The sequence below is a fragment of the Streptomyces sp. NPDC005533 genome (assembly GCF_042871845.1).
Lineage (GTDB): Bacteria > Actinomycetota > Actinomycetes > Streptomycetales > Streptomycetaceae > Streptomyces.
The window spans coordinates 163384-220406 of sequence record NZ_JBIAJH010000004.1; the positions used below are offsets into that span (position 1 = coordinate 163384).

Annotated in this window: 48 protein-coding genes and 2 pseudogenes (2 of these 50 only partly in view); 19 read left to right on the forward strand and 31 right to left on the reverse strand. The window is 71.5% G+C overall.

Going from position 1 to position 57023, the window contains the following annotated elements; genetic code table 11:
- The 9 genes in view from ACFYP3_RS05905 to ACFYP3_RS05945 are tightly spaced (at most 58 nt apart) and all read right to left on the reverse strand, a layout consistent with a single transcriptional unit that may run on beyond the window.
- Positions 1-392, reverse strand: partial view of a 3-oxoacyl-[acyl-carrier-protein] synthase III C-terminal domain-containing protein gene (locus ACFYP3_RS05905; protein WP_388827371.1) — the start only. 595 nt of this gene lie to the left of the window's left edge; 392 of the gene's 987 nt are visible here — the first part of the coding sequence; the start codon lies at positions 390-392; its stop codon lies beyond the left edge, outside the window.
- Positions 389-1486 (reverse strand): acyl-CoA dehydrogenase family protein, encoded by a 1098-nt coding sequence (locus ACFYP3_RS05910; RefSeq protein ID WP_388827655.1) that lies wholly within the window; start codon positions 1484-1486, stop codon positions 389-391. Before ACFYP3_RS05910 ends, ACFYP3_RS05905 begins: the two co-directional genes overlap by 4 nt.
- 8 nt (positions 1487-1494) lie before the next feature.
- The gene (locus tag ACFYP3_RS05915) at positions 1495-1794 is read right to left on the reverse strand and encodes an acyl carrier protein (RefSeq protein ID WP_388827374.1); all 300 of its coding nucleotides are present in this window, start codon (positions 1792-1794) and stop codon (positions 1495-1497) included.
- Between the two features lie 49 nt (positions 1795-1843).
- Positions 1844-2716: a 3-hydroxyacyl-CoA dehydrogenase family protein gene (locus ACFYP3_RS05920; protein WP_388827377.1), complete on the reverse strand. Its 873-nt coding sequence runs from the start codon at positions 2714-2716 to the stop codon at positions 1844-1846.
- Positions 2709-6236, reverse strand: coding sequence for a thioester reductase domain-containing protein (locus tag ACFYP3_RS05925; protein ID WP_388827380.1), 3528 nt, complete (start codon positions 6234-6236; stop codon positions 2709-2711). Before ACFYP3_RS05925 ends, ACFYP3_RS05920 begins: the two co-directional genes overlap by 8 nt.
- Positions 6233-6556 (reverse strand): acyl carrier protein, encoded by a 324-nt coding sequence (locus tag ACFYP3_RS05930; protein WP_388827383.1) that lies wholly within the window; start codon positions 6554-6556, stop codon positions 6233-6235. Before ACFYP3_RS05930 ends, ACFYP3_RS05925 begins: the two co-directional genes overlap by 4 nt.
- A complete protein-coding gene (locus tag ACFYP3_RS05935) occupies positions 6553-11184 on the reverse strand; it encodes an amino acid adenylation domain-containing protein (RefSeq protein ID WP_388827386.1) in 4632 nt (1543 codons plus the stop codon). The genes ACFYP3_RS05930 and ACFYP3_RS05935 overlap by 4 nt, the downstream gene beginning before the upstream one ends.
- Complete coding sequence (locus ACFYP3_RS05940; protein WP_388827389.1) at positions 11181-13064, reverse strand: non-ribosomal peptide synthetase; 1884 nt, start codon at positions 13062-13064, stop codon at positions 11181-11183. The genes ACFYP3_RS05935 and ACFYP3_RS05940 overlap by 4 nt, the downstream gene beginning before the upstream one ends.
- Before the next feature lie 58 nt (positions 13065-13122).
- On the reverse strand, positions 13123-15414 hold the full coding sequence (locus tag ACFYP3_RS05945; RefSeq protein ID WP_388827392.1) for an FAD/NAD(P)-binding protein: 2292 nt from the start codon (positions 15412-15414) through the stop codon (positions 13123-13125).
- Positions 15415-16671: 1257 nt separating this feature from the next.
- Here ACFYP3_RS05945 and ACFYP3_RS05950 point away from each other — a divergent pair.
- Together ACFYP3_RS05950 and ACFYP3_RS05955 are read left to right on the forward strand one after the other, a co-directional pair.
- Positions 16672-17046 carry a nuclear transport factor 2 family protein gene (locus ACFYP3_RS05950; protein WP_388827395.1) on the forward strand — a complete coding sequence of 125 codons (375 nt, stop codon included), beginning with the start codon at positions 16672-16674 and terminating at the stop codon, positions 17044-17046.
- A gap of 238 nt (positions 17047-17284) precedes the next feature.
- Positions 17285-20350, forward strand: coding sequence for an amino acid adenylation domain-containing protein (locus ACFYP3_RS05955; RefSeq protein WP_388827398.1), 3066 nt, complete (start codon positions 17285-17287; stop codon positions 20348-20350).
- 180 nt (positions 20351-20530) lie between these two features.
- Here the strand turns inward: ACFYP3_RS05955 and ACFYP3_RS05960 are convergent, their stop codons facing one another.
- From ACFYP3_RS05960 to ACFYP3_RS05980, 5 genes are all read right to left on the reverse strand, one after another.
- Complete coding sequence (locus tag ACFYP3_RS05960) at positions 20531-21067, reverse strand: hypothetical protein (RefSeq protein WP_388827401.1); 537 nt, start codon at positions 21065-21067, stop codon at positions 20531-20533.
- Positions 21064-22329: a molybdopterin-dependent oxidoreductase gene (locus tag ACFYP3_RS05965; protein WP_388827658.1), complete on the reverse strand. Its 1266-nt coding sequence runs from the start codon at positions 22327-22329 to the stop codon at positions 21064-21066. The genes ACFYP3_RS05960 and ACFYP3_RS05965 overlap by 4 nt, the downstream gene beginning before the upstream one ends.
- Before the next feature lie 304 nt (positions 22330-22633).
- Positions 22634-23062, reverse strand: coding sequence for an STAS domain-containing protein (locus tag ACFYP3_RS05970; protein WP_388827404.1), 429 nt, complete (start codon positions 23060-23062; stop codon positions 22634-22636).
- Entirely contained in the window at positions 23059-24141 is a 1083-nt protein-coding gene (locus tag ACFYP3_RS05975; RefSeq protein ID WP_388827407.1) for a B12-binding domain-containing protein, read from the reverse strand. Before ACFYP3_RS05975 ends, ACFYP3_RS05970 begins: the two co-directional genes overlap by 4 nt.
- Positions 24138-25751: a PP2C family protein-serine/threonine phosphatase gene (locus ACFYP3_RS05980; RefSeq protein WP_388827410.1), complete on the reverse strand. Its 1614-nt coding sequence runs from the start codon at positions 25749-25751 to the stop codon at positions 24138-24140. The genes ACFYP3_RS05975 and ACFYP3_RS05980 overlap by 4 nt, the downstream gene beginning before the upstream one ends.
- Positions 25752-26070: 319 nt before the next feature.
- Here ACFYP3_RS05980 and ACFYP3_RS05985 point away from each other — a divergent pair, with 319 nt between their 5' ends.
- Positions 26071-26571, forward strand: a complete 501-nt coding sequence (locus ACFYP3_RS05985) for a MarR family transcriptional regulator (protein ID WP_388827413.1) — start codon at positions 26071-26073, stop codon at positions 26569-26571.
- Between the two features lie 11 nt (positions 26572-26582).
- Here the strand turns inward: ACFYP3_RS05985 and ACFYP3_RS05990 are convergent, their stop codons facing one another.
- From ACFYP3_RS05990 to ACFYP3_RS06025, 8 genes are all read right to left on the reverse strand, one after another.
- Positions 26583-27746 (reverse strand): PP2C family protein-serine/threonine phosphatase, encoded by a 1164-nt coding sequence (locus tag ACFYP3_RS05990; RefSeq protein WP_388827416.1) that lies wholly within the window; start codon positions 27744-27746, stop codon positions 26583-26585.
- 192 nt (positions 27747-27938) lie between these two features.
- Complete coding sequence (locus ACFYP3_RS05995; RefSeq protein ID WP_388827419.1) at positions 27939-29156, reverse strand: phosphatidylserine/phosphatidylglycerophosphate/cardiolipin synthase family protein; 1218 nt, start codon at positions 29154-29156, stop codon at positions 27939-27941.
- Between the two features lie 105 nt (positions 29157-29261).
- The gene (locus ACFYP3_RS06000; RefSeq protein WP_388827422.1) at positions 29262-29771 is read right to left on the reverse strand and encodes a TspO/MBR family protein; all 510 of its coding nucleotides are present in this window, start codon (positions 29769-29771) and stop codon (positions 29262-29264) included.
- Positions 29772-29905: 134 nt separating this feature from the next.
- Positions 29906-30079, reverse strand: a complete 174-nt coding sequence (locus tag ACFYP3_RS06005) for a CsbD family protein (protein ID WP_352333707.1) — start codon at positions 30077-30079, stop codon at positions 29906-29908.
- Positions 30080-30201: 122 nt separating this feature from the next.
- Entirely contained in the window at positions 30202-30756 is a 555-nt protein-coding gene (locus ACFYP3_RS06010) for an isochorismatase family cysteine hydrolase (RefSeq protein WP_388827425.1), read from the reverse strand.
- 80 nt (positions 30757-30836) lie between these two features.
- Positions 30837-31160, reverse strand: coding sequence for a hypothetical protein (locus ACFYP3_RS06015; RefSeq protein WP_388827428.1), 324 nt, complete (start codon positions 31158-31160; stop codon positions 30837-30839).
- Positions 31141-31584, reverse strand: a complete 444-nt coding sequence (locus ACFYP3_RS06020; protein WP_388827431.1) for a MerR family transcriptional regulator — start codon at positions 31582-31584, stop codon at positions 31141-31143. Before ACFYP3_RS06020 ends, ACFYP3_RS06015 begins: the two co-directional genes overlap by 20 nt.
- The gene (locus ACFYP3_RS06025) at positions 31581-31922 is read right to left on the reverse strand and encodes a hypothetical protein (protein WP_388827433.1); all 342 of its coding nucleotides are present in this window, start codon (positions 31920-31922) and stop codon (positions 31581-31583) included. The genes ACFYP3_RS06020 and ACFYP3_RS06025 overlap by 4 nt, the downstream gene beginning before the upstream one ends.
- Positions 31923-32195: 273 nt before the next feature.
- Between ACFYP3_RS06025 and ACFYP3_RS06030 the strand changes: the two genes are divergently transcribed.
- The 5 genes from ACFYP3_RS06030 (at position 32196) to ACFYP3_RS06050 (ending at position 36046) form a co-directional block, all read left to right on the forward strand.
- Positions 32196-32756, forward strand: coding sequence for a hypothetical protein (locus ACFYP3_RS06030; protein ID WP_388827436.1), 561 nt, complete (start codon positions 32196-32198; stop codon positions 32754-32756).
- 177 nt (positions 32757-32933) lie between these two features.
- A complete protein-coding gene (locus ACFYP3_RS06035) occupies positions 32934-33734 on the forward strand; it encodes an MEDS domain-containing protein (RefSeq protein ID WP_388827439.1) in 801 nt (266 codons plus the stop codon).
- Positions 33731-34705 (forward strand): anti-sigma factor RsbA family regulatory protein, encoded by a 975-nt coding sequence (locus ACFYP3_RS06040; protein WP_388827442.1) that lies wholly within the window; start codon positions 33731-33733, stop codon positions 34703-34705. The genes ACFYP3_RS06035 and ACFYP3_RS06040 overlap by 4 nt, the downstream gene beginning before the upstream one ends.
- A 553-nt stretch (positions 34706-35258) precedes the next feature.
- Complete coding sequence (locus tag ACFYP3_RS06045; protein WP_388827444.1) at positions 35259-35597, forward strand: MerR family transcriptional regulator; 339 nt, start codon at positions 35259-35261, stop codon at positions 35595-35597.
- Positions 35598-35842: 245 nt separating this feature from the next.
- On the forward strand, positions 35843-36046 hold the full coding sequence (locus ACFYP3_RS06050) for a cold-shock protein (protein ID WP_161200952.1): 204 nt from the start codon (positions 35843-35845) through the stop codon (positions 36044-36046).
- Positions 36047-36180: 134 nt separating this feature from the next.
- On the opposite strand, the gene ACFYP3_RS06055 is transcribed toward ACFYP3_RS06050, so the two are convergent.
- From ACFYP3_RS06055 to ACFYP3_RS06065, 3 genes are all read right to left on the reverse strand, one after another.
- The gene (locus ACFYP3_RS06055) at positions 36181-36624 is read right to left on the reverse strand and encodes a DUF2267 domain-containing protein (RefSeq protein WP_388827447.1); all 444 of its coding nucleotides are present in this window, start codon (positions 36622-36624) and stop codon (positions 36181-36183) included.
- Positions 36625-36682: 58 nt separating this feature from the next.
- Complete coding sequence (locus tag ACFYP3_RS06060) at positions 36683-37078, reverse strand: DUF2267 domain-containing protein (RefSeq protein WP_388827450.1); 396 nt, start codon at positions 37076-37078, stop codon at positions 36683-36685.
- Between the two features lie 96 nt (positions 37079-37174).
- Complete coding sequence (locus ACFYP3_RS06065) at positions 37175-37606, reverse strand: Hsp20/alpha crystallin family protein (protein ID WP_388827453.1); 432 nt, start codon at positions 37604-37606, stop codon at positions 37175-37177.
- A gap of 126 nt (positions 37607-37732) precedes the next feature.
- Here ACFYP3_RS06065 and ACFYP3_RS06070 point away from each other — a divergent pair, with 126 nt between their 5' ends.
- The 3 genes and pseudogenes from ACFYP3_RS06070 to ACFYP3_RS06080 form a co-directional block, all read left to right on the forward strand.
- Positions 37733-38392, forward strand: a complete 660-nt coding sequence (locus tag ACFYP3_RS06070; RefSeq protein ID WP_388827456.1) for a type III effector protein — start codon at positions 37733-37735, stop codon at positions 38390-38392.
- Between the two features lie 151 nt (positions 38393-38543).
- A complete protein-coding gene (htpG, locus tag ACFYP3_RS06075; RefSeq protein WP_388827459.1) occupies positions 38544-40478 on the forward strand; it encodes a molecular chaperone HtpG in 1935 nt (644 codons plus the stop codon).
- 165 nt (positions 40479-40643) lie between these two features.
- A pseudogene (locus tag ACFYP3_RS06080) lies at positions 40644-40844 on the forward strand (sugar nucleotide-binding protein); the annotation flags it as partial.
- A 64-nt stretch (positions 40845-40908) separates the two neighbouring features.
- Here the strand turns inward: ACFYP3_RS06080 and ACFYP3_RS06085 are convergent.
- The 4 genes from ACFYP3_RS06085 to ACFYP3_RS06100 all read right to left on the reverse strand — a co-directional run bounded on the left by ACFYP3_RS06085 (position 40909) and on the right by ACFYP3_RS06100 (position 45910).
- Positions 40909-41235, reverse strand: a complete 327-nt coding sequence (locus ACFYP3_RS06085; protein WP_388827461.1) for a DUF6087 family protein — start codon at positions 41233-41235, stop codon at positions 40909-40911.
- Between the two features lie 60 nt (positions 41236-41295).
- Positions 41296-42582, reverse strand: a complete 1287-nt coding sequence (locus ACFYP3_RS06090) for an MFS transporter (RefSeq protein WP_388827463.1) — start codon at positions 42580-42582, stop codon at positions 41296-41298.
- On the reverse strand, positions 42579-43118 hold the full coding sequence (locus ACFYP3_RS06095) for an ArsR/SmtB family transcription factor (RefSeq protein WP_388827466.1): 540 nt from the start codon (positions 43116-43118) through the stop codon (positions 42579-42581). Before ACFYP3_RS06095 ends, ACFYP3_RS06090 begins: the two co-directional genes overlap by 4 nt.
- Before the next feature lie 485 nt (positions 43119-43603).
- A complete protein-coding gene (locus tag ACFYP3_RS06100; RefSeq protein WP_388827469.1) occupies positions 43604-45910 on the reverse strand; it encodes an MMPL family transporter in 2307 nt (768 codons plus the stop codon).
- 175 nt (positions 45911-46085) lie between these two features.
- Here ACFYP3_RS06100 and ACFYP3_RS06105 point away from each other — a divergent pair, with 175 nt between their 5' ends.
- The 6 genes and pseudogenes from ACFYP3_RS06105 to ACFYP3_RS06130 all read left to right on the forward strand — a co-directional run bounded on the left by ACFYP3_RS06105 (position 46086) and on the right by ACFYP3_RS06130 (position 51413).
- A complete protein-coding gene (locus ACFYP3_RS06105; RefSeq protein ID WP_388827472.1) occupies positions 46086-47255 on the forward strand; it encodes a sensor histidine kinase in 1170 nt (389 codons plus the stop codon).
- On the forward strand, positions 47230-47892 hold the full coding sequence (locus tag ACFYP3_RS06110) for a response regulator (RefSeq protein ID WP_388827475.1): 663 nt from the start codon (positions 47230-47232) through the stop codon (positions 47890-47892). Before ACFYP3_RS06105 ends, ACFYP3_RS06110 begins: the two co-directional genes overlap by 26 nt.
- Positions 47893-48128: 236 nt before the next feature.
- Positions 48129-48701: a hypothetical protein gene (locus tag ACFYP3_RS06115; protein ID WP_388827478.1), complete on the forward strand. Its 573-nt coding sequence runs from the start codon at positions 48129-48131 to the stop codon at positions 48699-48701.
- A gap of 308 nt (positions 48702-49009) precedes the next feature.
- Positions 49010-49570: an endonuclease domain-containing protein gene (locus tag ACFYP3_RS06120; protein WP_388827481.1), complete on the forward strand. Its 561-nt coding sequence runs from the start codon at positions 49010-49012 to the stop codon at positions 49568-49570.
- A gap of 357 nt (positions 49571-49927) precedes the next feature.
- Complete coding sequence (locus ACFYP3_RS06125) at positions 49928-50380, forward strand: NUDIX hydrolase (RefSeq protein WP_388827661.1); 453 nt, start codon at positions 49928-49930, stop codon at positions 50378-50380.
- 507 nt (positions 50381-50887) lie between these two features.
- Positions 50888-51413: pseudogene (locus ACFYP3_RS06130) on the forward strand (hypothetical protein).
- Here the strand turns inward: ACFYP3_RS06130 and ACFYP3_RS06135 are convergent.
- On the reverse strand, positions 51314-53794 hold the full coding sequence (locus tag ACFYP3_RS06135) for a SpoIIE family protein phosphatase (protein WP_388827484.1): 2481 nt from the start codon (positions 53792-53794) through the stop codon (positions 51314-51316). The pseudogene ACFYP3_RS06130 and the gene ACFYP3_RS06135 overlap by 100 nt on opposite strands.
- A 253-nt stretch (positions 53795-54047) precedes the next feature.
- Here ACFYP3_RS06135 and ACFYP3_RS06140 point away from each other — a divergent pair, with 253 nt between their 5' ends.
- Positions 54048-54632, forward strand: a complete 585-nt coding sequence (locus tag ACFYP3_RS06140) for a dihydrofolate reductase family protein (protein WP_388827487.1) — start codon at positions 54048-54050, stop codon at positions 54630-54632.
- Between the two features lie 90 nt (positions 54633-54722).
- Positions 54723-54917: a hypothetical protein gene (locus ACFYP3_RS06145; RefSeq protein ID WP_388827490.1), complete on the forward strand. Its 195-nt coding sequence runs from the start codon at positions 54723-54725 to the stop codon at positions 54915-54917.
- Here ACFYP3_RS06145 and ACFYP3_RS06150 read toward each other — a convergent pair.
- Positions 54901-57023: the 3' portion of a BTAD domain-containing putative transcriptional regulator gene (locus ACFYP3_RS06150; RefSeq protein WP_388827493.1), read on the reverse strand. The gene runs 1273 nt beyond the window's last position; only the last 2123 of its 3396 coding nucleotides appear in the window; the start codon falls outside the window, past its right edge; it ends in the stop codon at positions 54901-54903. The genes ACFYP3_RS06145 and ACFYP3_RS06150 overlap by 17 nt on opposite strands.

Below are 57023 nucleotides of genomic sequence, written 5' to 3' on the forward strand. Positions count from 1 at the left end.
CGGGCCAGCGCCCACGCCGCACTGGACCCGGTGCAGCCGAGGCCGTCCACGGTGAAGGAGAAGGTGCGCGTCAGGCCGGCCTCCGCCTGCACCTGGCCGACGTCCGAACCGAGCAGCACGTCCGGGGAGCGGGGGCTGACCAGGATCAGCAGATCCGGGTGGTCGGTCTCGGCCAGGCCGAGCCCGCGTACGGCCTCGGCCGCGAGGCCCGCGGTGGCGCGCCCGTCGAACACGCCGACGGTCTCCACGCCCGAGCCGCGGGCGAACTCGGCTTCCTCGTGGCCGAGCAGACCCGTCTCGGGCAGGTCGGCCACCTTGGTCCGTTCGTCCGGCAGCAGGCAGTGGATGGCACCCAGGCCGATCTCGTCGCCGTAACCGTCACGCTTCGTCATGCCCACACCGTCATTGCCTCGTCAGCCAGGAGCAGCTGGCTGATCTCGTTGCTTCCTTCGATGATTTCCATCAGCTTCGCGTCCCGGAAGGCGCGGGCCACCACGTGCGAGGAGGTGGCTCCCGCCGACGCGAGCACCTGCACGGCGCTGGCGGCGCCGCGCGCCGCGTGCCCGGCGGCCACGTGCTTGGCGAGCACGGCCGCCGACGTGTGCTGCGGCCGCTTGGCGTCCCAGTCGGCGCTGGCACGCTCACAGGCGTGGGTCGCGGTGCGCTCGCCCACGTGCAGTTCGGCGATGTGCCGTCGGATCAGCTGGTGCTGCGCGAGCGGGCTGCCGAAGGTCTCCCGCCGTGCGCTGTGGCGTACGACCTCGCGCAGGCAGGCCCGCAGCATGCCGACGCACCCCCAGGCCACGGAGATCCGCCCGTGGGTCAGCGGTGAGGTCGCCAGCATGGTCACCGGCATCCCCGCCCCGCCGAGCAGGTACTCCGCGGGCAGCCGCACGCCGCTGAGGCGCACGGTGGAGTGCCCGGCCGCACGGCAGCCGAGCGGGTCGGGGACGCGCTCGATGCTCACTCCGGGGGCGTCGGCCGGGACCACGGCCATGGCGGCCCCGTTGCCGTACCGGCCGAAGACCACGAGCAGGGACGCGTAGTGGGCGCCCGTCACCCAGGTCTTCACGCCGTCGACGACGATCGAGTCGCCGTCCCGGGTGATCTCGGTGGCCATCGCGGCCAGGTCGCTGCCGGCCCCCGGCTCGCTGAACGCCACTCCCGCGCTCTCGCCGGACGTGAGGCGCGGCAGGAAGTCCGCCTGCTGCTCGGCCGATCCGAACCGGGACACGGTCCAGGCGGCGATGCCCTGCGACGTCATGATGCTGCGCAGGGAGCTGCACACCTCGCCCGTGGCCGCGATCAGCCGTCCGTTGTCGAGACTGCTCAGGCCGAGGCCGCCGAAGTGTTCGGGGACGTCGGCGCAGAGCACGCCCTTGGCGCCGAGCTCACGAATCACCTCGCGCGGCAGTTCGGCGCGGCGGTCCCACTCCTCGGCCGCGCCCTCGGCGAGACCGGCGACGAGGACGGCCGCCTGCTCCATCGCCTCGTTCACGAGCCGGCCCCGTCCCGTAGCCGCTCGACGAGCGCCACCATGGCCCGCACGCTGCGGAAGTTGTCCATCCGCAGCTCGTCCCCCTGGACCGCCACGCCGTACGCCGTCTCCACGTGGACGACCAGCTCGAGGGAGAACAGGGAGGTGATCGCCCCGGAGGCGAACAGGTCGGTGTCGGGGTCCACCGGCACCTTCACGCGGCCCTCCAGGAAGGAGAGCAGCGCGGTCTCTATCTCGGCGGCGGTCGGCTGGGCGGAAGAGGTGGTGGACACGGTGATCAGGGGCCTCTCGGTCATGGGTCCCGAAGGGACGGCGGTGGTCGGGTCAGGGTCCGGACGGATCGGGTCAGGGTGTGTACGCATAGAAGCCACGCCCCGTCTTGCGTCCGAAGTCACCCGCGGCGACCTTGCTGAGCAGCAGGTCGCACGGCGCGTAGCCGGCGTCGCCGGTGCGCTCGTGGAGGACGCGCAGACTGTCGACGACGTTGTCGAGGCCGATCAGGTCCGCGGTGGCGAGCGGGCCCGTCGTATGGCCGAGGCAGCCCTGGAACAGGGAGTCGACGCCTTCGTGGGAGGCGATGCCCTCCTCGACGATCCGGGCGGACTCGTTGATCATCCGCTGGAGGATCCGGTTGATCACGAAGCCGGGGCCGTCTCCCACCACGATCGACTCCCGGTCGAGGGCGGTGAGCAGGGCCAGGGCCCGGCCGAGCGCGGCTTCGGAGGTGCGCGGCCCCCGGATCACCTCGACGGTGCGGATCAGGTACGGCGGGTTCATGAAGTGCGCGCCGAGGACGTCGGCCGGACGGGCGGTGTGCCCGGCGAGCTCGTCGACCGGGATGCCGGAGGTGTTGGTCACCACCGGCGTGCCGGGGGCCACCAGCTCGGACACCTCGCTGAGGACCTTGGCCTTGACCGCCGGCAGTTCCACCACGGCCTCCACCACGACCGTGGCGCCGCGCACCTCGTCGAGGGAGGTGGTGGTCACCAGCCGGGGGTGCGTCGTGTCGCGCGGCAGTTTGCCGAGGAGCTGCCCCTGGCGGATGCGCAGCGGCACCTCCTGGGCGGCCCGTTCCAGGGCGGCGGCGTCCACGTCGACGAGGACCACCGGGATGCCGTGGCCGAGGGCCAGCGCGGCGATTCCCACGCCCATGACTCCCGCGCCCAGCACGGCGAGCAGATCGGTCTGCTGTCGTTCCGTCACGTCTTCCTCACTCATTTCGATCGGGTCCGGGTGCGCCACGGCTCCCGAGCAGTTCCAGATAGGCAGGGTCCTTGCCGGCGAGGTGCCGCAGCGCCGTGCGCAGCAACTCCCCGCTGGGCTCCGGGCTGTGGCCGCTCTCGGCCAGCCAGGGGCGCCATGCCACGGCTTCGACGGCGCTGTCGCCGCTCTCGTGTCCTGCGATGTCGTAGAGAGCCATGCTGCTGAGCACCTCGTTGTCCGAGGCCCGGGCCCGCTCGACCACCGCGGAGAGCCAGTCGGACCGGCTCAGCGGCTCGGTGGGCAGTCCGGCCTCGCCAAGCAGTGCGAACAGCCTTTGTGCGCTGACCCCTTCGGGCGCCACGAGGTGGAAGGCCCGCCCCGCCGCGCCGGGTGTGAAGGCGAGGTCGACGACGGCGCGCGACACGAGGTCGACGGGTGCCATCGGCATCGGCCGGTCGTCCAGCGGGTGGACCCCCGTGGCGAGGCCGGCGGCCAGCATGCGCCAGAGCATGTCCTTCGGGTTGCAGGCGCCGGTGACGGTCGAGCCGAGGATGAGTCCGGGCCGGAACACGCGGACGCGCATGCCGTCCGTCTCCGCACGCTCCAGGAGTCGTTCGCAGACCCACTTGCCGACGCCGTAGCCGCCGGCGGCCGGGTCGAGCGGCTGCTCCCGCGTCTCCAGGGTCCGGCCGTCCGCGCCCAGCGCGGCGCCCGTCGCCGCCAGCGAGGAGACGAAGTTGAACTCGCGCACGCCGTGGCGCCGCGCCCAGCGCAGCAGACCGAGGGTGGGGACGACGTTGTCGTCGCGCAGTTCGCTGTACGGCTCGGTGAACACCACCCGGGCGGCGCAGTGCACGATGTGCCCGACACGGCTTGTCAGTTCGCCGTCGCGGTATTCGTCGCAGACCTTCTCGACGTCGCGCAGGTCGCCGGTCACCACCCGTACCCGCTCGGGGTCGGGTGCGGGCAGCCCGTACGAGGCCGCGGCGTCCCGCAGACGCCGTTCGCCCTCGGCTTCGCTGTCCGCACGCACCAGGCAGTACACCCGGCGCTGCGTCGCGACGAGGTGCTGGTGCAGCAGGAACGCGCCGAGGAAGCCGGTGGCTCCGGTGAGGAAGACGTCGGTGCCCGGGGCGGTGGCGGATGACACCTCTCCCAGGGACAGCCCGAGATCGGCGTCGACGAGTGCGCCCTCGCCGTCCGCGATCTCCCCGTCGGCGTCGTGCCCGTCGGGGTTCGCCCCGTCGGCGGGCGTCGCGTCCTTGGCCTTCAGCCCGGCGCGCACGGTGGCCGCGAGCTTGCGCACGGTGGCCCGACTGCCGCCGACGCGGTGCAGGTTGACCAGGACGCCGAGCCGCGCGTGGACCTCCAGCCCCATCTTCACCGACAGCAGGGAGGTCCCGCCCAACGCGCCGAACTCGTCGTCGAGGCCGATGTCCGGAGTGCCGAACAGCTCGGTCCAGATGGCGAGGAGCGTCTCCTCCGTCACGTCGGAGCCCGTCGGACGGCCTTCGGCCGCTGCGCCGGTGCCCGCCGCAGGGGCGGGGGCGGATACGGCCCGTACGTCGATGCGGTCGAGGGCCCAGTAGCGGCGCCGCTCGTAGGGATACGTGGGCAGGGCGAGCCGCCGTCCGCGGGCGCCGCGCGCGAGGTACGCCCAGTCGACCTCGGCGCCGTGCAGCCACGCCGTGGTGACGGCCTCGTCCAGGGCGTCCGGCTCCGGCACGCCCTGCGGGCCGAGCACGAGCAGGTGGGCGCCGGCCGGGGCGTCATCGGCAGACAGCCACAGGACGTGGGTGTGCGGCGCCGGATCGGCGGGGGCCTGCGTGACCACGTCGGCCCGGCCGTTGAAGGCCTTGACCAGGTGGTCGAGGAGCGGCTTGGCCGGGACGGCCTCCCCGTGCTCCGGCGCGACCAGGACGACCTTGCCCGGCGTGGCCCGCACGGTCCGCGCATGCGGGGGACGCGGCAGCCGCAGGGCGGCGGCGAGCCGGTCCGGGGCGGCCGTCACGACCCGGCGTTCGGCGAAGGAGCGCCGGCCGACCCGCAGGGTGTGGGCCACGTCGCCCGCGGGCGCGCCGGCGTCCAGGCTGTCGGCCAACAGCCGTGACAGCGCGTCCAGTTCGGTGCGGGTGCGCGCGGACAGGACCAGACGTGTCCGGTCCGCGGGCTCGGCCGCGGGGCGGGTGGGGGCGGGCGGCGGGGCGAGCACCACGGTGGCGTTGGTGCCGCCGAGGCCCATCGAGTTGACCAGGACGTGCCAGTCCTCGCCGTCGCCGTCACCGTCGTCGATCGGTGAGGGTTCCTTCGGGATCCGGAAGGGGCTGTCGGCGAGGACGCCCGGGTCACGGGGGTGCTCGAAGGACGGGTGCGGCGGTACGACACCGGTGTGCGCGACCTGGACGGCCTTGATGAACCCGGCGATTCCCGCGGCCCATCCGGCGTGCCCGATGTTGGCCTTGACCGACCCGAGGGCGCACCCGCCGGGGCTCGGCTGCAGGGTGCCCGCGCTCTCGGCGGCGGTCCGAAACCCCTCGGTGAGACCGCGGAGTTCGAGGCTGTCGCCCAGCTGGGTGCCGGAGCCGTGCGCTTCGACGTACCGCACCGTGTGCGGGGCCGTGTCCGCCACCGCGAGCGCTCCGGCGACGACACCGGCGAGCCCGGTGGAGCTGGGCGCCGTGAAGCCGGAGCGCTGGGAGCCGTCGTTGCCGACCGCGCTGCCGCGCACCACGGCGAGCACGGGGTCGCCGTCGGCGAGCGCGTCCGCGAGGCGGCGGAGCACCACGGCTCCCGCCCCGGCGCCGGCGGCGGTGCCGGTGGAGCGGGCGTCGAACGGGCGGCAGTGCCCGTCCTCGGACATCACCCCGCCGGGCTGGTAGTGGTAGCCGACCAGCGGGTCGCTGACGGCCGCACCGCCGACGACGGCCAGGTCGCATTCGCCGGACAGCAGGCTGAGGACGGCGTAGTGCACTCCGGTGAGGGAGGACGAGCACGCCGTCTGGACGCCGACCGAGGGGCCGCGCAGGCCCAGTTTGTACGCGACGCGCGAGGCCAGGAAGTCCGGCGCCCCGCCGAGGGTGAGGTCGAGGTCGTCGACCGCGGCGGCGAGGCCGCCCTCACGCAGCTTGGCCGCCTGCAGGGCCACGGTGTAGGGGCTCGGGCCGCCGCTGGCGAAGACGCCGACGACCGGCCCCGTACCGGACTCGCCGGGTGCGTGCCCGGCGGACTCCAGGGCCTCCCAGCAGACTTCGAGGAAGAGCCGCTGGCCGGGGTCGATGCTTTCGGCCTCGGCCGGGGAGTAGCCGAAGAAGTCGGCGGCGAACAGTTCCACGTCGGGGACCGTCGCGGCCACCCCGACGAAGTTCGGGTCGTTCAGATCCGCGTCGGACAGGCCGGTGGCCCGCAGCCTCTCGTCGGACTGGGCACGCGTGGACACGACCCCCGACATCAGGTTGTTCCAGTACGCCCCGGTGTCGGGGCCGTCGGGGAATCGGCAGCCCAGGCCGACCACCGCGATGTCCGTCGTACGGCTCATGCCCGGTCCTCCGCGGTCTCGGAACGGTTGCGGCCGAGCAGCTGGGACCGGGCGCGCGCGCCCAGGCCCGCGTCGACCGCGGCACCGGCAGCGGCATCGGGCCCCGCGGTGAGCAGGGCGGCCTGTGCACGGATGGTGGGATGGTCGAAGAGGTCTTCGAGGGCGATCTCGCGCATCGCCAGTTCCTCCAAGTGCTCCTGGAGAACCATGACGAGCAGCGAATGTCCGCCCGCGTCGAAGAAGTTGACGTCGGTGTCCTGGACCTCGGTGCCCAGCACCGTGCTCCAGATCCGTCGTATGTCCTCCGTCGGGTCCGTCACGGCTGTGTGTCTCCAGTCTCCGGACCCTGTTCGGGCCGGTCGGCGTGCGCGCCCTGGGGCGCCGGGGTCAGATCGTTCAGGACTCGGAAGTCCGGATGTGTGGCCAGCAGGTCGGCGGCGCGCGCCAGGTCGCTCAGCAGAGCGTCCACGGTCGTCCGGTCGAACAGGGCCGTCGAGTAGGACAGTTCGAGCTCGATGTGGTCGTCGGTGTCCCGCAGCATCAGTTCCAGCTCGTACTTGATGCGCAGTCCGGGCGGGGTCGCCTGCCGGGCCCGTACCCCGGGCCCGAGGTCGGGCACGGCGGCCGGACCCGACGCGGCGGTCACGAGGACCGGGGTGACGGGCGGGCGTCCGAGGCCGCGGCCGGGGTCGAGTCCGGCGACGAGCTCCTCGAAGGGGACGTCCGCGTACTGGTAGCTCGTCAGGCTCTCCTTCCTTACGGAGGAGAGGAGTTGGCGCCAGGTCGGGTCGTCCCTCAGGTCGACCCGCAACACCAGCGTCTTGATCAGCATGGCGACCGCCTCGGTTCCCGCGACGCTCTCGCGCCCGGCCCAGGGGAAGGCGAAGAGGAAGTCGCGCTGGCCGCCGTGCCGCGCGAGTGCCGCGGCCAGCAGGGCGGGCGCCGCCATCGACGTGGTGACACCCGCGCCGGCGAGGACCTCGCGCAGCCGGGCACTGGTGGTGCCGGACAGCCGGACGCCGCAGCTGTCCGCCGCGGTGTCCTGCACGGACGGGCGCTCGCGGTCGCGCGGGAGCTCGATGTCGGTGGGCGCTCCGCGCAGCCGCTCCAGCAACCCCTCCACGCGGGACGCGCGTTGGTCGGCGCCGAGTGCGGCCCAGTCGTCGGGCAGGGCGGCGGGGTGGACCGCCGGGGGCAGGTCGGGCCGTGCACCGGCCACGACCGCCCGGTACGCCTCGCCCAGCTGGCGCATCAGAAGCTGCTGGGCCCAGCCGTCGGCGACGATGTGGTGGCACACCAGGACCAGTACGGTCCGGTCGCCGACCGCGGCGATCTCCGCCCGGGCCGGAGCATCCTGGGCGAGGTCGAACGGGGTCCAGCACAGCTCCTTCAGCTGCTCCGCGACCTGTTCGTCGCCGCGCCCGCTCCAGTCGCTCAGGCGGACCTCGGGGGCGGTTCCGTCGGTCGTGTAGAAGACCTGCCTGCTGGCACGGTCCAGGGCGAACCTGGAGCGCAGCGCCGGGTGGTGCCCGAGCACGTGGGTCAGGGCCTCGGCCAGGGCCCGGCGGTCGACCGGGCCGGTGAACTCCACGACGGTGGGCGCCAGGTAGGCGGTGCGCTGGCTGGCGAGCCGGTCCAGGAACACCATGCGCTGCTGGATCGGGGTCGCCGGGTGACGGCCGTCCCGCGGCGTCGGCGCCACTTGGCCGCGCGGCCCGCCGGCTGCGGTCTCCCGCAGCCGGGCGAGGCCGTCCACGGTCGGCTGTGCGAGGAAGGCCCCCAGCGCCGGCGCGGCGCCGTCCTCGCGCTCGATGGCGGCCAGCATGCGCACGGCCAGCAGGGAGTGCCCGCCCAGCGCGAAGAAGTCGTCGTCGGGAGCGAGCGAACCCGCCCGGAGGGCCTCCGCGGAGGCGCCGAGCCGGCCGTCGGCCCCCAGCGCGGACAGGAACTGCTCGCTCGCCCACCGCTGCGCCGGGTCCAGCTCGGCCGCCCGTCGCTCGGCCCGCGGCAGCGGTACGTCCCGCAGCGCGCGCAGCGCCCGGAAGTCGATCTTGTCGTTCGGGGTCATGGGCAGGGCGTCGACCGCGTGGACCGCGCCGGGCAGGACCGCCGCGGGCAGCCAGCGCAGCAGCGGCCCGACCAGTTCGTCGTGGGTCGGTGCCGCGCCGGGGTCGGCGAGGACGACGTACGCGACGAGGCGCTCCGGGTCTGCGTCGTCGACGGTGACCGCGGCGGACAGCACGGCCTCGTGCTGCTCCTCGAGGAGTGCGGCGACCTCGGCGGGTTCGATCCGGTTGCCGAGGATCTTGACCTGGTCGTCGGCGCGGCCCAGGTACTCGATCAGGCCGTCGCCGCGGACCACGACGCGGTCCCCGGTCCGGTACATCCGGGCGTCCGGCTCGTCCGCCGGGGCGAACGGATCCGGGAGGAAGGCCGCGGCGGTGAGGTCGGGGCGGCCGAGATAGCCCCGGGACACGCCGTCCCCCGCGAGGTAGAGCTCGCCGGGCACGCCGGGCGGCAGCTCCTCCCCCGCGGGCCCGAGCACGTAGGCCCGGGTGTTCCACACGGGTGAGCCGATCGGGGGCGCCTGCGGGTCGTCCGGGTCGACCGACGCGGACAGGCTGGTGCACGAGACCTCGGTGGGCCCGTAGACGTTGCGCAGGGACACCTGCCAGCGCTGGGCGCACTCCGCGGCGAGGGCCCGGGTGAGCTTCTCGCCGCCGAGGTGGATCAGCCGCAGCGAGGTGCCGGGGTGCCCGGCGCCCGCGCTGTCGGCCGTGTCCTCGGCGTCCAGCGCGGCGCGCAGCAGGCCGGGCGTCATGGACACCACGGTGCTGGTGCGCAGGAGGCGGAGCAGGGCCCGGCCGTCCTTGCGCTCGACGTCGTCGGCGTAGACCAGTTCCGCGCCCGAGGCGAGCGCGCGGAAGGTCTCGAAGGTCGCCGGGTCGAACGAGGTGCCCACGACGCACAGCAGCCGGTCGTCCGGCCCGAGTCGGGCGTCATCGGCCCACCACAGCACGGTGTTGGCGAGTCCGCGGTGCGGGACGGGGACGCTCTTGGGCCGGCCCGTGGTGCCCGACGTGTAGATGACCACGGCGGTGTCGTCCCCGGTGAGGGCGGGTGACCGGCGTTCGCCCCGGGGGCCGTGCCGGAGCCCCTCCACGTCGATGACGCGCACGTCGGTGTGCACCTGGCGGAGCGCGGCGGCCCCGGCCGCGTCGGCGAGGACGACCCGGGCGTCCAGGTCGCCGAGTACGTGCTCCAGGCGCTCCACGGGTGTGTCCAGGTTCAGCGGGACGTAGGCGCTGCCCGCGCGCAGGGTGCCGAGCCAGGCCGCCACCAGGGCGGGGCCGCGCGCGGCGAGCACGGGGACGACGCTGCCGGCGCCGCCCGCGCCTTCGGAGCCGAGGCGCGCGGCGACCGACCAGGACCAGTCGTCGAGCTCGCCCCTGCTGAGCCGGGTGTCGCCCACGCGGACGGCGGTGGCGTGCGGGTCGTCGGCCAGCCGGGAGGCGAGCACGTCGAGCAGCGTGTGGTCGGCAGGCGGTTCGTTTCTGCTCAGGTCCTTGCGGGGTCCGGCCAGGACGCCCGGGATGGCGGCGCCCGGAGCCCTGCTGGACAGCGGGAGCGCGGCCAGCGCGGTCTCCGGGGCCCGCACGGCCGCGGCGAGGAGGGCGAGGTAGGCGTCCCGGAAGCGCTCGGCGGTCTCTTCGGAACAGAGCGCGAGGTCGTGTTCGATGGTGGCGACGACACCGTCGGCACGCTGCTCGATCAGGAGGAGCAGGTCGTACCGGGCGGTGCCGGTGGGCAGGAGTTCCGGCTGCTCCCAGCGGTGGTGGCCACACGCGCGGGGCGCCGGCATGTTCTGCAGGCCGAAGGCGACCTCCACCAGTGGGCCACGGCCGGATCCGCGCTTGGCGGCGGTCAGTGCCGTGAGCCGGTCGAAGGGGAGGTCCTGGTGGGCCAGGGAGCGGAAGGCCTCCGTACGCGACCGCAGGCACAGCTCTTCGAAGGTGATGTCGGGTGCGGGAGTGCACCGGAGCGGGACCGTGTTGACGAAGCAGCCGACCACGCCCTCCAGGACGGGCTTGGGGCGGTTCGCCATGACGGTGCCGACGACGAAGTCCGCCGCCCCCGACCAGCGGCGCAGCACCTCCTGGAAGGCGGCGAAGAGCACCACGAAGGGGGTTGCCCGCAGCCGGGTGGCGACCCGGCCGGTCTCGTCCCACAGGTCCGCGGGTACGGAGAACGTCAGGTGACCGCCCGTGCGGACGTCGTCGTGGTGGGCGCCCCGGCCGGGGAACAGCGGTGAGTCGGCCGCCTCGGCCAGCTCGTCGGCGCGCCGCGCCGCCCGGCCCTCCACATCGCGCTGCTGCCAGGACTCGCGCTCCCAGGCGGCGAAGTCGGCGTACTGCACGGCCGGTTCGCCGGAGGGGACGCTGCTCTGGGTCAGGGCCGCGTCGTAGGCCTCGCGCAGGTCGTCGAAGAAGGTCGCCAGGGACCAGCCGTCGAAGGCGATGTGATGAACGGTCAGCAGCAGGGTGTCGCCCTCGGGTGCGCCCTGCCAGAGGTGGCACCGCAGCAGCGGCCCGCGCTCCAGGTCGAAGGGGATCCGCGCGAGGGCGTCGAGCTCGTCCGGACCCGGCCTGGCGGCGCGTTCGCTCACCGTGACGTCGACGGCACGTGGCGGGCCCACCACCTGCACGGGCCGGCCGTCGTGCGCCGTGTACGTGGTACGCAGCGCCTCATGACGCGTGGTCAGGTGCAGTAAAGCCCGACGCAGGGCGGGCACGTCCACCGTCTCGCTCCAGCGGAGCACCAGCGGGACGTTGTAGGCGACGGTGCCGGGATGGGCCTGCTCGATGAACCACAGGCTCTGCTGCGCGGCGGAGAGGGGCGCCCGGGACGCACCGCGCCGGCCGAGGACCGGGTTGCTCTGCTCCGTCATTGTGCGTCCCCACCCGTCCCGCGATCGGGCGTCGAGCGCCGCACCACGTCGATCAGTTCGGTCAGGTCGGCCGTCAGCAGGACGTCCGCTGGGCCGAGGTCGACCGACGCGGCCTCGCTGATGCGCGACGACAGCTGGATCGCGAGGATGGAGTTGCCGCCCTCCGCGATGAAGTTGTCGTCGCCGCGGGCGTCGGGTACGTCGAGGACCTCGCACCACAGGCGCAGGACGTCGCGGGCCACGGAGTCCGCAGCGGGAAGTCCGGCACCGACGGGATCGGCGGAATCGGTGGAACCGACGCCGGGGCCCGGCTGCGGCGTTCCCGCCTCCGCACTGCCCGCCAGCAGTGCGGCACGGTCCACCTTGCCGGTGGGGCCGAGCGGCAGCCGGTCCAGAACGCTCCACCGGGCCGGCAGCATGTAGTCGGGCAGCACCTCCGCGAGGGCGGTCTGCAACGCGGCCACGACGGCGCCGTGTTCGAGGTCGTCGTGGGCCGCGGCCGGGACGACGAAGCCGACGAGCGCGGCCGAGGCCCCCTCGGCGACCTTCTCGACCACCGCGGTCTCGACGAGTCCCGTGGCGACGGCCGCCCGCTCGATCTCCTCCAGCTCGACGCGGAAGCCCCGCACCTTGACCTGCCGGTCGAGGCGCCCGAAGATCTCCAGCCGGCCGTCCCGGCCCCTGCTCACGACGTCGCCGGTGCGGTACAGCGTGCCCAGGTCCTCGGCACCGGGAACGGTGACGAACCGTTCGGCCGTGAGGTCGGGGCGGCCTTCGTAGCCGAGCGCGACGCCCGGTCCGCCGAGGCACAGTTCGCCGCGCTCTCCGTCCGGGACGGGGAGCAGGTCGGGTCCGAGCACGTGGAGCGTGGTGTGCTGGACGGCGTGGCCGATCGGCACCCGGTCCGCGTGGTCGAGGCGCTCGGGCGTGAGGTCGTAGTACGTGGCGAAGGTGGTGACCTCCGTCGGTCCGTACACGTTGACCAGGCGCTTGGGCGGTCCGGCCGCGAGCACGCGGCGCGCGGCCTCGGGCGTGAGGGCCTCGCCGCCCACGAGCAGGGTGTCCAGGACGCCCAGGGCGGCGGGCCGCTCATGGGCGATCATGTGGAACAGCGCCGTGGTCAGGAACAGCGCGTCGACCCGCTCGGTACGCAGCAGTTCCAGCCAGCCGTCGAGGCCTGCGGCGACCACGGGCGGCAGGACCACGACGGTGCCGCGGGCGGACAGGGCGGCCCAGATCTCGAAGGTGGTGGCGTCGAAACTCGGGTTGGCGGCGTTGCCCACGCGGGTCCCCGGCCCGATGGCGCAGTACGTCGGCTCGTCGACGAGGCGGCGCACGGCACGGTGGGGCACCACGACCGCCTTGGGCAGGCCGCTGGTGCCGGAGGTGAAGTTCACGTACAGCGCGTCGTCGGGACCGCTCGGGTGGCTCGTGCCCAGGGGGTCGCCCGCACACTCACGGACCACCTCGATCACGGGCAGTCCCGGAGCCAGCGCCTGCACCCGGGCGATGTCGCCGGGTGCGCCGATGACGGCGCGCGCCGCGGTGTCGGTCAGCTGTGCGGCGGACCGTCGCGACGGAGCGCCGTTGTCCAGTGGTACGTAGCGTGCTCCCGTGCGGGCCACGGCGAGCATGGCCACCACGAGGTCCGCGCTGCGGTCCAGGGCGATCCCGCAGGCGTCGCCGGGGCCGACGCCGGCGGCGGTCAGCCGCGCGGCGACGGAGCCGGCCAGGTTCCACAGGTCGCGGTAGGTGAGGCGGCGTCCGGTGGTCGCCTCGTGCACGGCGAGCGCCTCGGGGTGGTGCTGCGCGTGCTGTCCGATGGGGTGGTGCACTCCGGCCACATTGTCGGCCCGGGAGTAGGCATTCTGGGTGTCCATGACGAGTGGCGTCTCTTGAGAGGTCGGATACGGGCGAAGGTCCGGCACGTGGGCCACGTCAGGCTGCAGTGGTCTGCTTCCAGAAGGTGCGCAGCCAGCAGAGGACGTTTCGCATGGCGTGGTGGTTCGCGTCGGGCTTCATCGCACCGCCCTGGAAGAACCGCTGGCCCTCGATGGCGGGGCCGAGCACGGAGATCCGGTCGTCGACGGAGCCGTCCGGGCGGATCACCCGGAAGTCCTCGGTGAGGTCGAGGCCGCCGGGTTCGAAGGCCTCGCCACCGCCGGTGTGCGGGTTGCGCCAGACGCGTACGAGCCCACGGCGCAGCAGGTTCGGGTAGAGCGGCGCGATGTCGGCCGAGGCGTCGAAGGAGGGGACCCGGCCGTCGACGAGGACGTCGATCGGGCGGACGGCGCCGGTGCGCGGCCCCCTGACGACGAGGGTGTCGCCGTCCGTGTCCACCTGGGCCCGCGGGCCGGGGGACACGTCCAGGATTCCGTGCTCGATGAGCGCCTGGATCCGCTCCATGACCTCCGGCACCGGGCCGTACGCCAGCCGGTTGTGCTGGCGCAGCCAGCTGCCGAGGAAGGCGCGGTGCGCGTCGGCGTGCAGACCGCCGAAGTTGACGGCATGCACGACGGCGGGACGCAGACCGCGCCACACACCGTCCGCCGCGGTCTTGGCCGGGTTGGTGAAGGTGCCCTGCCGGGCCCAGATGTGATCGACCGTCATGAATTCGACCATCGCCTTGCGGTACTGCTCGGGCGACGTCTGATCGCTCGGCGCGATCGGGTCGAGGGTGCGTTCCCAGGAGAACAGGTTGCCCGAGGGAAGGACGGCGTGCCGGCTCGGCGATTCCAGGCCGGCGACGATCGAGGCCACCTCGGCCGGGTCGTCGAGCGCCGCTTCCAGGCGCTCCCTGGCGTTCTGTCCGAGAACCACGTCCACGTAGCGCCACAGGAGGGAGTCGAAGCACCAGGGCCGCGCCGCGGCGCGGAGCGAGGCGTACGGCGAACGGCCGAGGAGGAACGACTCCAGGGCGTCGACGGCCTCCGCGACCGCGCGCTCGATCGGCGCCGTCAGCAGGCGGACCGATTCCTCGGTCGATGCGGTCTCCGCGGTCCGGTCGAGGAAGTCCCCCCGGGCGACGGCCGTGGCCTCCGCGAGGTGCCCGCCGAAGTCGTCGCCGAACAGCGTCTCGTAGTACAGCAACCACATTTCGGCCACGATGAGCGGAAACAGATGGCGCTCGTAGTCGATTTGGCGCGATACCGATCGTCCCACCCTGACCGGATCGCCACCGAAGTTCTCGCGCAGCCGGTCGACGGATTCGACGGTAAGGAATATCCCTTTCCGCTTTTTCTTCTTCGCACCGGACGAACCGGACTCGTGGGGCCGGGCGAAGGCGAACAGACCGGATTCACTGAAAGCGACGATGGAACGCGGTTCCCGCCCGGACGGCACATAACGCAGTTCACCGGTCGCGGCCCGGCGGAAGGTGCCGCCACGGCCCTCCGTGAGATGCAGGATGACGTCGATGCCCGTGAGCATCGTCCCCGCACACCCGACGACCCGATCGGGGCCCGCATTCTCCGTGGTGAGTCGCTCACGCAGCGGATAGGCACTGGGCACGAAAACGGCACCGGGTGTACGGGCGGCGGCCTCGGCCCATCGGCGAGTGCGCGCCGAGCGCATGGGATCGCTGTAGGAGTGACCGGTCAGGAGGAGTACCTGGTCGACGACCGTCCGCGTCGCGGCACCGTTCCCCAGGTCGTCCACGGGGGCCGACGCAATGAGGAGCGGTCCCTCTTCTCCCTTTTCGCCGAGGTCCTCGATGTCGGTGACCTCGGCATGGTGCAGGGTCACCGTGACCGACGGCTGGGAGCGCAGGATTCTCACGTACTCGGAAAAGTGCTCACGCAGCGCGAGGCCGTGCAGATAGCGCTTGGGCCAGCTGTCCGGGTCGATGTCGAACCGGGGATCTCCGGTGTCGTCGAACTTTCGCCTGCACCAGTCGTAGAAGTTGGGGCGAAGCTCCGCGGGAAGCAGCGGACCTGCGCCTTCGACGCTCTCGTCCGCCCCGAAGGACACATGCCTGGCGATGCGGTTGAGGAAGCTGGTCGGTGCCTGCGCGTCGCTGTGCACCCCGCCGGCACCGAAATGACCGGTGCGGTCGAAGACGTGGATGTCGAGCTCGACGGAGCCGTCCAGAGAGGGCACGGAAGCGGCAAGGCGCTCCATCGCGTAGGTGCAGTACGGGCCGCCGCCGACAATTGCCAGGCGTATCCGGGCCAGACCTCCCTCTCTACCCGCAACTCCTCCAAGTTCCCCTTGAATATCGGATTCGGACATACTGACCGGTTTGGTCAGATTTTCCGCAGGCTGCACTGATTCCTACTCCCCCGTTGCACAAGAACAGCACAAGAACAGCTATCGGCGACGAGCGCCGACCAATCCCCGTGTCGCGTCAATCCTCGATGCCACAGTCGACACGGCCCTCGGCCGTGCGAATAGCCGGGCAGAACGACGACTGCGCAAACCTACACTCCCGTGAAGCGCACGGCACCCTCCAGCCATTCGGAATTAACCGGGGAGCCGTTCAAGATCCATCGAGTGTAGCCCTTCGAATTTTCTCTGACCACCCTAATTTTCAGGTCCTATGGAGTCGAAACGGACGGAAGCACCCTCAATCCGAAGGTTCGGTGACGCCTCGTCAGTCTTCAACGGGTGAGAGGAGGAAATCGGACACTCGGGCCCCAATGGCCGCAAGCCGAAAGGGCCCGTCGAGTATTCAGAGGTGGGCTTCGCCTTATCCGGTCCGGCATTCACGGCCCCATACGGCCCGCTGCCGGACGACTCCTGCGCCGCGGCACCTCTGGTGGCGGACGGAGCGGTCCCGTGGCTGCCTTGGCAGCAGCCCTGCCAGCCCGCTCAGCGGCGGGCCGTCCTGACGGTCGGGTTCCGCGAACAGCGTGCCACCCGGCTCACGTCCGGCGTGGCGCCCCGGCGGCCGCCGCAGTCAGGCCCAACGCGGTCGGTGCGCCGTCGAGTTCACTACGCCAGTACTCCTCCCATGCCGCAGCCGATCGGAAGCCAGAGCGTGCTCGGCACACGCGATTGCGTGAACCGTAGGTAGCGCGAAGGGTGTTCGGAATCAAACACCTGACGGACGGCCTGCGGCTCCCGAGGATCCTGCCACAACATGCATCGGCCAACTATCGCGCAGATCACACGGTGCGGCATGGCCCGCAGGACCTCCGCAAGTGGAAGAGAAGGGTCCACCGCGTCGACTCCGGGAACAGAGGGGGAACAGCGGCCTCGGGGAGGGTGCGTAACCAACGCAAACCTCACCGACGCCGTTGCCGCCCGACACACAACCCCCTTGCCACCAGCGGAGATACGGTCTCTACCAACCTCGGGCAAACACCCCCCAACGCGAAGAAGAACACCTTCGAAGTGCACGGCGAACCCTGCTAGCCTTCCGGATGCATGTGCGGGGGCCATGTATGTTCTGGCATGCCGCGCTGGAGTACCGCGCCATCTTCTGCCACGCCGCCCGACCGACAGGGCCGGCCTCATCGGCGGAACCAAGGACGGAGACATCCCGATATGACGGCCTCCACCAACTCCGCGGAGGGACTGATCCCCCGCTACTACGACTGCGTCGACCGGCAGGACCCGGCGATGTTCGACCTGTTCCACCCGTCCATCCGTTACAAGCGACCGGGCTACCCCCTGATCCGGGGCATGGCCGAGTTCCGCGAGTTCTACGCCAACCGCCGTGTCATCGTGCAGGGTCGGCACGTCGTCGACGCGCTGTTCCACTCGGACCGGCAGGTGGCGGTCGAGGGCCGGTTCACCGGCATCCTCCGTGACGGTTCCCGCACCGACCTGACCTTCAGCGACTTCTTCGACCTGGTCGAGGAGGAGGGCACGGTCCTCATCGCGTCGCGCCGCACCTACTTCGACGACACGCGAGTGTGACGGACCGTCGCAGCAAGGCCCGCACGTGCACCGGAGCGGTGACCGGAGGGGTGCACCCGGGTCTCGGCGCCCGGCACGGCGCTCCGCAGGGCGCTCCGCACGGCGCCCCGCCGCGTTGACGGACCGCGCGAGTACGTCCCGTACGCGCTGCGGCCCTGCGCCTTGCGACGTACCGCACCGGACACAGCGACCCGGCACACCTTCCCGGCCACGGCACTAGCTGAAAGACCGATGATCCATGGACATCCACAGCCCCTATGCACGTGGTGAACGCATCGAGCGCGTCATCGCTCACCACGCCGCGCGCACGCCCGAAGCGATCGCCCTCCGCCAGGGTGACCGTACCTTCACCTATGCGGAACTACGGCAGCGGGCCGCCACCATGGCAGAGGGGCTCCACGCCGCGGGAGTGCGGCACGGAGACTGTGTTCCCGTACGCATGGAACGCTCGCCGGAGCTGGTCGTGGCGCTCCTGGCCGTCCTCGAGGCGGGAGCGGCCTACATCGCGGTCGACACCGCCTGGCCCGCGGCTCGCACCGATTCGATCATCCTGCGCTCCGGGGCGTCCTTGGTGGTGTCCGAGGACAACTACGCACACCTCGCGGCCGGCGCGCCGGAGCCCGTCTCGCTGAAGCCCCTGGAGGACGGCGGCGAAGCGGCGTGCGTCTTCTTCACCTCCGGCTCGACCGGGCAGCCCAAAGGCGTGATGTCACCGCACCGCGGCACCATCCGCACCCTGGTCGGCTATCCGTCCATTCCGCTGGACGCCGACAGCGTCTTCCTGCAGTCGGCGCCCCTGCCCTGGGACGGCTTGTCCCTGGAGCTGTGGGCTCCGCTGCTCAACGGCGGCTGCTGCGTCCTCCTCGACCGAGGTCATCCCGCCCTGGACTCGGCCACGCTGCGGGAAGCCGTGCGGAGCGGGGTGAACAGCCTGTGGCTGACCAGCTCCCTGTTCAACGTCCTGACCGAGGAGGACGTCGACGTCTTCCGCGGCATCCGCTTGCTGCTCGTCGGCGGTGAACGCGTATCGCCGGCCCACGTGCGCCGGGTCCTGACAGCCCTTCCCGACCTGCACGTCGTGAACGGCTACGGGCCCGCGGAGAGCACCATCTTCGCCACCACCCACGTCGTGCGCGCCGAGGACGTCGCCGAGACGGCCACCGAAGTCCCCATCGGCCGGCCGGTGCCCCGGACCGGCGTGGCCCTGGTGACCACTTCCGGAGAGCGCGCGAAGCCGGGCGACATCGGGGAGATCGCCATCTCCGGCGACGGCCTCGCCCTGCGCTACCTGGCCGACCCCGAGGCCACGGCGCGCGCCTTCTTCGAGCTGGACGGTGTCCGGCACTACCGCACGGGCGACCTGGCCGTCCTGGACGAGGACGGCAACTACCGCTACCGGGGCCGCGCCGACCGCGAGTTCAAGGTCCGCGGTGTGCGCATCGCCCCCGGAGAGGTCGAAAAGGCGCTGGAAGCACACACCAACGTCGCCACGTGTTGCGTGCTGCGCATAGAGACCACGCCCGGCCGCCCCGAACTGGCCTGTGCCTACACCACGCTCGACGACGCACCCCTGGACGCGCGCGAACTACGCGAGTTCGCGGCCCGTACGCTGCTCGGCTCGATGGTGCCCACCCGGCTCCTGCACCTGCGGCGACTGCCCCTGACCGCCACCGGCAAGGCCGACTACGCGGCCGTCCGCGTCCTGGTCGAGGAGGACGCCGCGCCGGCACCCGCTGCCGCCGCCGCGGCCGGCGTCCCGGACGCGCCTTCCGACTCGGTCGCCGACCAGCTGCTCGCCGAGGTCGCACAGCTCCTCGGCCGCCCGGGCACCACACCTCACGAGGACCTCTTCCACGCCGGGCTGACCTCCCTGGACGCGGTGCGACTGGCCTCCCGGATCACCGTCCGCACCGGAGCCCACATCACGGCGGCCGACGTGTACCGGCAGCGGACCCTCGACAAGCTCCTGACGTTGAGCGGCGATCGGGAGCAGTCGGCCGACGTCGGCCCCGGCTCGCTGGACGCCGGCCACGGCGACGCGCCCCTGTCGCGGGCCCAGGAACGGTTCTGGCTGGCCGAGGAGTTCACCCCCGGCGACGCCGACAACGTGGTCGTGCTCGCCTACGCGCTCAAGGGCTCGCTGGACGTCCGGCGGTTCGAGGAGGCGCTCGGCCAGGTGATCGCGCGCCATCCCGTACTGCGGACCGTGTATCCCTACGAAGGAGCCGGCGCGGTGCAGCGCGTCCTGCCGGCGGACGACGCCGGCGTGGCCCTGGAACGCACGAGCGCCCCGCACCACGCGGGTGCGGCCGATCTGCGCGAGCTCGCCGAAGAGATCTCCGCGGATTGGTGGGGCGGAGCCACCGACCTGGAGAAGGAGCCGTCCCTGCGACTGAGGCTGTGCCGCGTGGACGAGCAGACGCACCTGTTCTGCGTGCGCGTGCACCACCTGGCCTTCGACGGCTGGTCGGAGACCCTGTTCATGGAAGACCTCGCCGCTGCCATGGACCCGGACGCATCGCTGGCCGAGCCGCCCCCCGTCACCTACGCCGGATACAGCGCGTGGGAGCGGGACCGGCTCGACACCTGGCTCGCGCACGATCTGCCGTACTGGCAGGAGGTGCTCAAGGACGCGCCGCGCCCCTTCCTGCCCCGCCCCTCCGAGGGAACACAGGCCCGCCGCGTCGAATCCGTCCTGCCGGTCTCCCCCGAGGTGGTCGCCCGGCTGACGCGCACCGCGGACACCTTCGGCGGGACGCCGGTCGCCGCACTGCTGGCCGCGGCCGGCCGGTCCCTGTCCCAGGTGTTCGGCGTGGAGGACATGTGCCTGGGCACCGTGTCGACCGGACGGCACAGTCCCGAGCTGGAACCGATCGTCGGCTGCTTCATCAACTCCCTTCCGATCGCGCTGACTTCCGTACCGGAACAGGACGCCACGGAACTCCTGGCCACCTGCGCCAAGGCCGTCGCGTCGGGGTTCCAGCACGCCCGCACGCCGTTCGACGAGCTGGTGCGTTCCCTGCAGCCGAAGCGGGACCGACACCCGTGGTTCCAGGTCTGGGTGATCCTGCAACGTCAGCCTCCGCGGGTGCGCCTCGGTGCAGCGGTGACGGCGGAGGCACTGCGCATCCGTCCACCCCACACCGGTTTCGAGCTGCTGATCGAGGCGGTTCCGCAGCCCGACGGCGCCTGGGAGCTCGTGGTGAGCAGACGCGCAGACGGAATGTCCGAAGCCGAAGCCGAGCATCTGCTCGACCAACTCACCTATTCCCTGGGCGAGTTGTCAGCCACCACTGCCACCTGACGCCAACCTCGGCACGACGACGGTGAGGCGCTCAGTCGCGGTAGGCGGCGGTCGGCCAGGTCGGACGGCAGCAGGGTGTCACGAGATCGGTCAGGTCGCTCTGCCGGATGCGGACCTCGACGTGCGGGTGGCGCCGGCGGTACGCCGGGCGGCGGCCCGGCCGAGGTGGACGGCTGGGCGTCACTTCGTGGCTCTGCGCGCGCGTGCCGCTACGCGTGCGGCACGTCTGGCGGCCCTCGTCCCGTGCCACATCCGTACGAGGAGGACGGCCGCCGAGACGGCGAAGAGGCCGGCGGTGATCAGCAGCCAGCGCGTGAGGAACCCGTCCTCCGGGAGGCCCGTGGCCGCGGTGAAGTGGTCCACCCGGCGCAGGACGAGGGGCCACCACACGAGCAGGAGGACCCCGGCGACGAAGGCCGGCACGCGCACGTGGTTGAGGCCCGTCCGTACGGCGGGGGCCTCGACGTCCCCGTCGATCCCGAAGGCCACCTGCACCACCCGGTCCGTCACCGAGTACAGGGGCAACAGCACCAGGTCGTGGAGGAGCGCCGCGCCGACGAACCACAGGGCCACGCCGACGGCGTCGCCCTTGAGGAGTCTCAGGCCCGCGTACCCGGCAAGGACGAAGGAAGCGAGCACGAGGAGCAGGTGGAGCGGGGAAGCACCGTACCGGCGGCGGAAAGCACCGGGGACCGCGTCCGGCCGGAGGGACCTCATGTCGGTTCTCCGAAGGTGAGGCGGGTGACCCACTTGGTGTTGTGGACTCCGGGGGCGCCCGGGACGATCACCCGGGCCGGGTAGCCGTGATCGTGCGAGAGCACGGCACCGTTGACCCGCACGGCCAGCAGCGAACGGTCGTCCCGGGCCTGGTTGTCGCGCAGGACCACCGATCGGAACGACCCACCGCGCTGCACCGACTCCACGAACACCTGCGGGGTGTTCGTGCCGAGCCCGACCAGGGCGGCCAGGTCCGTGAGCCGGACTCCGCTCCAGCGCTGATCAGGGGTCGACCAGCCCTCCACGCAGGCGATGGGCAGGGACGACTCGTTCTGGGGCAGGGCCAGCAGTTGGTCGTAGGTCAGGTCGACCTGCCGGCCGGCGCCCCGGACCGTCAGGCGCCAGGCCGGGCCGATGTCGCTGGGCCGGATGCCGACCGAGGCGGCCGTCTTGTTGATCTGGAACCCGTTCGGCCCCGGTCCGGGGTCCTGTCCGTGCGGGGCGAGGAGCGCCGTCTGCCGGAACCAGCCGCCGACGCTCTGGCCCACCGTGACCGCCAGCAGCGCGAACGACCCCAGCCCGACCATGCCGAGCGCGGCCCGGCGGGAGATCGTCGGCGCGGCCGGGCGGGGCGGGACCAGTCCGGCCGCGTCCTGGGTACCGGACGCCGGCTCGCCGGTCCGGCGTCCCACCGCACGCAGTGCCCTCGGCAGCCGAAAGGCCAGGTGGACCACGAAGGCGCCGATGAACACCCACGCCCCGTAGAAGTGCAGCGTGTAGAAGGACCCGGGGAAGATGTAGTGCAGTTGCACGTTGAGGATGCCGGTGACGAACTCGAACCCCGCACCCCCCACCAGCAGGAGCAGGGAGAGCCGCTCGATGCCGTGGGCGGCCGACCGTACGGGCGGCCACTCGAAGAGCTTCGGGATGACCGACCACAGTTTCGCCAGGAGCACGGGTACGAGCACGATCCCGAGCGTGACGTGCACCCCTTGGGTGACCCGGTAGAGCCAGTACGGCGACGTCGGCCAGGGGAAGAGGTAGAAGCCGAGCCACCCCTTGCCGGGCGTCTGGTCGTTCACCGCCGCCAGGTCCGGGTTGTACGCCGCGTACGACAGCAGGCCCGTCACGAAGAGGACGGTGATCCCCGCCAGCAGGACCAGGCCGAGCACCGAGGTCAGCCACGGGCCGCGCAGGGGGCTGCGCCAGAACGCGGGACGCGAGGGGCCCGGCGGCGGCCCGGCCGTCCGTGCGGATTCCAGAGCGGTGCGAAGCCGCGCCGACCAGCTCGGCCCGGCTTCGTCCGGCTCCGCTTCGGCACCCGCGGGGCGACCGGCGGTGTCTTCAGGACCGCTCCGCCCGCTACCGCTCGCGCCCAAGGGACACCTCCGCAGACTCCGGCACCAGGGTTCACGGGTTATCGCCCGCCGAGGAGAACATGCCGCACCGAGGGCACGTGAGCCCTCGTGACACGCCAGACCCGCCGGTCCCCGCCCCTGCCGGATGGCGCTGATCCCCCGGAGGTGTTCGGCGTACGGCGGTCGCCGGGACCGCTCGGGCGAGCCGTCAGCTGGAGTCGGACTGGCTGGAGCGGGCCGGTACCGGCTCCTCCGCGGCCTCGGCTTCCTCCTGGGTACCGGCGGAGGGGGTGCCCGCAGCGGTGCGCCGGGCCGTCAGGTGGCCGAGGGTCCCCGTCAGCTCCAGGATGCGGTCCAGGCAGACGGGCCGGTCCACGAGGTGCAGTTCTACGTCTGCGGTGTCGGTGAGGCGTCGGATCATCAGCAGGGTCGACAGCCCGGTGGAGTCCACCGCGGTGAGGTTCCCGCAGTGCAGGTGCAGGTCCGTCATGCCGGTGCGGTCCGCCAGGATGCGTACGACGGCATCGAGGAGGTCGTCCGCGCACTCGTAGTCGAAGTTGCCGTGCAGTTCGATGCGTACGGTGTCGACGGTGTCCACGTACGTCAGCCGGAGCGGGTCGGGCGGTGCGAAGGTCATACGGAAGTCCTGGCGCCGGGGACATGGGTGTGGGGCAGGAAGGTCGCGGAGGACCTGAGGATCGCGGTCGCGCGCGGGAAGTCCTTGAGCTCGTGTCCGAGGAGCTCGAGGGCCGGAGGCAGCGAGTGGGCGGGGACACCGCGAGCGGTGAGGATGCCGGCGGTCCACTGCAGGAACCGGGTGAAGAGGTCTTCGTCGTCGGTGTAGAGGGCGGCGGCGAGGAATTCCACGATGTGGGAGAGATCTTCGGCTGTCCGCTCGCGCTGTGTGTCGCTGTAGCCGCGCATGGCCGGGTAGGCCTTCAGCAGTCCGTCGAAGACCGTGCGTACGAGCTGGGGCCTGGTGCGGGTGACGAGGGTGTACTCCTGGTCGGCCAAGTGCGGGAGGTCGTCGATGACCTGGTGGTCGAGCCGGGGACGGGGCAGCGGACGGCGGGCGAGGTCCCGTGCCGCCGTCCGGGCGTCGGGGGCCCAGGAGTCCGCTTTGAGCATGCGGGCGTATCTCCCGTTGGGTCCGAAGGCGGCGCCGCCGACGAGGACGGGGGTGCCGGCGGCCTGGCAGGCGGTGATCGTGGCGTGCGCGGTGGGCAGGCGGGTGGGAAGGGAGCTGGACAGCGCCACCACGTCCGTATCGGTGGAGTGGATGTGCGTGATGAGGTGCGCGGTGGGGACCTGGGCGCCGAGGTAGTCCACGCGCCAGCCCCGCAGCCTCATCACTTCCGCCAGGAGCCGCGCGGGCAGGGCGTGCCATTCGCCGTCGACGCAGGCCACCGTGATCCGGCCGCGCGTGGGTGTCGTGCGCGCCGCCGGGTGCTGGGCGACCGCCGCCACGGCCCGTTCGTTGATGGCGGTGGCGGCGTGTTCCTGTGCGACGGTGATGCGGTTGGCGGCCCATTCCTCGCCCACCCGCTGCTGAGTGGGCGCGATGACATCGAGCAGCACGCTCTCGGCGTCGAGTCCTTCGTCCAAGGCCCTGCGCACCACCGCGGTCGCGGACGCCTCGTCGCCGCACAGGGCGGCCTCCCCCACGCGGTGCGCCAGGGCTGCGAGGGTCGAGGTCCTGACCGTGTCGATGCTCATGAGGTGAACCTGCCCCGAGTATGGCCGTCCACCGCACTGAGGTGGTTGGTGCGGGGCGCGGAGATGACCACGACGGCCATGTCGTCGTGGCGTCCGGTCCCCACCCATTGGGAGGCGAGCATCTGCACCCGCTCCACCACCGCCTCGCCCGGCATGCCCGCGCACTCCTCGAGGGCCCGGACGAGTCTCGCCTCGCCGAACTGCGTCCCGCCCATCGGGCCGCCCCGCGCCTCGCTGATCCCGTCCGTGTACAGGACGCAGCTCTCGCCCGGCGCCAGGGTGACCTGCACGGTCTCGGCGGTGACCTGGGGAAGCGCTCCCACGAGGGTGCCCTTGGTCGGAGCCTCCTCGACCCGCCCGTCGGCGCGCAGGATCAGCGGTGCGGGGTGGCCCGCGCTGGTCAGTCGCAGCCGCACGGTGTTGCCGTCCCGCCTCGCGGAGGCCAGGACCAGGGTCGCGAAGCGGGCGTTGTGGGAATTGAGGAGCGAGGTGTTCAGGAGGCTCAGGATCCGCTGGTGGTCCTGTGCTATCGGCAGCAGGGCGTGGAGCGTGTTGCGGATCTTCCCGGTCATCACGGCGGCTTCCAGCCCCTTGCCGCACACGTCTCCGAGAACGACGAGGGACGCGTCGCCCGGCACGGTGGCGGGGTGCACGTCGTAGAAGTCCCCGCCGATCCGCTCGTGGTCCATGGAGGGCCGGTAGCCGCCCGCGTACTCCACGCCCGAGACCTGGTGCAGCAAGGGCGGCAGCAGCTCGCGCATCAGGACGTTGGTGATGGAGGTCTGCTCGGCGTAGAGCCGGGCGGCGGACATCGCGGCGCCGGCGCGCGCGGCGAACAGCCTCGCGAACACCTCCTCTTCCGCGCTGAACTCGTTCGTACCGGCGCCGCGCAGCAGGACCAGCGCCCCCGCCGGCACGCCGTGGCCGGGCAGGGGGGTGATGACGATGGATCCCACGGGGCCGAAACCGTCGGGGATCAGCCAGGCCGGAGCGGTGGCGGGGGCGATCCAGCGGGAGGGGACCGGAGGAAATCCCTGCAGCGCCTCGCCCAGTCCCGGGACCTGCCCGGGATCCGCGGTGATACGGGACGAGGAGGGGGACCCTCCGCGCAGGCAGGCCACCACGGGCAGCTCGCGGCCGCGCGAGGGAGCGATGACCAGGGCCGCGTCCGCGAGGTGGGCCGCGGCCATGCGCGCCGTGACGTCCATGCACCGCTCCAGGTTCAGCGATGACAGCAGCAGGTTCGACGCCTCGGTCAGGAGCGCCGTACGTTCGCGCTCCACCCGCAGTGCTTCACGGGCCAGCCGGTGGTCGGTGTCGTCGACCAGCCACCACACCACCGTGTCGTCGTCGCGCACCGTCGGATGGGCCTCGTACGTGCGGTCGCCGGCGGGACCGTGCACGGTCGGGATCCGGGCGCCGGGAGGTCGCGCATGAGCCGAGGAGAGCCAATCGGGTACCACGTCCGCCATGGCCGAGCCGGGACGGGCGCGGGGGAAGACCAGGCCGGCCGCCTTGTTGACGAACAGCAGCACCGACTCGGTATCCGTCACGAGCACTGGATAGGGTGCGTCACCCCATGGACTGCGCACCACGGCACGGTCGTACATGGTCTCGGTGGAATTCACCAAATACGGAAGGCCCGCTGCGCGAACCCCTCACCCCATCACATCGAAGAAGACAGTTGCCTTGTGGCAACTATCGTCCACTTGGTCTCGTTCCCACAACCGCGCCCCCCGCTCACTCGCGTCCCCCACGGCATGAGCACCGATCGCCCACATCTCCTACGCCTTTCCTACGCCGGTGCCGCACACGCTCCCGGTGCACGGCCCGGTGCGGCCGGGTCGCCCGTGCCTGGCATCTGCCCGCCGGGTGGTCTCTCATGCGGCGGCGCCTGACAAATGGGCTCGCGGCTGACACAGTGGTGCGATGCCCCGAGCCGTTCCCCCACACGCCGAAGAGCAGGGTGCTCTCGACGCCTGTGCCGTCGCGGAGCTGCTCGAAGTCCTCTGGTGCTCGAACCAGGACACCGCCGTGGGGCCGGTCCCGCCGTCCCAGCTGCGTGCTCTGACGGTGATCGAACAGCGGGCCGGCATCAATCTGCGTGACCTCGGGGAGGCGCTGGGCTCGGCGCCACCCGCGGTGAGCCGTCTGTGCGACCGCCTGGAAGCGGCCGGCCTCCTCGAGCGTTCCCGCGGCAGGATCAACCGCCGCGAGGTGGAGCTGACCCTGAGCCGGCGCGGAAGCGCCGTCCTGGCGGAGACCCGGGCCCTGCGGGCGCACAAGGCGGCCGAGGTGCTCCAGCGCATGTCTCTCCAGGACCGGCGTTCCCTGGCCGAGGGCCTCGCCGCGTTCCGCGACGCGGCCGCCGCGCACGTCAGGCTCGGCGGGCTTCCGGCCCGTGACGAGGCCCTGCCCGACACCGGCTGAGCGGCTTGACCTCAGGGCCTGCCGAACCAGTCCAGGCAGGTGACCAGGGCGTCGTCATCGGCAGTGGTGTCGCGGTAGGCGGCCAGCTCCTCCAGGATCGCGCGCGGCACAGCGGCGGCGGGCAGCAGGCTGGTCGCCTGGATGGCGCGGGCCAGCGCGCGTTCGCCGTAGGCCACCCCGCCCCGGTCCGCGGCCCCGTAGACGCCGTCGCTCACGAAGATCAGGCGGTCGCCCGGGAGGGCTTCGAAGGGCTGCACCGTGTACGAGGACTCCTCGAACATGCCCAAGGGGAACTGGGCCTCGAAGGGGACTCTCTCCACGGATCTCTCCCGGTAGCGCCACAGCTGTGGCGACCCGGCGTCCACGACCTGACCGCGGCCCGTGGCCAGCTCCAGGCACAGGAGGAGGGTGGAGACGTACTCCCGCCCGCGGTACTGCGCGAAGACGGCCTGGTCCGCCAGCGCCGCCTGATCCGCGATGCCGACCCCGGCCCTTCGGGCGTTGCGCAGCGCGTTGATGGCGAGATTCGTCAGCAGCGAGGCCTGGATCCCCTCGCCCATGCCGTTGGTGACGGTCATGGTGAGCGTTTCGGCGGTGGTGGACCAGTCGAAGTTGTCGCCGTGGATGTCGTATGCGGGTTCGAGCTGCGCTCCGATGGCGTACTCGGGCCGCGCGCACGCCCGCCCGGGCAGCAGATGCCACTGCATCTCGGCAGCCAGGGTCAGCCGGCTCGCCCGGCGGGCCCGGAGGTACAGGTCGGTGTCCCGTTCCGCGACGATGATCTCGTGGCCCAGCAGTTCCGCGATGTCCGTCAGTTCGCCGACGGCCTCCGGCGTGCACAGGCGGTCGGGCATGCGCACGGTGAGGATCCCGAGCCGGTCACCCCGCACGGTCACCGGCAGGTGCAGGTCCAGGGCATCGCCCTCGGCCGAGTACTGACCGTACGGTTCCTGGCTGCCGAACGCGCGGCCCTCCGGCGTGGTCTGGACGGGCAGCGGCTCCGCGGTGTCGGGCGGTGTGGTGAGCCGCTGCAGGACGCTCAGGCTGTAGTCCGCCATCAGGAGGTGGACTCGGACGGCCTCGTAGTGCGTCATGAGCGCGGAGCGAACCGTGCGGAGCAGATCGTGCGGTGCGGCAGTGCGCAGCGCACGCTCCACAGCCAGGAAATTCGTCATGGAGAGCGTCATTTCTTGCAGAGCGGTCGAAGGAGAGCCGACGGTCGTTCGCGCGCTGCCCATGTGCGGGGCGGAGCTTGACGGAGCGCACACGGGCAGCAGGCGCGGGCTCGCCCTCGCCGACCACGGCCACTGTTCAGCACCTAAAAAATTGCCATGCAGCAACCACGCCCTGATGTTAGCGCCCGTTGGCTACAGGTAGCGGCGGATCGGGAGCACCGCTGACTCCCGGGCGCGCTGCAGCACCGACCGCCGCTTCCAGCGGTCGGGGCGGATGAGCTCACTGGCCTTGAGGTCCTCGTCGTAGTGCGCGTCGAGGGAGGCCGTGAACTCGACGTCCATGACGGCGAGCATGACCTCCTCGTCGTGATCGAGGGAGCGACGGTTGAAGTTGGTGGAGCCGACCAGGGAGACCACGCCGTCCATGGTCATGATCTTCGCGTGCATCATGGTCGGCTGGTACTCGTGGATGCGCACCCCGCAGGCGGTCAGCGCCTCGTAGTGGTGCTGGCCCGCGAGCTGACACACCCGTTTGTCCGTGTGGGGGCCGGGGAGCAGGATGTCGACTTCCACGCCGCGGCGGGCCGTGGCGCAGAGCAGGTCGATGAAGTAGACGTCGGGCGCGAAGTAGGCGGTCGCCAGCCGGACCCGTACCTCGGCCGACTCCAGGATCACGCGCATCAGGGTCTGCATGTCCTGCCAGCCGAAACTGGCCGAGCCGCGCACCACTTGCACGATGGCGTTCCCGCTGGGCTCGTGGCTGACGAACCGGTCGCGCTCGTCGAAGAGCTCGGTGTGGCATTCCGCCCAGTTCTGGGCGAAAGCGGCCGCGACTCCGTCGACGGCGGGCCCCTGGACCTCGACGTGCGTGTCCCGCCACTCGTTGGGGTTGCGCGCGTCACCGCACCATTCCTCGGCGATGCCGACGCCTCCGGTGAAAGCGGTCCGCTCGTCGACCACGAGCACCTTGCGGTGGCAGCGGTGGTTCTGCTTGAGCGGCGAGAGGAGGAGGGGTTTGCGGAACCAGGCGACCTCCACTCCGGCTGCGCGCATCCGGTCCAGGAGGTCCTGCTCTATCAGGCGGCTGCCGAAGCCGTCCAGCAACAGCCGCACCCTCACCCCCGCAGCCGCCCGGTCGGCCAGCGCTTCCGCGAACCGCCGTGCGATGTCGCCCCGCCAGTAGACGAAGGTCATCATGTCGACGGTGTGCCGGGCGCTGCCGATCGCGTCCAGCATCGCGGCGAAGATCGCGTCACCGTTGCGCAGGGGCCGTACGCTGTTGCCCTCGGTCGCGGCGATGCCGATGAGCCGCTCCAGACGCCGGCGTATGCGGCGGATCCGTTCGTCCGTGAGGCTGCTGTCACTCGTCACGGCCACAGGACCGCTGAGCCGCTGCGCACTGTCAGTCATACCGGCACCCCCTCACTCGGACCATTGGCGCTCAGGACCCTATCCGACGCCCCGGAGCACCCCGACGCCCGAGGTCGGAGCCGGGAGACGGCGACCGTCCCCGCCCTACCGCCGCGGGTTGCGACGCACCAGGGAGAGGTTGAGGGCGGTGGCGAACAGACACCAGGCGGCGTAGGGGGCGAGCGCCACGGCGGCCGTGCGGTCGATCGCGGCCGTGCGGACGATGAGGTGGGCGTTGCCGGCGTCCAGCAGTACGGTGCCGGCCAGGCCGGCACGCGGGCTCCTGCAGCGGAAGAACAGGTAGTTCCACCCCGCGTTCAACGCGAGGTTCGTCCCCAGGCTGGCCGCCAGGCGAGCGTGTTCACCGCGGCGGGACCGGCTGAGGCCCCGGCCTGCCGCCCACGCGATCGACGCGTACAGCGGCGTCCACACGGCGCCGAACGCCCAGGGAGGTGGCTGCCACGGCGGCTTGTCCAACGCCTTGTACCAGGCGCTGTCCGCGTCCACAGCCCGGCCGCCGACCAGCGCTGTGACGGCCACGGCGCCGGCGGCGACCGCATGGCTCTTCCACGCGCTGCGCCCGGCCGGGCAGGAGCGTTCGCTGATGATCCGCATGAGGAGATGTATGCCCAGCCTCGTCCAGGAATCGCAGGGAAGCCGACGGCTCACCGGCGGCGGCGTCAGTCCGGGCGGGCACGGCACGGGGGCCGGGACCGCTGTCCGCGGTCCCGGCCCCCGTGCTCGCGAGGTCAGTGCTTGAAGGCGTCCTTGGCCTTCTCCTTGGCCTCACGGGCATCACCCTTGGCCTGCTCCGCGCGCCCCTCGGCAGTCATGCGCTCATTGCCCGTCAGGCGGCCAGCGGTCTCCTTGAGCTTGCCCTTGGCCTGCTCGCCCTTCGCCTCGGCCTTCTGCTCACCAGACACAGCTGATCACTCCCTGCTCGATCGAAAAGGTGTACACAGCCCCGTATGACCGCTCGAACCTCTCTCAAACGGCCCGGCACCGAACAACCTCTGCGGCCCGCAACCCGCGCAGGAGGGGTGGGTCAGCGCTCCGCGGAGGCGTTGAAAGCGATCTCGTGGCTGAGGCGGATGTCTGCCGACATGTTGTGTTCCATCATGCGCAGGGCCGCCTCGGCCAGGTCGGGGTCGATGTGGGCGACCGCGTCGGCCGCCACCACGACATCGAGATGGCGGATGTAGGCGTCCAGGGCCGAATAGAGCACGCACTGCTCGGTCACCTGGCCGCACAGGACGACCCGCTCGGCGCCGAGCTGTCCCAGCAGGTAGGCGAGGGGTGTCTCGAAGAAGGCCGAGTGGCGGGCCTTGACGACGAAGAGCGAGTCGTCGTCGGGCGCGATCGGTTCCACCAGCTCGGCGTGCTTGCCGTCGAGCGCTGCCTGCAGGATCTCCCCGTGGTGGGACCTCCATCGGCCGAAGTTGTCGTTCACGTAGATCACCGGCGCATCGCCGGCCCGAGCCCGGCGCAGGACCTCCCCCACCCCCGGCAGGCACGTGCGTACGGAGTCGACCAGCGCGTCTGCGTCCTCGTGGGCGTAGGTGTTGAGCATGTCGATCACGATGAGAGCCGTACAGGCCATGACGACCTCCTCTCCTTCCAGCGGGCGGCTGCCCAGCCGGGGGCGGGCCCAATCCACGGCCGTCTCGACCCGCGGCTGACCTACGGGCGGTCCGCGCCGCCGAGCTTCAAGGGGTCGGTCGGCTCCTGGCAGCCGCACCCGCCCTCACCTGCGGGCTTGGGTGTGCAGGAGCAGGGGCGGCGGCGCCGGCCGAGCCACCAGGTGCCGGCGGCGAGCACGGCCAGGACGACGGCGAGGGCGGGCAGCCAGGCCACCACCGCCCCGGCCCCGGCGCCGACGACCCCGGCTGCGATCAGGACGGGCAGCGCGCAGCACGCCACACAGGCCAGCGCGGCAAGTCCCCCGAGCGCCTGCGGGGCGCGCTGGGGGCGGGGGTGGCGGGGGTCAGCAGCAGGGTCCGGCATGACGCTCCTTGGCGAGGTCAGTGAAGGGGATCGGGCAGCAGGCGCTGCCGGCGCAGACGGTGAGGTCGTCGCAGCCGGCCTCGACGGCTGCGGTCAGGGCGCTGCGGATGGTGGTGAGGTCGGCGATCTTCGCGTCGACCTCGGCGAGCTTGGCCGCGGCCCGCTCCTGGAGGCCCGCGACGGGCCGGCCGTGGCGGTGGCGGCCGGCCTCCAGGAGCTCGGCGACCTCCTCCAGCGTGAAGCCGAGCCGCTGGGCGGCCTTGATCACTCGCAGGGCGGTCACCGCGTCCTCGCCGTAGAGGCGATGGCCGCCGTTGCTGCGTTCCGGCTCGGCCAGCAGGCCGCGCCGCTCGTAGTAGCGCAACGTCTGGACGTTCACCCCGGCCGCCTCGGCGACCTGCCCACTGCGCAGACCCGCGCTCACCGCGACTCTCCGGCGGCGGCAGTCCGGGCGGCGAGGGCGTCCAGGACCGGCTCGTACGCCTGGTCGACGGAGATGTCCAGCCGGATCAGGTCCTGGCCGGGTGTGGTGGTGAGCGTGAAGGTGAAGAAGGAGCAGCAGCCGCTCTCGCGCTCCACCAGGTCACGGACCCGGTCCTCCACGCCTTCTCCGCCCGCCAGGTCAAGGCGCAGGTGGAGCGGCCGGGGCCTCGACAGCGAGGTCAGTCGCTCGGCGAACAGCTCGTCCCACTCGGCGACCCGCAGGGGCCGCTCCTCGGTGGGCAGCGTGCAGGACTGCGGCACCCACGCAAGATCACTCATCGCGCTCTCTCCCGTCATCGGCCCCGGTGGCTGGGACACGTCCGACGGTAAACCTGTACCTGGGTACAGGTTGCAACCCCTGGAGAGCGGGTGGGGGGCCTGATCGCGAATTGGCCCGCCGCTGGGTCACTTCAGGCTCCCCGCGGGACGCAGGAGGCGCGGACGACCGCGTCCGCCAACCGGGGCCGTGGAAGTCGTGTAATCCGGCGGACCACGGGAACCATCACAGCTTCCGCATGAGCTCTCCCGCTCACCTACGCCCAAGGACCGCCGATGCTGCCCGAGTTCCGCTGCCACGCGTCCGCCCCCCTCTCCCATCAGCTGGAACAGCGGCTGGGACTGGACCCCCGCCTCGAAGCCGGCCGCATCGACGTGGAGCGCGTCGCGGACATCGCCGTCGTCGCGTCCGCCCACTCCGACGGGTACGCGGCCACCGCGCACCTGCTCGGACTTCTGGCCGCGCTCCCCGCTCCCACCGAGGCCGGGGAGCACTTCTGGTCGGACCTGTGGAGGTCGTCGGGGTCCCTCTACCTGCTGCCCGCCAACATCAAGGACTACGTCCTGAGTTCGCTGGCCGGCGAGGGCACCGGTCTGGCCGGACAGATCCTCTCGGCTGTCGACGAGATGACCCCGCCCCAGCGCATCGCAGCGGGCGAGGTCATCGGCCAGGCGCTCTGCGAGTCCGACCGCCTCCCCGACCTCAAAACGCAGGTCATCGGCGAGCTGTGGCTCCGGGACCTCGAACTCACCGCCTGGCGCGTCCTGCACGCCGACAACAAATCAGCTGATCCGGACCGGCGAAGGGCGTTTCTCGACGCCTGGACGAGTATCTGAGCGGCACGCGACGGGGCTCCGTAGTGCGTGGCGCCGGCAGTGTGGCGGCGCCCTGCCCGGGGAGGGCGAACGGCATCGCAGTGTTCGTCGATGCCTGCCTCAGCCGGAGCGAGATCGTCCCGTCGCGGGCGCAGTAGGCTGACCCATGCATGGGCTGGACGGTCGGGAAGGGGCGAGGTGAGAGCGGCACGGGCTTTGGCGACGCTGGACGAGGTCGACGTCGGTGACCACGTCTGCTGGCTGGTCGACGCGGCTGCCCCCTTCCCCGGTACGGCGCGGGCGTACGTGGCCGACGGGGCCTTGTACGGGGACAAGATCGTGGTGGTCGGAGCGGCCCGCGGCGTCGCCGAGGACACGCTCCTGGCCTCGGCCGCGGTGGTGCTCGACCTGCCCAACCTCGGGGACACCGACTCGGTCCTGGCGGCGGTGAAGCGTGAGGCCCGTACCGCAGCCCGTGAGGGTTACCGTTCGGTACGCGTGCTTGCCGAACGGCCGCCGGTCACGGAGCCCGCTGCGGCGCACGACCTCCTCTCCCAGGAGCTCCGGCTCGACGAGTTCGCGTCGGAGTGCGGCGCGATGGTGGTGTGCGCGTTCAGGCCGTCCCAGTGGCAGGCGGATACCCTGGAACACGTGGCGAGTGTGCACCCGCACGAGATGGGCACACGTGCAGAGCGTCCGGCGTTCCGGATGTTCAGTACGGGTGTCGACAGCTGGAGCGTGGACGGGGTGATCGATTCACAGGGCGCCGCAGCGTTCAATGCCGCGCTGCGAGCGGCTCTGGGGTACACGCCGAGGATGAGGCTGCGCTTCGACCGTCTGGAGATGATCGACGCCGCCGGAATGGGAGCCCTGATCGAGGCGGCGAACCACCTTCCCGGACGGCACATCGTCGTGCAGGGTGCCAACGAGACGGTGCGGCTGTGTTGGGAACTCGCGGGTTACGCCGCGCCGGGTGTGCCGGTGGTGATGGCCGTATGAAAACGACCCGACCGCCCGGGGCTCCCGAGTCGGCAGCCCGGGCCGAGGCCGGTTTCCGCCACGAGCTGTACCCGTACCGTGGGCAGGACCAGTTCATGACCGGCACCCTCGGTTTCATCCGTGAGGCGCTGGAGGCCGACGAAGCGGTCGTCGTCGCCGTCCCCGAAGCCAGCGCATCGCTTCTGCGGGGCGAGCTGGCCGGCGAGGCCGCCGTCACCTTCGTGGACACCACGACGGCCGGACCGAATCCGGGGCGACTCGTCGCCGCCTGGACCGCCTGGCTGGAGGAGAGCGGCGAGGGAGGCCGGCCGGTACGGGGCGTCGGGGAGACGGCCTGGAGCCAGGCCCGCAATGCGGCCCACCTCTCGGAGCTGCGCCATCACGAGTGGCTGCTGAACCAGGCCTTCGCACGGAGCTCCGCGTGGTCGATGCTGTGCCCTTACGACGCCGCCGACGAGGACCAGGCCGCGCTGCGGTCCGTCTCCCGCTGCCACCCGTTGATCCACGAAGACGGCCGGCACACGCCGAACGGGGACTTCCTCGACGACGGGCCCTACCCCTTCGAGGTACTGCCCGCCCCGTGCGATCCGTACCAGGAGCTCAGCTACACCTACGGGGACCTGGCCGCGGTCCGCTCGAAGGTCGCCCAGTGCGCGTCCGACGTGGGCGTGTCCCAGGAGCAGCAGGCGAAGCTCGCCGTCGCCGTCACCGAGATCGCCACGAACAGCATCCGTCACGGCGGGGGCGGCGGAACGGTGCGTACGTGGGCCCAGGACGCGGTGTTCCTGTGCGAGTTCCGGGACGCCGGATACATCGCCGACCCGATGGCCGGCCGCATCCGGCCGTCGGCCCGGCAGCTCGGCGGCCGCGGCTTGTGGCTCGCGCACCAGCTCTGCGATCTGGTCGAGATCCGTTCCACCCCCGAACAGGGCACCACCGTCCGCCTCCACATGGACGTCCAGGGGAAGTAGACGCGCTGACGCCCTGGTGGGGGATGGAGCCGGGTGGGGGACGCGCGGATGCCGTTCCCCCCGGCGGACGAACGCGCGCGCTGCGCCCTGCCGCCTACCGCCTGCCACCCGCGCCCGAGTGTGATTGCCTGCTCTGTCATACGCGAAAATCTATGACGGCCGGAGTAGACATTGGGTAGCGGTGTCGGTATGGTTTCTCTCGTAACGCAGAGAGACCGAAGGGCCCGGCAGACATGAACTGCCGGGCAGCAAGACCGCAGTACCCGTAGTTGCAGTGAGCAGTTGGCAGTAACACCAGAGGGAAGAACGGAGGAGCCGAGCACCATCAGGATCGCCCGGACGCCACGCGGGTCCGGGTACCGCAGGACATCGATAGTGAGGTGGTCTCCGGTCACGCATCCGCGATCCCCGCGCCCCCGGCAGCAGTCAGGTCGGGCGGTCGGAAACAGAAGGCCGACGCAGGACCAAGGTCGGCAGATGGTGTAGCTGTTCCTTCGGGGCCCGGGTGCCAATGGCGCCCGGGCCCCTCCACGCGTTCCATGAGAGAGGTTCAATGACAGCAGACGACTCGTTCGGCCGTCTCGACGACGACGACTACCCCGCCTACACGATGGGCCGGGCCGCCGAGATGCTCGGCACCACCCAGGGCTTCCTCCGCGCCATCGGCGAAGCCCGCCTCATCACCCCGCTGCGCTCGGCAGGCGGACACCGCCGCTACTCCCGCTACCAGCTGCGCATCGCCGCCCGCGCCCGCGAACTCGTCGACCAGGGCACCCCCATCGAGGCCGCCTGCCGCATCATCATCCTCGAAGACCAGCTCGAAGAGGCCCAGCGCATCAACGCCGCATACCGCCGCGCCGCCGCGTCAGCGAATCCGGCGGCCGCGGCTTGACCCGGGGCGCTCCTGCCGAGCCTCATCGCCGGGCCTGCCCGCACCAGGTCACGACGTGCCGTCGCTTCCAGTGGTGACGGCCTGTGCGGGCGTGTACCGTCTGCGTCAGCTGTCGTGGTTCGGAAGTTCCCCTTTGCCCACGCCATAGGCGTGGGTTCTTTGCTGTGCTGTGCCGCAGGAACCAGGGCGATCACCTCCGCCTCCCGCATGGTGCGGGAGGCGTACTCGACCGGAAGGCATCAGACATGGCTACGGGAACTGTGAAGTGGTTCAACGCCGAGAAGGGCTTCGGCTTCATCGCCCAGGACGGTGGCGGCCCGGACGTCTTCGCCCACTACTCCGCCATCAACTCCTCGGGCTTCCGTGAGCTCCAGGAGGGCCAGAGCGTGACGTTCGACGTCACCCAGGGCCAGAAGGGGCCCCAGGCCGAGAACATCAACCCGGCATGACCCTTGTGGCCCCCAGGGGCCGCTGAGCTTGCAGCGAGGCCCTGCTCCCTCCGGTTCGCCCGGGCGGAGCAGGGCCTTCGTACACTCTCCCGCGGAGCGCCTTTCCGACGCCCGCCGGGCGTGCGTCTCGACGTCTACGCGGCGGGGGCGAGTTCCGCTTGGCCGAACAGCAGAGCCCAGCCGGTGGGGAGCCGGTGAAGGATGCGGGTGATCAGGCGGGGGCCGGCCTGGGCTGTGACGGCGGCGAAGACGGAGCCGGTGTCCCAGCGGGTGGTGGCCAGGGATGCGCCGACGCGTGTGGCGAGGTCCTTGACGAAGTCCCACCCGGTCAGCGGCCGGGTGTCGGGGATCTGTGCGGTCAGCACGCAGGCCGCCTCCAGGGGCAGGCAGCGAGCCAGGTCGACGCGTTCGTCACCGGTCAGTTGACGTCCGAGTCCGGCGAGCACAACGCGGACCGCTTCTTCGGCCCGCTCACGGGTGGGGTAGGCGCCTTCGCATCGGACCTTCTCCAGCATCTGCTCGTACGCCGTCGAGTACGGCTGCTGGTGCTGGAGCGGTACGCGCGCGTCGGTGATCACTACGGGGCATGCCTTTCAGGAGCCATGGGAGTGCCGGGCACGACACTCCCGGTCTTGGTCAGATGAGCTGGGGGCGGCCGAAGAGAACGTCGTAGCCGACGGGGAGCTGGAGCAGGATCTGCCCGGTCAGGTCCTCGCCTGCCGTGTCGGCGACGGTGGACAGCACGGCGCTGACGTCCCACGTCGCGGTCTGCTCGGTGGCGCCCTCGATCCAGGCGGCGGTCGCGCGGACGAATCGATCGGGGGGAAGCGGCTCGGCGCTCTGCAGCGGGTTGAGCAGGATCCGGGCGAGGCCTTCCGGCAGGCGTGCCGCGAGCTGGGCGCGGACCCCGCCGACCAGGTGGGCGCCGAGCAGCGCGAGCACCACGCGCGCCGCACGCTCGGCTTCCGCCGCGGTGTCGTATGCGCCGCGTTCCCTCACACGGTCGAGGAACGCTTCGTGTCTCAAGGTCATCAGCCGCCACCCCTTCGTGTCGTCGGGTTCCACAGGGGTGCGGAGGGCGGGGAGGAGGAGATGGGGTGGCCGTCCTCCGCACCGGTTACGGACGGGTCAGCCGGAGATCTCCTTGCGGCCGGAGCCGACGCCGATGGAGACCTTGCGGGGCTTGGCCCGCTCCGTGATCGGGATGCGCAGGGTGAGAACACCGGCGTCGTAGTCGGCCTGGATGCGTTCGGTGTCGAGGGTGTCGGCGAGCACGATCTGGCGGGAGAACACGCCCAGCGGCCGCTCGGACAGCTCCATCTTGACGTCGTCGGCCTTGGTCGTCGGCCGCCGCTCGGCCTTGACGGTCAGCATGTTCCGCTCGACGTCGATGTCGATCGCGTCCGCGGTCACGCCGGGGACGTCGAAGGCCACCACGTACTCGCCACCCTCACGGTAGGCGTCCATCGGCATCACCGACGGCTTCGACCAGGTGCCCGGACCCGTCAGCTGCTGCGTCATCCGGTCGAGCTCACGGAAGGGGTCAGTGCGCATCAACATCGTGAAACACCTCCAGCAGGTCGAACAGTTGCTGCCAATGCGCTGCACTGACACTGTTGTAGCATGTCATCCAGTCGATGACAAACATCACGTCATCGGTTGGATGACTCTCCGAGGAAGGTGCCCGTGACCGCAGTCGACCAGCCGTCCGCGACCGGTACCCGGGCGCACGGCCCGGCGTCCTTCCTCACCGCAGCGGCAGCCCTGGCCGCCATGGACGACGTGTTGCGCGATGCCCGACACGAGACCCCCGACGCCGCCGGCCCCGGCCCCGAGCACGCCCTGTCCTCGCTGATGCTGCTGCGGCAGGTGCGCGAGCAGCTCGCCGGCTGGGAGACCGGCCTGATCGAAACCGCCCGCGACGCGGGCGCCAGCTGGGCCGACCGCGCCCACCCCCTCGGTGTCGCCAGCCGCCAGGCCGCTGAACGCCGCTACCTGCGCGGCCGACCCGGCCCCGCCGGCACCACCGGCACCACCGGCGAGCAACGCGTGCAGGCCACCCGCGAACGCCGCGCCGCCGACCGCACCGCCGCCACCTGGGCCCGCGCCAACGCAGCAGACCTGCGCCGCCTCGCCGGACAGATCACCGCGCTCCCCCATCGCACGCCCGAAGCGCGCTCAGCCCAGGCCGCCCTGCATGCCGCTCTCGGCGCCGCCGACGCGGCCGAACTCATCGCGCCCCTGGCCGGCATGCGCCCCTACCTCGACGCCCGCCACACCGGTCTCGTCGACTCCCTGGACGCCCTCGAAGCCCGGCGCACCGCGACGGGGTCGGACGATGACTGACTCCCCCACGCAGAGACCCCCTCATGCGGAGGCGGTTCATTCCGCCTTCGGCGTCGCGCCGATGACGGCCCTGTGCCCGAGTGCCCTCCGTACCTGACCCCATCCGTATCTGACCCCCTCTGTATCTGACCTTCCGTTGAAAGGACCCCGCATGGCCAGCACTGTCGAGACGCTGGATTTCCAGGCCGAGACCCGCCAGTTGCTCCGACTGGTGATTCACTCGATCTACTCGAACAAGGACATCTTCCTGCGCGAGCTGATCTCGAACGCTTCCGACGCCCTGGACAAGCTGCGGCTGGAATCGCTGACCGGCAGCCTCGACGCAGCCGACACCAGCGACCTGCACATCCGGCTGGACATCGACAAAGACGCCCGCACGCTGACCATCCGCGACAACGGAATCGGCATGAGCCGCGACGAGCTCGTGGAACTGATCGGCACGATCGCCAAGTCCGGCACCGCCGACCTGCTGGAAAAGATCAAGGACTCCAAGGACGCCGCCACCGCCGAGAACCTGATCGGGCAGTTCGGCGTCGGCTTCTACTCGGCGTTCATGGTCGCCGACAGGGTCACCGTCCGCACCCGGCGGGCCGGTACCGACTCCGGTACCCAGTGGGAGTCCGACGGCGAGGGCTCCTACACGATCCAGGCCGTCGACGACCTCCCCGTCGGCACGTCGGTGACCCTGCACCTCAAGCCCGTCGACAGCGAGGACGGGCTCGCCGACTACCTGTCCGCGTCGAAGATCCGTCAGATCGTCAAGCAGCACTCGGACTTCATCCGCTGGCCCATCCGGATGGCCACCGAGCCCACCGAGCCCACCGAGCCCACCGAGGTCGACGGCTCCGCCTCGTCCGGCGTCGATACGCTCAACTCGATGAAGGCACTGTGGGCCCGACCGCGCGCCGAGGTCAGCCAGGACGAGTACAACGAGTTCTACCAGCAGATCAGCCACGACTGGCTCGAGCCGGCCGAGACCATCCACATGCGCGCCGAGGGCACCTTCGAGTACGAGGCGCTGCTGTTCATCCCCTCCCAGGCGCCCTTCGACCTGTTCTCCCGTGAGACCAAGCGTGGCGTACAGCTGTACGTCAAGCGGGTGTTCATCATGGACGACTGCGAAGCGCTCATGCCCAACTATCTGCGCTTCGTCAAGGGTGTCGTGGACGCCCACGACCTGTCGCTGAACGTCTCACGCGAGCTCCTCCAGCACGACCGCCAGATCCGCGGAGTACGCCGACGCCTGGTCAAGAAGGTACTCGGCGCCATCAAGGACATGCAGGCCAAGGACGCCGAGCGCTACACGAAGGTCTGGGCCCAGTTCGGCCGGGCACTGAAGGAAGGCCTCCTCGAGGACACGGACAACACCGAGACCCTGCTGGAGCTGGTGTCGGCAGCCTCCACCCACGACCCGGAGAAGACCACCACGCTGCGCGAGTACGTCGAGCGCATGAAGGACGGCCAGGACACCATCTACTACCTGACCGGCGAGACCCGCGCCATGGTGGAGAACTCCCCGCACATGGAGGCCTTCGCCGCGAAGGGCTACGAGGTCCTGATCCTCACCGACCCCATCGACGAGGTGTGGGTCGACCAGGTCCCCGCCTTCGACGGCCACCGTCTGCAGTCCATCGCCAAGGGGCAGGTCGACCTCGACGAGTCCGCAGGCGACGAGAAGGAGACCGACGCCGACAAGGCCCAGCGCGAGCAGGACTTCGCCGCCCTGCTGCCCTGGCTGACCACCACGCTGTCCGACCACGTCAAGCAGGTACGCCTGTCGTCCCGCCTGACCACCTCGGCAGCCTGCATCGTCGGCGACGCCCATGACGTGACACCCACCCTGGAGAAGATGTACCGGGCCATGGGCCAGCAGATGCCCGCCGTCAAGCGCATCCTGGAACTCAACCCCACACACCCGCTGATCACCTCTCTGCGCACCGCCCACCACGCAGGCACCGACGAACCCGCGTTGACCGAGATCGCCGAGCTGATCTACGGCAGCGCCCTGCTCGCCGAAGGAGGCGACCTGCCCGACCCGGCCCGCTTCACCCGCCTGCTCACCGATCACCTGACCCGCACCCTGTAGCCACGCACGCAGCCCGGCCCAGATGAACCCGCCTGTCCGGCGCCCCGTTGTGGGTGCCGGAGCAGGCGGGTGAGACCGGGGTCGACGTCCTCGCGACGGCGTTCAGAAACTCGACCGTGCCCTCCGTACGCGGCAGTCGGCGGCCGGTCGTCATGGTGCGAGGCGATGTTCGCGTCATCGCGTCGCCATGGCGCTGCGAAGCCCAGGATCCGCCTCTTGCACGTCTCCTCCGACGCCGTGTTCTCCGGCATCGGCAGGGCCCGGTACGACGAGACCTGCGCTCCGGATCCGATCAGTCCGTACGGGGCCGCGAAGGCCGCCGGCGAGACTGCCGTGCGGCTTGCCACACGGGCTGGGCGTCAGGCTCCACGGCGCCAGGAAGTTTCTCGGCGAGCGGTGACACCGGCGGACCAGCCAGGTGCCGGCGGCTCTACTGTTCCCGCTCCTCCGCCGCAGTCGGCTTCCTGTGACGCCCCCTTCCCTTGCCCAGAGGCGGACGATCCCACTCGGCGGGCTTATCGCCGACAGGCTGAGGCGGGTAGAGCAAAGCCTTGGCAGCGATCAGGTTCTCGACCAGACACACCGGCTCCCATGCCTCCCCGGTCCATACTTCGACCACTCTCGGAGATCCCGGGTCAACGTGCGTTCCGCGGTGGGGGCCGCCGCCGATCGGCACGGCGCGCAGCTTCCCCTTGGTCTCGGACCGACGCTCATCGCGTCGGCGCGCCCACTCCTCCAGCGGCTCCTCGTCGTCCATCGCAGCATCGTGGCGCATCTGCTACCCGCACCGCCGCCTTGGGCCACGGGGGTAAACGTCCTAACTGGCGTGTTCCTGGACGGGAGCCGTGGGCTTCGGCTGATCCGGTTCCTCGGCGCGAGCGGCGGCATTTAGCGCCGCTTCGACCCGGCGGTTGCTGGTCATGGTCGCGGTGACGGCGGTCATGGTGAGGAGGAGGCCGGCGGCGGTGTAGAGCGGGGTGCGGATGTCGTAGGTGGTGGCCAGCCAGCCGCCGAGGAAGGCGCCGACGGGGGCGGCGCACATGGCGAGCATGCGGGAGGTGGAGGCGACCCGGCCCATCAGGTGGGCGGGGACGATCGCCTGTCGGAGGGAGGGGCCGAGCACCATCGTGGCGCCCATGCCCGCTCCGCAGACGGCGAGCGCGAGGCCGGCGACGTACGGGTTCGGGGCGGCGGCAAGGCCCAGGATGGCGAGTCCCTCGACCGCGGCCGTGCAGGTCAGCGCGGTGCCGGTGCCGAGTCGTCGGCCGAGGAAGGAGGCGATGCCCGCGCCGAGGAGACCGCCGGTGGCCTCCGCCGTGAGGAGCAGGCCGAATCCGAAGGTGTCGATGCCGAGACGATCGTGCGCGAAGAGGGCCAGTACGGTCTCCACGGCGAGGAAGGCGATGTTTCCGACCGCCGGACGCAGCGCGAGCCCGAGCAGCAGCCGGTCCCGGAAGACGTACGAGGCTCCGGCCCGCGCCTGGAGAAGCAGCGACTCGCGGGCCTGCGGTACGGGCCGGGGTGCGGCGGGCAGGGACCGTACGAGCACGGCGGAGAGCGCGAAAGAGACCGCGTCGGCGAGCAGCGGAACCGCCCGCCCGAGCGCGAGCAGGGCACTGCCCGCGGGCGGCCCGGCGAAGCCGGACGCGGCCGTCTGGGTGCCGCGCAGGCGGGAGTTGGCCCGCTCCAGGAGTGCGGGGTCGCGGCCGAGCAGATCCGGCAGGTAGGCCGTGGCGGCCGTGTCGAAGAAGAGTCCGCCGAGTCCGAGGAGGAAGGCGACGGCCGCGAGCAGCGGGATGCTCAAGCCGTCGAGCGCGGCCGCAGCTGCCGGTAACACGAGCAGCACCGCACGCGCCGCGTCCGTGACCCACATCGTGCGCCGACGGTCCCAGCGGTCCACCAGCGCACCGCCGAGCACCCCGAAGAGCAGCCACGGCAGCGTTCCGGCGGCCGTGACGACGGCGAGCGCCAACGGATCCCGCGTCAACGTCAACGCGAGCAGCGGCAGCGCGGCATGCGTCACGCCGTCACCGAGCGAGGACACCGTCTGCGCAGTCCACAGCCGTCCGAACCCGATCGGCAACTTCCGTACGTCTGAGGTCACTTGGCGTCTCCTTCGTTCTGCTTGCGCGGTGCCGGGTGGAACAGGGCGAAGACGAGCGACGCGTCCGGCAGCGACGGATCGGACAGCTCCCGGTACTCCTCGGCCAGTGCGTGCAGTCGCTCCCCCAGTTCCGCGAACTGCTCCTCGGTGAGCCGCAGATGCGCCATTCGTACGTGCCGCTCGCCGTCCGCCGGCGATGCCTCCAGGTCCGCCACCGCGTGCCGCATCAGCACGTCCGGCCCTCCGTCGCCCGGATCCGGCAGCTCGATCGAGCGGGCGGCCATCGCGTAGTACCGCTCGGTGACCCCGCGGACCTTCCGCGTCCGTACCACCTTGACCAGGCCGGCCCGCTCCAGGAGCCGCACGTGGTAGCTGGAACTCCCCTTCGCGAGGCCCACGCGCTCGGCGATCTGCGTGATCGTGGCCGGCTCGAAGCGGAGCACGGCCATGATCCGGTGACGCGTGAGATTGGAGACGGCGCGAAGCTGCTCGTCCGTGGTGACGTGAAACGTCTCGGGAAGACCATCGGTAGGCATACGAGCAATGGTCAACGTTTCTTGACCATTGGGCAAGGGAGTTTTTCGGACGTCCGGATTCGGCCGTCCGGACGTCCGGAGGCGTCTCACCTCGGCCCGGTAGAGTGACGGCAGACCAGAGAAGAGACCCTCCGATGGACTCCCGCGTATCGCGGATCGCGGATACGCACCAAGTTGGCGAGGGTGCCGTACCAGGCTCAGCGGCGTGACCGGGCCCCTCACCGGGCGCATCGTCACCGGCAACGCCGACGGCTTCCGGCACGCGACCGTTCCGTCTCCTCGGCGAGGGACTTCCTGAGCTGGTACGAACGCTGGCTCAACCACACGCGCGACGGCAAGGACAACCCCGCGCTGGGCCTCACCTCGCCAGCGACCGTCGCAGGCGCTTCCTGGGGCCCGCGGGCGACGGCCAGGAGGGGTCGGGGGTCGTCCGCCGCGGCGACCCGACTGCCTCCGGCCCCCACCCGGGGCCGGAGGCAAGCGGGTCAACTCTCGACCAGCCCTGGACGAGGAGCCTCGCCCGTGGATGTCGCGTCGGCATCGGAATCGGCGGCGGCGGCAGATTCGATGGCGACCGAGCCTCGGGGAAGCAGCCGGTCCAACCACGTGGGCAGCCACCAGTTGGCCCGGCCGAGGAGTGTCATGGTCGCCGGTACCAGGACCATACGTACGACCGTGGCGTCGATGAAGATCGCGGTGGCCAGGCCGAGCCCGAACATCTTGGCGGAGGGCTCCTCGGCCACGGCGAAGGACAGGAAGACCGCCACCATGATGAGGGCGGCCGACGTGATGATCCGCGCGGTGCCGGAGACGCCCTCCACGATCGCCGCGCTGTTGTCGCCGGTGCGCACGTACTCCTCCCGGACGCGCGCGAGGAGGAACACCTCGTAGTCCATCGACAGGCCGAACAGGATGGCGAAGAGGAACATCGGGATGAACGACACGACCGGAACCGTCGCTTCCAGTCCGATGAGCGTGCTTCCCCAGCCCCACTGGAAGACCGCGACCATGATCCCGTAGGCCGCGCCGATGCTCAGCAGGTTCAGCAGCACCGCCTTGAGCGGTACGACGACTGACCGGAAGACCAGCAGCAGGAGGAGGAACGAGAGCGCCAGCACGGCGGCGATGAACACCGGCAGGCGCTGGCTGGTGCGTTGGCCGACGTCGGACAGGCTCGCGGCGGCGCCGCCGACGTACGCCCTGGCCGGGCCCTCCCCGATCGCCGTGGGCAGCACCTCGGTGCGCAGCCGGGCGATGGTGTCGGCGGTGGCCTTGTCCTGAGGGCTGGTGGTCGGGAACACCACGAGGGTCGCGATGCCGGTGGCCCGATCGATGTGGGCCGGCGCGACGGATGCGATGCCCGGATCCGCCGCGACCGTGGTGACGAGACGGTCCACCACTCCCCGATCGCCGGACGGGTCCGCGGCGATGACGAGGGGACCGTTGGTCCCCGGGCCGAACCCCTCGGCGACGAGGTCGTAGGCGCGGCGTTCCGTACGGCTCGGCGGCAGTGAGCCGTCGTCGGGCAGGCCGACGCGCAGGCCGAGCAAGGGCAGCGTCGCGGTCAGCAGCAACCCCGCCGCGCCGACCGCGTACGGCACCGGGTGCCGGCTGACGTGGCCGATCCAGCGCCGCCACCCGGCGGCGGGGGCGGCGCCCGCCGCCGGGTCCCGCCGTCGGTCGCTTCGGCCCGACGGCCTGGCCTTGAGCGCCCGGACGATCCGGACGATGCGGCCGGCTTGCCCCAGTCGCGGGCCGGCCGCGCCGAGGAAGGCCGGCAGGAGCGTCACCGACGCGAGCACCATGGTCAGGACGACGATCGAGACTGCCAGGCCGCCCACCGTCATGAACGGCACGTTCGCGACCGCCATGCCGAGGATCGATACGACGACGGTGCCGCCGGCGAAGACCACGGGCCGCCCCGCCGTTGCCACCGCCCGTCCGGCTGCCTCGTGTGGCGCTAGGCCGCGCGCGAGGTACTCCCGGTGTCCGGCGAGCACGAACAGCGCGTAGTCGATGCCCACTCCGAGCCCGACCATGCTGCCCAGGACCGGTGCGAAGGTGGGGACGTCCGTCACCCCCGCCAGTACCGTCATCGTGGCAACGCCGACGGTCAGCCCGAAGACCGCCATGCCGATCGGGAGCGCGGCGGCGACGAGCGAACCGAACGCCAGGAACAGGATCGCGGCGGCGGCAAGGAGCCCGATCAACTCGCTGGCGCCGCCGTCGGGATCGGAGAAGGCGTAGAAGAGGCTGCCTCCCATCTCGATCCGCAGGGGCAGCTCGGCGCGCAGCCGCTCGCCGAGATCGACGAGGGCGTCGAGATCCTCGGCCGACAGGCGGCTCTGGTCGGGGTACTGCACCCGGACGACCGCGATCCGTCCGTCGGCTGAGACAAGTCCGCTGCGCACGGCGGTGTCCCGGTCTGCGTCGAGTGCCTGCGCGGGGTCGTTCGTGCCGAGCACGTGCGGCAGCCGCTGCACCTCGGTCTGCAGCCGCGTGAGAGCGGTACGCGCGCTGCCGCTGTGGCTGTCGAAGAAGGTCGTACCACCCTCGCGGGGAGTGACGACGATCTGGGCGGTCATACCCTCCTGACCCGTGTGGGCCCGCGCGATCAGTTCCGCGGCCCGTTGGGAGTCCAGACCCGGAGCGGTCATCGAGTCCGCGGTCCGCCCGCCGAAGGCGAGGGCGGCGAGGACGGCGAGCATGGCGGCGAGCAGCCAAGCCGCGATCACCCGCCAGGGATGGCGGGCGGCGCCTGTGCCCAGGCGCAACAGGGCTTTCGAGAGCATCGGGTCCTCCAACCACCTCGTCGGCCGTTCGTGTACGGCCGCCGATGCCGAGGTTCGTCCCCAGGGCGTTCTGCGGCATCGGCCCGCGGGCCGCGGATCCGTCGGCCTCAAGTCGGAGTGACACCCCGTCCTTTCGGCCGATGCGCGACACTGCGCGGTCCCTAGGCTGGGAACCGTGCTGCGAGACGAGCTGCGAACCCTGTGGACCGAGCCCCCGCCGCCCTCCGCACCCGCCCGGGTGCGGAGGGACTGGGTGCTGCTCGCCGCGGGCCTGGGCGTCGTGGTGCTGGAGGCCACCCTGCGCGAGGACGTCGTGTGGCGACCGGTGGCGGTGGTGTTCGCCGTATGGCTGTGCCTGCTGCCCCTGTGGCGCCGGACCCGCCCGCTGGCGATGGTCACGCTGGGGTTCGGCTCGGTGATCCTGCTCCAGGTGGCGTCGCTCGTCGCCGCGCCGCACGAGCAGGTCGGCCTGCACGCGGGAACCGTCGTCCTCGTGCTGGTGTACGCGCTGCCCCGGTGGGGATCGGGACGGGAGATCGTACTGGGCAGCGCCGTGATCCTCGCTGCCTACGCGCTGTGCGTCCCGGACGGGACACCGGCCGTCGAACGGCTCGCGGGCCTCGTCTTCCTGCTGCTGCCCGGCTTGATCGGGGCTGCCGTACGGTTCCGGGTGGCCGCGCGCGAGCGGGAGTGGGAGCAGGTGCGCTCCCGCGAGCGTGAGCGGCTCGCCCGGGAACTGCACGACACGGTGGCCCACCACGTGTCGGCCATCGTGATCCGCGCCCAGGCCGGCCGGGTGCTCGCGGGCACCGACCCGTCCGCCGCCGTCGAGGCTCTGGAGGGGGTCGAGGAGGAAGGGGCGCGCACGCTCGAGGAAATGCGAGCCATGGTCGCCGCGCTGCGCGACCGCGGGGTCGGCGCCGAACTGGCCCCACCTGCCGGCGTGGCGGACCTGGAGCGCCTGGTGCGCGCGCCGGGTGGTCGTCTCAGGGTCGACCTGGGGCTCGACGGTGAGCTGGACGCGCTGCCCCCGGCCGTGGACGCGGCCGTCTACCGCATCGTGCAGGAGTCGGTGACCAACGCGATGCGCCACGCGGTCGGCGCGACCGAGGTCGTCGTGCGCGTGACCGCGGAACGGCGCACGGTACGGGTGAGTGTGCGGGACAACGGTCAACGCACCGGCCGAGGTCGCGACGGATACGGACTTGCCGGACTGCGCGAGCGCGCGGGCCTGCTGGGCGGCACACTACGAGCCGGCCCAGGCGCCGACGAGGGCTGGCATGTCGAAGCCGAGCTGCCGAGAGCGAGGAGGGAGAGCGATGGCCATTCGTGTCCTCGTCGCTGACGACCAGACCATCATCCGCACCGGGCTGCGCATCATACTGAACGCCCAGCCCGGCATCGAGGTGGTCGGCGAGGCCGCCGACGGACGGCAGGCGGTGCGCCTGGCCCGCGAACTGCGCCCCGATGTCTGCCTGTTCGACATCCGCATGCCCGAACTCGACGGGCTCGAGGCCACCCGGCTGATCGCCGGCCCGGGCGTCGCCGACCCGCTGGCCGTGGTCGTCATCACCACGTTCGACCTCGACGAGTACGTCTACGGCTCACTGCGTGCCGGCGCCCGCGGATTCCTCCTCAAGGACACGGGGCCGGACCTGCTGGCGCAGGCCGTACGGTCGGCATCCGACGGTGAGGCGCTCATCGCGCCCAGCGTCACCATCCGCCTGCTCCAGGCCTTCGCGGACCTGCCCGCCGGCCGGCCCGCGGCTCAGCCGGTCTCCCCCGTCACCGCCCGCGAGGAGCAGGTGCTCCTCGCCGTCGCTCGCGGGCTGACCAACACCGAGATCGCCGATGCGCTGCACATCAGCCTCAGCACGGTGAAGACGCACCTGGCCAGCCTGATGGCGAAACTCCACGCCCGCAATCGGGTAGAGATCGCGATGTGGGCCTACGAAACGCGCCGCATCCTCCCCGCAACCTGAGCCGGTCCACCGGGACGCCGGGAGCTGGGCGCCGGGCCATGTCCCCGGCCCGGACTACGCAGCGCTGCGATCACGCGCGTCACCGGCTGTCGCCCTCACCCGGCGTCGTGTGCAACTGGCAGAAAAGAATCGTCATCCACCATTGCGCAGGCCGCTGGCACAGTGAGTGCGAGTACGACCCGAACCCCCAACCCGCCCTCCGTCGTCGTCAATTCGATGCCTGGATAGTGGAGCGAATGATGCACGACCTCACTGCGCAAGGCTGGGCAGACGGACTAGGACTGTACGAGGACCGCTGGGCATTTGCGACCGTCGCCGCCCGCGAGCACGCGGAATGGTGGTTCGACGTTGCAGCGATCATGCGTGGTGGAACCTCTGATCCTCGGGGTTGGGCGTCACTCGATCCCTACGAGGAGGAAGTCGACCGCGAGGTCGAGACGTTCGCCTGGACCGAGCCCCCCACCCACCCGGCCGACGTGGCCCGGTTCCGGCACTCAGTCGATGAGCTGCCACGTTCGTCGGCCAAGTCCCTGCTGGTCCTTCTTGCAATCGTCGGCATGAACGCGTCGAAGACATGGGATTTCGAGGAGCGTCGGCCAGAGATGGAGCGTCGCGCCCTGCTCTTGCTCTCACGGTTTCCGCCCGGCACCCGCTTCTACTCCAACGTCGGCTGGGAGGGCGAGGCGCCGAACTTCTACGAGCAGCCGGTCAACGCGACCAGTCCGTTCAGCCGAAGCCGTTGGGACGCAGGCTTGATCGCGGTCAACGACACAGAAGTCGCCCTGATCTGGACCTTTGAATCAATCTGACCCGCCCGACCCGACGGGAGACGCCATGCTGACGCGAACCGCCGCCTTACCCCGACAGGAGAAATTCGCGGCAGAGTCCTGCGGTGCAGTGTGCGTCACAAGATCGGCGCACTGTGTGTCACCGAGGGTGCCGAGAAGGGGTCGCTGCAACGGACCGTCGCGTGGTGCCCTGTTGCTTGCTGGCGCGCTGGCTTCGGCAGCGAACCAAAGAACACTCCGTGAGTGGTTGCAGGCAGTTCTGCCATGCAGCGCGCGCAGTACGAGCCGACGACGGAGGCGCTGTCAGCGGCGAGCTCTAAGATCCCGGCATGGCTTACTCGGAGGAGATCGAGCAGATCATGACGCGGATCGAGCTCGAGGGGGACGGTGCGTTCTGCAACTGTGGGGCATGGGCAGCCCGCCTGGTGCAGGGCCGTGAGTGCCGAGGGTGCTACCGGCAGCGCCGGGGCATCGAGAAGTACGGGCTCACCATCCCCCGCTACAACGCCATCTGGCGCGCGCAGAATTTCCGGTGCGCCCTCTGCGGGGACAATGAGGAGCCCTGCGACGGCGGCATCCCTCACGTCGAACCACGCCCCTGGCAGATCGATCACGACCACCACTGCTGCGGCTTGAAGGGCTCCAGCAACCGTTGCTGCGTTCGCGGGATCCTCTGCCGCCCGTGCAACCTGAACGAGCTGGCGCCGTATGAGCGCAAGCGCCGTCGCGGCGCCGGCTTTGCGATCCCGGACATCGACGCCTACCTGGTCAACCCGCCGGCGCGCCGCCCAGAAGCCCGTGTCATCCGCGGCCGCGACGACGCCTACCTGCCCACCTCCTGGGCCTTCATACACGATGCGGAGGTGGTCGAGCACGGGTACGTGAGGTAGTCGGGAGCCTTCCATCGCTGAGGCCCCGCCGCCACTTGGGCTGTGGGGAGGCGTGCTCTTTGCGTGCCGCAGTGCGCGCTCATGCGCTCCCTGTCCCACCGTGACTCATGAGGCCATCCTGGTGACATGGCGACCCTTCCGAAGGCTCCATGCCCTTCCTGTTCCGTACCGCACGCCTTGCTGCCTACCAAACGGATCGGCTACGGATCGGTCAAGGACCACAAGATCGAGCCCCGGGCATTGGTCCTGTGTCCGGGCAGCATGGCCCACGTCGCTTACACCGATGCGCGAGCGTGGCAGCTCGAGTTCGAACGTGCACAGCAGGCCGCAGCGGCGCCGCCGGCCGCGGTGGAAGAAATGCTTTTCGAGGATGATGCCGTGAGTGACCGCGAGCCGTCGCCGACTGGCAATGCTGGTCCTGAACGTCCGGTTGCCGGAGCCGTTGTGGTTCATGAACGCCGAGTACTGCTCGTACGGCGACGGGTTGCACAGGGCCAACTCTCATGGCAGTTCCCGGCAGGAAAGGTCGAACCGGGTGAGTCCTTCGAGGAGGCCGCCATCCGCGAGACAAAGGAGGAGGCCGGCCTGGACGTGGCCGCCGTTCGTCAGCTGGGCGAGCGCGTCCACCCGATCACCGGTCGGCAAGTGTCGTACACGGCCTGCGAGGTAGTCGGCGGGACCGCGCACGTGGCGGACGCTGATGAAATCGCCGAGGTCGGGTGGGCGACCCTGGCGGAGATCCCGCGATACATCCCGTACGGACTCTTCGAGCCGGTTCAGCGATACCTGGACGTTGCCCTTCGATCTTGACTGCGGCTACCAGGACGCGATTCGCTGCTGTTTGACCACCTCTGAACGTCGGGGACTTGAACTGGATCCTGGGGTTGCGACGGGCCTCGAACTGCAGGGAGTGAGCCGAGGTGTGGTTGCGAGAGCGCAACCCGGTAGGGGAAGACTCTCGTCCCGCAGGTGCTAGGTGGAGGGCTAGACGGACCAGGGCTCGCCATCCAGTCTTCGCGGGCCTGCGCGATGTCATTGCCGCGGAACAAGGCGTCGGCTGTGGCGTCGCGACGTTGCAGGAGGTGCTGGCGATGGACGACATCGACTGCACGCCGCGCAGACACCGGCCTGCCTCGAAGCGGGCAAGCACGTCCAGACCGAGATCCCGCCGGCCGCCTCGTGGGCGGATGCCGAGGCGTGCCCGGAAGCGCAGCAGCGCACCGGACTGGTCGCGGTGGTGGGACACACGCGACGCTTCAACCCGAGCCACCAGTGGTACGACGGCAGGTCCGGGCCGGGGACTACCGCATCCGGCAGATGGACGTGCAGACCTGCTTCTTCCGCCGCACGAACCGCAACACCGCGGGCCGGCCGCGCTCCTGGTCCGACCACCTGCTGTGGCACCACGCCGCGGGCCAACGCGGTCCGGGGCCCGATCCATCCCGAGCTCGGCATCGCGATGGACATGTCGATCCGACTGCGCGCGGAAAGCGGCGCCATCTGCACTCTGTCGCTGTCGTTCAACAACGACGCTCGGCACGTCCTTCCGCTCCATCCGCGACACCGGCACCTACATCGCGCGGAAGAGCCGATCGACGTCAGCGGGGTCGACGTCGGCCGCCATCCGCGAGGGCCGCGAGCCGAGCGCCTTGATCGCCCCGGTGATGACCTGCTACCGGACGCCGGCGGCACTCGAAAGGCAGCTCGACGCCGTCCCGCTGCGGGGAGTGGCCAGGACCCGGGTCACCCGTTCCACGCGAGGTCCGCCGTGGCCGCGGAGTGTCCCTCCGCTGGTGCGGCGAGGGGGAATTCCGTCCAGACCGTCTTGCCGTCCCGGGTGTAGCGGGTGCCCCATCGTTCGGTGAGCTGTGCCACCAGGAACAGGCCGCGGCCGCCCTCATCGGTGGTGCGGGCCCGTCGTAGGTGCGGAGCGGTGCTGCTGCTGTCGGAGACCTCGCAGATCAGGCTGCGGTCCCGGACGAGCCGCAGGGTCAACGGCGAGCCGCCGCCGTACCGGTAGGCGTTGGTGACCAGTTCGCTGACGACCAGTTCCGCGGTGAAGGCCAGCTCCTCCAGGCCCCACCCGGTCAGTGTGGTCTCCGTCAGGTGCCGTGCCCGGCCGGCGGCGGCCGGCTCCGCGGCAAGCTCCCAGGAGGCGACCTGCTCCGGTGCCAGCACGCGGGTGCGGGCGAGGAGCAGCGCGACGTCATCCGGGGGGTGATCCGGCAGCAGGGCGCTCTGCACGTCCGCGCAGGTTTCCGGCAGCGAGCGGCCGGGCCGGGACAGGGCTTCTCGCAGCCGCTCGAGCCCCTCGTCGAGGTCGAGACCACGGGCCTCGACCAGGCCGTCCGTGTACAGCGCCAGCAGGCTTCCCTCGGCGAGTTCCAGCTCGGCGGACTCGAACGGAAGTCCGCCCAGTCCCAGCGGCGGCCCTTCGGGAAGGTCGGGCAGGCTCACCGTGCCGTCGGAGGTCACCACGGCCGGGGGCAGGTGACCCGCCCGGGCCAGGGTGCAGCGCCGGGAGGTGGGGTCGTAGACCGCGTACAGGCAGGTGGCGCCGACGATCTGCTGCCCCCGCGAGCGTCCTTCGGCCGGCTCCTGCTCGTCCGCCAGGCGGTTGACCAGGTCGTCCAGGTGGGAGAGGACCTCGTCCGGGGCGTAGTCGAGGCTGGCCAGGGTGTGCACGGCCGTGCGCAGGCGGCCCATGGTGGCCGCGGCGTGCAGACCATGGCCGACGACATCGCCGACGACGAGGGCGACGCGCGCTCCGGAAAGCGGGATGACGTCGAACCAGTCGCCGCCGACACCGGTGGCGGGATCGGCCGGCAGATAGAGGTGGGCGACCTCGACCGCGCTGTGTTCGGGCAACGCCTGCGGCAGCAGGCTGCGTTGCAGGGTCAACGCGGCCTGGTGCTGCTGGGTGTAGCGGCGGGCGTTGTCCATGCACAGGGCGGCCCGCGCGGCGAATTCCTCTGCGAGCGTGAGGTCGTCCTCCTCGAACGGCTCGGGCCGCTCGGCGCGCCACAGGCTGAGCAGGCCGAGGAGCAGACCGCGGGCCGTCAGCGGTACCACGATCAGTGAGTGGGCGCGCAGACCGTAGGCGCGCCGGGTGCGCTCCGGATCCTGGAAGTACCACCCGGGGCTGCTCCGGAGCACTGGTTCGAGGATCGGCTGCTGCTCGGCGAGGCACCTGGCCTGGGGGGTACGCGGGTCGAAGTGGAAGACCTCGCCGGCGGGGTACATGACCTCGAGCGCTTCTGCCGTGACCGAGTGGACGGCCATTCTGCGGACCGGTCCGGTCGTCTCCTCGGCGCTCTCGTCGCCCCGGGCGACCGACTCGAGCAGATCCACAGAGACCGCGTCCGCAAGGTCGGGGACGGCGACGTCGGCCAGTTCCCGGGTGGTCCGGCCGAGGTCCAGTGTGGTTCCGATGCGGGCGCTCGCCCGGTTGAGCAGGGCGAGCCGCCGCCGGGCCCGGTAGCGGTCGGTGACGTCCTCCACCAGTTGGGTGACTCCGAGGATCCCGCCGACGGGATCCTCCATCCGAAACGCCGACACCGAGACCACCCGCTCGTGGGAGGGGTCACTCCTCAGGCGGCAGGGCTGCTCGGTGAAGATCAGGGGGGCTCCCGTCTCCAGCACCCGTCGCAGCCGGGTTTCGATGGTCTCCACGTCCGGACCGATGAGGAAGTCGCCGATGCCTCGGCTGCGGATCTCCGCCGCGGGGAGTTGCGTGAAGCGGGCCAGCGCCCGGTTGATCCGCAGGATGCTCAGATCGGGGGCGTGGACGGACAGACCGATCGGGGAGCGCCGGAACAGACCGTCCAGGACCGACCGGTCCGTCTCCCATTGGAGCACCTCCCCCGCCGGGGCGGCGACGAGGAACCACTCGCGGGCGGCGCCGGCGCGGATGACGGCGCGGGCGCGAAAGCCCAGTTCCACCCGTCGCCCGCTGCGGTGCAGGACGGGCAGGAGGCCGGACCAGCCCCGGTCGCGCTCGCAGGCGGCCGCCGCGTCCCGGACCGCCTCACGGTCGCGTGCATCGAAGAGGAATTCCCAGGCCAGGCGGCCCAACACCTCTTCGGGCGGGTAGCCGAGGTGTTCCTGTGCGCGCTCGCTCCAGCCGACGATCCTGCCGTGGTCGTCCACCACCGCCGAGGCGGAGTTATGGAGCGCGAACGGGTCCTCGGGCACCTCACCCGCTCCCGGCGCCGGTGCGTGCATCGCTGCCACCCTTCGACCTGCCGGACCTGCCGAACGGACGCGCGACGGCATTGCCGCGGCGACTACCCGGAGTGATCGGAGATCCGCGGTCGAGCAGTCGGCTTACCTTCAGTATCACCGCGCCGCCGCGCGTCGGCAGAGGGTGCGCCCCGTCCGTGCCGGCCTCCGCCGTGGTCGCCGTCCCGCGAGCCTGGCGGGTGCTGCGGCTGCCGGCGGCCGTATGGTCGGATTCCGTTCCCGAGGAGGACTTCCGATGCGCAGCGTTACCTACTCGATGAATGTCTCCCTTGACGGCTACGTCGTCGGGCCGGACGGCGGCATCGACTGGACGACACCCGACGAGGAGGTCTTCCGCTTCTGGATCGACGAGATCCGGCAGGTCGGTGTCCACCTGATGGGACGACGGCTCTACGAGACGATGCTGTACTGGGAGACCGCCGACCAGGATCCCTCGCTCGGCGACGCCGAACGGGAGTGGACCTCGCTCTGGAACCCGCTCCCGAAAGTGGTGTTCTCCACGACGCTGTCGACGGTGCGGGGCAGTGCCCGCCTGGCCTCGGGCAGCCTGGCGGACGAGATCGCGCGGTTGCGGGCCGAACCCGGGGAGGGCGACATCGCGATCGGCGGTGCGACCCTCGCCGCCCAGGCGGCCGCGGCGGGGCTGATCGACGAGTACCGGGCCGTGGTCTATCCGGTGCTGATCGGCGGTGGCGTTCCGTTCTTCGCCCACGACGAGCGCCGGGTCGATCTCGAGCTCGTCGAGACCCGCACCTTCAGGTCGAAGGCCGTCTACGTCCGCTACCGCGTGGCGCGCCCGGCCGGCGTATATGAAACGTAGATGGACTGCTGCGAGTCTCCTCGGCAGAACCGCCCGCAAGCCAGCCAGGGGCCGTACCACGGCACCTGGACCAAACAGACAGGATCCACCGTGCCGCACATCCGCACGTCCGTCACGCGCCGTCTGGCCTTCCTCGTGCCCGGCGCGCTCGTCGCGCTGCTCGCCGTCGGTGCCACGGCCGGAGCCCCGGTCCTCACCGCGGACCGCGGCACGAGCGTCTCGGCCGACGACGCCACCGGGCCCCGCCCGCGCCACGACCACAACGAGTTCAACAGCCGGGCCTGACCGGCACGCCCGTCTTCAGCAGGGTGCGGGCCTCCTCGGCCTCCGGGAGGCCCGCCCGCTCGAAGACCTCCAGCGCCTCGCCGGCGTGCCTCAGCCCCTCCTCACGCCGTCCCGCCGCCAGGCAGACCCCGGCGTGGACCAGCAGGGCGTAGCCGCGGTCCCGGCCCCGCCCCGGCACCGTGCGCAGATGGGCCACGGCCCGAGCGGAGGCCTCCAGCGCCTCCCGGTCGCGGCGCAGGTCGCTCAGCGTCCGGGCGCAGCGGTAGTCGGCCTGCGCGCGCTGGCCCGGGATCCGGACCGTGTCGCACAGGTCGAGGCACTCCTCGTACGCGGCGAGCGCCTCCTCCAGCCGGCCGAGCTCGTGCAGAGCCTGCCCGCGCACGCACAGCGCGTGGGCGACCCCGTGGTGATCGGCCATCTCCCGCAGGGCATCCAGGGCCTCCTCGCAGGCGGGCAGCGCCTCGGCAGCCCGGCCGCCGCGGACGCGGGCCAGGGCGGCGTTGAGGGTGATCGTCAGGGCGCCCGAGCGGTGGCCCTGCTCCCGCGCCAGGACGAGCGCCTCGTCGAAGCACTCCGCCGCCTCGCCGAAGCGGTGCTCGAACTGGGCGATCACCCCGAGGTCGTTGTACGCCTGCTGCAGGATCGCCCGGTCGCCCGCCCGGCGGCAGGCCCGCACGGCCAGCTCGGAGGCGGCGCGGGCCGGGCCCAGATCGGTGGCCTGGAGCGCCGCGTTCCCGATGAGGAAGTGGGCGCGCCCGGCCGCGCGGTCGTTGCCGCGCTGCGTCGCGGCCCGGGCCAGTTCGGCGGCGGTCGCGGTGATCCGCGCGTACGGGATGTCCTGCCCGAACGAGCTGAGCGCGACCAGCAGGTCGGCGGACATCGTCAACTGCTCCGTGTCCGCGGCGTCCGGCCGTCGCACCACGAGCTGGACGGCGTGCAGCGCGCAGTCGAACTCCGCGACGACCCAGTCGCGGGCCCCGGTCAGGTCCGCGAGCCGTCCCTGCGCCGGTTCGGCGGCCGCCGCGACGATCGAGCGGTGCACCGGGTCCCCGGGGATCATCCACTGGAAGGCCTCGGCCGCCATGCCCAGCAGGTGGCGCAGGAGACGGTGCTGCACCGGCGGGCCGGGCTCACCGGCCGGGGCGGGCAGGTTGAGCGCGAAGTCCCGGCCCAGCTCGTGGTGGCGGTAGCGGCCCGGCTCCGGTGATTCGAGCAGGGCGGCGTCCACCAGGGCTTCGAGCAGCTCCTCGGCCTCCGTCTCGGCCAGGTCCAGGGCGGCGGCCGCCGCGTCGAGCCCGATACCGGGCCGGGAGACGGGGGCGAGCCGGCGGAACACGCTCGCCTGGGGACCGGTCAGCTGACGGTGCCCCAGCTCGAAGACGGCGGCGACGGCCAGGTCGTCGGCCCGCAGTTCGGTCAGCCGGCGCCGCTCGTCGGCGAGACGGGCCCCCAGGTGCGCGACGCTCCATCCGGGCCGGGCCGCGAGACGGGCGGCGACGATGCGGACCGCCAGCGGCAGCCGGGCGCAGGCCTCGACCAGCGCGGCCGCGGCCTCCTCCTCCCGGTCCACGCGGTCGGCGCCGACGATCTGGCGCAGCAGCCCGAGCGCCTCCGCCGGGGTGAACTCCGCGAGCTGGACGTGGCGTCCCGACAGCAGCCCGCCCAGGCGGGCCCGGCTGGTGACGACGACGGCGCAGCCCGCGGCGCCCGGGAGCAGCGGCTTGACCTGGGCGATGTCCCGGGCGTCGTCGAGCAGCAGGAGCAGCCGGCGGCCGTCCAGGACGGTACGGAAGAGCCGGGCGCGGTCCTCCGTCGAGGGCGGCACTTCACGGCGGGGCACGCCGAGGGCACCGAGCAGGCTGGCCAGGACGGTGCCGGGGTCGGCGGGGTCGCTGCCCGTGCCGCGGAGGTCGGCGTAGAGCTGGCCGTCGGGGTACGCGTCCTTGACGTGGTGCGCCACCCGCAGGGCCAGGGCGCTCTTTCCGATGCCGCCCATCCCGCTCACGGCGGCGACGGCCAGGGCGGTGCGGGCCGGGTCGCTCAGGACCTCGGCGAGGGCTGCGAGTTCGGTGGCTCGGCCGCTGAAGTCGGTTATGTCGGCGGGGA

Coding starts and splice junctions, on each gene's coding strand:
- ACFYP3_RS05910 (WP_388827655.1), bottom strand. CDS start 1,486: ATGGAGCAGGCGGCCGTCCTCGTCGCCGGTCTCGCCGAGGGCGCGGCC.
- ACFYP3_RS05915 (WP_388827374.1), bottom strand. CDS start 1,794: ATGACCGAGAGGCCCCTGATCACCGTGTCCACCACCTCTTCCGCCCAG.
- ACFYP3_RS05920 (WP_388827377.1), bottom strand. CDS start 2,716: ATGAGTGAGGAAGACGTGACGGAACGACAGCAGACCGATCTGCTCGCC.
- ACFYP3_RS05925 (WP_388827380.1), bottom strand. CDS start 6,236: ATGAGCCGTACGACGGACATCGCGGTGGTCGGCCTGGGCTGCCGATTC.
- ACFYP3_RS05935 (WP_388827386.1), bottom strand. CDS start 11,184: ATGACGGAGCAGAGCAACCCGGTCCTCGGCCGGCGCGGTGCGTCCCGG.
- ACFYP3_RS05940 (WP_388827389.1), bottom strand. CDS start 13,064: ATGGACACCCAGAATGCCTACTCCCGGGCCGACAATGTGGCCGGAGTG.
- ACFYP3_RS05945 (WP_388827392.1), bottom strand. CDS start 15,414: ATGTCCGAATCCGATATTCAAGGGGAACTTGGAGGAGTTGCGGGTAGA.
- ACFYP3_RS05950 (WP_388827395.1), top strand. CDS start 16,672: ATGACGGCCTCCACCAACTCCGCGGAGGGACTGATCCCCCGCTACTAC.
- ACFYP3_RS05955 (WP_388827398.1), top strand. CDS start 17,285: ATGGACATCCACAGCCCCTATGCACGTGGTGAACGCATCGAGCGCGTC.
- ACFYP3_RS05960 (WP_388827401.1), bottom strand. CDS start 21,067: ATGAGGTCCCTCCGGCCGGACGCGGTCCCCGGTGCTTTCCGCCGCCGG.
- ACFYP3_RS05970 (WP_388827404.1), bottom strand. CDS start 23,062: ATGACCTTCGCACCGCCCGACCCGCTCCGGCTGACGTACGTGGACACC.
- ACFYP3_RS05975 (WP_388827407.1), bottom strand. CDS start 24,141: ATGAGCATCGACACGGTCAGGACCTCGACCCTCGCAGCCCTGGCGCAC.
- ACFYP3_RS05980 (WP_388827410.1), bottom strand. CDS start 25,751: ATGTACGACCGTGCCGTGGTGCGCAGTCCATGGGGTGACGCACCCTAT.
- ACFYP3_RS05985 (WP_388827413.1), top strand. CDS start 26,071: ATGCCCCGAGCCGTTCCCCCACACGCCGAAGAGCAGGGTGCTCTCGAC.
- ACFYP3_RS05990 (WP_388827416.1), bottom strand. CDS start 27,746: ATGACGAATTTCCTGGCTGTGGAGCGTGCGCTGCGCACTGCCGCACCG.
- ACFYP3_RS05995 (WP_388827419.1), bottom strand. CDS start 29,156: ATGACTGACAGTGCGCAGCGGCTCAGCGGTCCTGTGGCCGTGACGAGT.
- ACFYP3_RS06000 (WP_388827422.1), bottom strand. CDS start 29,771: ATGCGGATCATCAGCGAACGCTCCTGCCCGGCCGGGCGCAGCGCGTGG.
- ACFYP3_RS06010 (WP_388827425.1), bottom strand. CDS start 30,756: ATGGCCTGTACGGCTCTCATCGTGATCGACATGCTCAACACCTACGCC.
- ACFYP3_RS06015 (WP_388827428.1), bottom strand. CDS start 31,160: ATGCCGGACCCTGCTGCTGACCCCCGCCACCCCCGCCCCCAGCGCGCC.
- ACFYP3_RS06025 (WP_388827433.1), bottom strand. CDS start 31,922: ATGAGTGATCTTGCGTGGGTGCCGCAGTCCTGCACGCTGCCCACCGAG.
- ACFYP3_RS06030 (WP_388827436.1), top strand. CDS start 32,196: ATGCTGCCCGAGTTCCGCTGCCACGCGTCCGCCCCCCTCTCCCATCAG.
- ACFYP3_RS06040 (WP_388827442.1), top strand. CDS start 33,731: ATGAAAACGACCCGACCGCCCGGGGCTCCCGAGTCGGCAGCCCGGGCC.
- ACFYP3_RS06045 (WP_388827444.1), top strand. CDS start 35,259: ATGACAGCAGACGACTCGTTCGGCCGTCTCGACGACGACGACTACCCC.
- ACFYP3_RS06050 (WP_161200952.1), top strand. CDS start 35,843: ATGGCTACGGGAACTGTGAAGTGGTTCAACGCCGAGAAGGGCTTCGGC.
- ACFYP3_RS06060 (WP_388827450.1), bottom strand. CDS start 37,078: ATGACCTTGAGACACGAAGCGTTCCTCGACCGTGTGAGGGAACGCGGC.
- ACFYP3_RS06065 (WP_388827453.1), bottom strand. CDS start 37,606: ATGTTGATGCGCACTGACCCCTTCCGTGAGCTCGACCGGATGACGCAG.
- htpG (WP_388827459.1), top strand. CDS start 38,544: ATGGCCAGCACTGTCGAGACGCTGGATTTCCAGGCCGAGACCCGCCAG.
- ACFYP3_RS06085 (WP_388827461.1), bottom strand. CDS start 41,235: ATGGACGACGAGGAGCCGCTGGAGGAGTGGGCGCGCCGACGCGATGAG.
- ACFYP3_RS06095 (WP_388827466.1), bottom strand. CDS start 43,118: ATGCCTACCGATGGTCTTCCCGAGACGTTTCACGTCACCACGGACGAG.
- ACFYP3_RS06100 (WP_388827469.1), bottom strand. CDS start 45,910: ATGCTCTCGAAAGCCCTGTTGCGCCTGGGCACAGGCGCCGCCCGCCAT.
- ACFYP3_RS06110 (WP_388827475.1), top strand. CDS start 47,230: ATGGCCATTCGTGTCCTCGTCGCTGACGACCAGACCATCATCCGCACC.
- ACFYP3_RS06115 (WP_388827478.1), top strand. CDS start 48,129: ATGATGCACGACCTCACTGCGCAAGGCTGGGCAGACGGACTAGGACTG.
- ACFYP3_RS06120 (WP_388827481.1), top strand. CDS start 49,010: ATGGCTTACTCGGAGGAGATCGAGCAGATCATGACGCGGATCGAGCTC.
- ACFYP3_RS06125 (WP_388827661.1), top strand. CDS start 49,928: ATGCTTTTCGAGGATGATGCCGTGAGTGACCGCGAGCCGTCGCCGACT.
- ACFYP3_RS06135 (WP_388827484.1), bottom strand. CDS start 53,794: ATGCACGCACCGGCGCCGGGAGCGGGTGAGGTGCCCGAGGACCCGTTC.
- ACFYP3_RS06140 (WP_388827487.1), top strand. CDS start 54,048: ATGCGCAGCGTTACCTACTCGATGAATGTCTCCCTTGACGGCTACGTC.